At 65.6% G+C, this 57,240-nt stretch carries 55 protein-coding genes, 1 tRNA gene, 1 pseudogene and 1 other annotated feature (2 of these 58 running past the window's edge); of the genes and pseudogenes, 26 read left to right on the top strand and 31 right to left on the bottom strand.

All coding sequences use genetic code 11. The features are described 5' to 3' along the window. The 6 genes from K0O64_RS08065 to K0O64_RS08040 all read right to left on the bottom strand — a co-directional run. On the bottom strand, positions 1-733 hold the 5' portion of the coding sequence (locus tag K0O64_RS08065) for an LLM class flavin-dependent oxidoreductase (protein ID WP_096310679.1). 641 nt of this gene lie to the left of the window's left edge; only the first 733 of its 1,374 coding nucleotides appear in the window; it begins with the start codon at positions 731-733; the stop codon falls past the left edge of the window. Positions 734-754: 21 nt separating this feature from the next. Continuing rightward, positions 755-1,933, bottom strand: coding sequence for an acyl-CoA dehydrogenase family protein (locus K0O64_RS08060; protein ID WP_096310677.1), 1,179 nt, complete (start codon positions 1,931-1,933; stop codon positions 755-757). Between the two features lie 30 nt (positions 1,934-1,963). Next, positions 1,964-2,824: an SDR family NAD(P)-dependent oxidoreductase gene (locus tag K0O64_RS08055; RefSeq protein ID WP_096310676.1), complete on the bottom strand. Its 861-nt coding sequence runs from the start codon at positions 2,822-2,824 to the stop codon at positions 1,964-1,966. Next, positions 2,817-4,175 carry a cytochrome P450 gene (locus K0O64_RS08050; RefSeq protein WP_220046275.1) on the bottom strand — a complete coding sequence of 453 codons (1,359 nt, stop codon included), beginning with the start codon at positions 4,173-4,175 and terminating at the stop codon, positions 2,817-2,819. The genes K0O64_RS08055 and K0O64_RS08050 overlap by 8 nt, the downstream gene beginning before the upstream one ends. A gap of 164 nt (positions 4,176-4,339) precedes the next feature. Continuing rightward, a complete protein-coding gene (locus K0O64_RS08045; RefSeq protein ID WP_071946960.1) occupies positions 4,340-5,083 on the bottom strand; it encodes an SDR family NAD(P)-dependent oxidoreductase in 744 nt (247 codons plus the stop codon). Between the two features lie 72 nt (positions 5,084-5,155). Next, on the bottom strand, positions 5,156-5,926 hold the full coding sequence (locus tag K0O64_RS08040) for an SDR family NAD(P)-dependent oxidoreductase (protein WP_096310672.1): 771 nt from the start codon (positions 5,924-5,926) through the stop codon (positions 5,156-5,158). Between the two features lie 88 nt (positions 5,927-6,014). Here K0O64_RS08040 and K0O64_RS08035 point away from each other — a divergent pair, with 88 nt between their 5' ends. Next, entirely contained in the window at positions 6,015-7,202 is a 1,188-nt protein-coding gene (locus K0O64_RS08035; protein WP_096310670.1) for a cytochrome P450, read from the top strand. Between the two features lie 23 nt (positions 7,203-7,225). Here the strand turns inward: K0O64_RS08035 and K0O64_RS08030 are convergent, their stop codons facing one another. Continuing rightward, positions 7,226-8,827: a GMC family oxidoreductase gene (locus tag K0O64_RS08030; protein ID WP_096310668.1), complete on the bottom strand. Its 1,602-nt coding sequence runs from the start codon at positions 8,825-8,827 to the stop codon at positions 7,226-7,228. 13 nt (positions 8,828-8,840) lie between these two features. Continuing rightward, positions 8,841-9,653 carry an SDR family NAD(P)-dependent oxidoreductase gene (locus K0O64_RS08025; RefSeq protein ID WP_096312752.1) on the bottom strand — a complete coding sequence of 271 codons (813 nt, stop codon included), beginning with the start codon at positions 9,651-9,653 and terminating at the stop codon, positions 8,841-8,843. A gap of 66 nt (positions 9,654-9,719) precedes the next feature. Between K0O64_RS08025 and K0O64_RS08020 the strand changes: the two genes are divergently transcribed. Then, entirely contained in the window at positions 9,720-10,334 is a 615-nt protein-coding gene (locus K0O64_RS08020; RefSeq protein ID WP_096310666.1) for a carboxymuconolactone decarboxylase family protein, read from the top strand. Between the two features lie 279 nt (positions 10,335-10,613). Here K0O64_RS08020 and K0O64_RS08015 read toward each other — a convergent pair whose 3' ends face one another. The 3 genes from K0O64_RS08015 to K0O64_RS08005 form a co-directional block, all read right to left on the bottom strand. Beyond that, positions 10,614-11,837 (bottom strand): MFS transporter, encoded by a 1,224-nt coding sequence (locus K0O64_RS08015; RefSeq protein WP_096310664.1) that lies wholly within the window; start codon positions 11,835-11,837, stop codon positions 10,614-10,616. A 95-nt stretch (positions 11,838-11,932) separates the two neighbouring features. Continuing rightward, on the bottom strand, positions 11,933-12,802 hold the full coding sequence (locus tag K0O64_RS08010) for a LysR family transcriptional regulator (protein ID WP_096310662.1): 870 nt from the start codon (positions 12,800-12,802) through the stop codon (positions 11,933-11,935). 10 nt (positions 12,803-12,812) lie between these two features. Next, the gene (locus tag K0O64_RS08005) at positions 12,813-13,406 is read right to left on the bottom strand and encodes a TetR/AcrR family transcriptional regulator (RefSeq protein ID WP_096310661.1); all 594 of its coding nucleotides are present in this window, start codon (positions 13,404-13,406) and stop codon (positions 12,813-12,815) included. Positions 13,407-13,529: 123 nt separating this feature from the next. On the opposite strand from K0O64_RS08005, the gene K0O64_RS08000 reads away from it, so the two are divergent. Both K0O64_RS08000 and K0O64_RS07995 read left to right on the top strand, forming a co-directional pair. Continuing rightward, positions 13,530-14,606, top strand: coding sequence for a phosphotransferase (locus K0O64_RS08000; RefSeq protein WP_096310659.1), 1,077 nt, complete (start codon positions 13,530-13,532; stop codon positions 14,604-14,606). 60 nt (positions 14,607-14,666) lie between these two features. Further along, a complete protein-coding gene (locus tag K0O64_RS07995) occupies positions 14,667-16,079 on the top strand; it encodes a TIGR00366 family protein (protein WP_096312751.1) in 1,413 nt (470 codons plus the stop codon). A 6-nt stretch (positions 16,080-16,085) separates the two neighbouring features. Here K0O64_RS07995 and K0O64_RS07990 read toward each other — a convergent pair whose 3' ends face one another. The 3 genes from K0O64_RS07990 to K0O64_RS07980 are packed head-to-tail and all read right to left on the bottom strand — an operon-like array spanning position 16,086 to position 18,641. Then, the gene (locus K0O64_RS07990; RefSeq protein WP_225933655.1) at positions 16,086-16,595 is read right to left on the bottom strand and encodes a lipoprotein LppJ family protein; all 510 of its coding nucleotides are present in this window, start codon (positions 16,593-16,595) and stop codon (positions 16,086-16,088) included. A 17-nt stretch (positions 16,596-16,612) separates the two neighbouring features. Continuing rightward, positions 16,613-18,325: an alpha/beta hydrolase gene (locus K0O64_RS07985; protein ID WP_225933654.1), complete on the bottom strand. Its 1,713-nt coding sequence runs from the start codon at positions 18,323-18,325 to the stop codon at positions 16,613-16,615. Further along, positions 18,315-18,641: a WXG100 family type VII secretion target gene (locus tag K0O64_RS07980; RefSeq protein ID WP_220046273.1), complete on the bottom strand. Its 327-nt coding sequence runs from the start codon at positions 18,639-18,641 to the stop codon at positions 18,315-18,317. The genes K0O64_RS07985 and K0O64_RS07980 overlap by 11 nt, the downstream gene beginning before the upstream one ends. 180 nt (positions 18,642-18,821) lie before the next feature. Here K0O64_RS07980 and K0O64_RS07975 point away from each other — a divergent pair, with 180 nt between their 5' ends. The 5 genes from K0O64_RS07975 (at position 18,822) to K0O64_RS07955 (ending at position 21,988) form a co-directional block, all read left to right on the top strand. Then, positions 18,822-19,241: a hypothetical protein gene (locus K0O64_RS07975; protein ID WP_125477406.1), complete on the top strand. Its 420-nt coding sequence runs from the start codon at positions 18,822-18,824 to the stop codon at positions 19,239-19,241. Continuing rightward, positions 19,238-20,467: an NRAMP family divalent metal transporter gene (locus K0O64_RS07970; RefSeq protein WP_096310653.1), complete on the top strand. Its 1,230-nt coding sequence runs from the start codon at positions 19,238-19,240 to the stop codon at positions 20,465-20,467. Before K0O64_RS07975 ends, K0O64_RS07970 begins: the two co-directional genes overlap by 4 nt. Continuing rightward, the gene (locus tag K0O64_RS07965) at positions 20,464-20,850 is read left to right on the top strand and encodes a hypothetical protein (protein ID WP_096310651.1); all 387 of its coding nucleotides are present in this window, start codon (positions 20,464-20,466) and stop codon (positions 20,848-20,850) included. The genes K0O64_RS07970 and K0O64_RS07965 overlap by 4 nt, the downstream gene beginning before the upstream one ends. After that, positions 20,837-21,175 carry a PRC-barrel domain-containing protein gene (locus tag K0O64_RS07960; protein ID WP_096310649.1) on the top strand — a complete coding sequence of 113 codons (339 nt, stop codon included), beginning with the start codon at positions 20,837-20,839 and terminating at the stop codon, positions 21,173-21,175. Before K0O64_RS07965 ends, K0O64_RS07960 begins: the two co-directional genes overlap by 14 nt. Before the next feature lie 120 nt (positions 21,176-21,295). Beyond that, entirely contained in the window at positions 21,296-21,988 is a 693-nt protein-coding gene (locus K0O64_RS07955; protein WP_096310647.1) for a PAS and ANTAR domain-containing protein, read from the top strand. Here K0O64_RS07955 and K0O64_RS07950 read toward each other — a convergent pair. Continuing rightward, complete coding sequence (locus K0O64_RS07950) at positions 21,985-22,278, bottom strand: DUF4873 domain-containing protein (protein ID WP_096310645.1); 294 nt, start codon at positions 22,276-22,278, stop codon at positions 21,985-21,987. The genes K0O64_RS07955 and K0O64_RS07950 overlap by 4 nt on opposite strands. Next, positions 22,275-23,186, bottom strand: coding sequence for an AurF N-oxygenase family protein (locus K0O64_RS07945; RefSeq protein WP_096310643.1), 912 nt, complete (start codon positions 23,184-23,186; stop codon positions 22,275-22,277). The genes K0O64_RS07950 and K0O64_RS07945 overlap by 4 nt, the downstream gene beginning before the upstream one ends. Before the next feature lie 116 nt (positions 23,187-23,302). Here K0O64_RS07945 and K0O64_RS07940 point away from each other — a divergent pair, with 116 nt between their 5' ends. Together K0O64_RS07940 and htpG are read left to right on the top strand one after the other, a co-directional pair. Beyond that, a complete protein-coding gene (locus K0O64_RS07940; protein ID WP_071946983.1) occupies positions 23,303-23,935 on the top strand; it encodes a TetR/AcrR family transcriptional regulator in 633 nt (210 codons plus the stop codon). Between the two features lie 82 nt (positions 23,936-24,017). Further along, positions 24,018-25,949 carry a molecular chaperone HtpG gene (gene htpG / locus K0O64_RS07935; RefSeq protein ID WP_096310641.1) on the top strand — a complete coding sequence of 644 codons (1,932 nt, stop codon included), beginning with the start codon at positions 24,018-24,020 and terminating at the stop codon, positions 25,947-25,949. A gap of 76 nt (positions 25,950-26,025) precedes the next feature. Here htpG and K0O64_RS07930 read toward each other — a convergent pair whose 3' ends face one another. Beyond that, the gene (locus K0O64_RS07930) at positions 26,026-26,760 is read right to left on the bottom strand and encodes a DUF4189 domain-containing protein (RefSeq protein ID WP_096310639.1); all 735 of its coding nucleotides are present in this window, start codon (positions 26,758-26,760) and stop codon (positions 26,026-26,028) included. A gap of 429 nt (positions 26,761-27,189) precedes the next feature. Beyond that, positions 27,190-27,987 carry a hypothetical protein gene (locus K0O64_RS07925; protein ID WP_220046272.1) on the bottom strand — a complete coding sequence of 266 codons (798 nt, stop codon included), beginning with the start codon at positions 27,985-27,987 and terminating at the stop codon, positions 27,190-27,192. Between the two features lie 214 nt (positions 27,988-28,201). Between K0O64_RS07925 and K0O64_RS07920 the strand changes: the two genes are divergently transcribed. Beyond that, positions 28,202-29,083, top strand: a complete 882-nt coding sequence (locus K0O64_RS07920; RefSeq protein ID WP_096310635.1) for a hypothetical protein — start codon at positions 28,202-28,204, stop codon at positions 29,081-29,083. A gap of 588 nt (positions 29,084-29,671) precedes the next feature. Here the strand turns inward: K0O64_RS07920 and K0O64_RS07915 are convergent. Continuing rightward, positions 29,672-30,912, bottom strand: a protein-coding gene (locus tag K0O64_RS07915; RefSeq protein WP_434085467.1) for an IS3 family transposase whose coding sequence is annotated in 2 segments (ribosomal slippage) — positions 29,672-30,630 and positions 30,630-30,912 — 1,242 coding nt in all. Because the reading frame shifts where the segments join, the coding sequence is not laid out codon by codon here. Next, positions 30,521-30,637 (bottom strand) — a sequence feature (AL1L pseudoknot). Its footprint overlaps the gene before it by 117 nt. A gap of 82 nt (positions 30,913-30,994) precedes the next feature. On the opposite strand from K0O64_RS07915, the gene K0O64_RS30280 reads away from it, so the two are divergent. The 4 genes and pseudogenes from K0O64_RS30280 to K0O64_RS07895 all read left to right on the top strand — a co-directional run bounded on the left by K0O64_RS30280 (position 30,995) and on the right by K0O64_RS07895 (position 33,676). Beyond that, entirely contained in the window at positions 30,995-31,126 is a 132-nt protein-coding gene (locus tag K0O64_RS30280; RefSeq protein WP_350355562.1) for a sigma factor-like helix-turn-helix DNA-binding protein, read from the top strand. 27 nt (positions 31,127-31,153) lie between these two features. Further along, positions 31,154-32,509: an IS256-like element ISMgi5 family transposase gene (locus K0O64_RS07905; protein ID WP_220045588.1), complete on the top strand. Its 1,356-nt coding sequence runs from the start codon at positions 31,154-31,156 to the stop codon at positions 32,507-32,509. 77 nt (positions 32,510-32,586) lie between these two features. Further along, positions 32,587-33,054 (top strand): annotated as a pseudogene (locus tag K0O64_RS30275) (helix-turn-helix domain-containing protein); the annotation flags it as partial. Positions 33,055-33,067: 13 nt separating this feature from the next. After that, a complete protein-coding gene (locus K0O64_RS07895) occupies positions 33,068-33,676 on the top strand; it encodes an integrase core domain-containing protein (RefSeq protein WP_220046270.1) in 609 nt (202 codons plus the stop codon). A 49-nt stretch (positions 33,677-33,725) separates the two neighbouring features. Here the strand turns inward: K0O64_RS07895 and K0O64_RS07890 are convergent. Continuing rightward, a tRNA-Met gene (locus tag K0O64_RS07890) sits at positions 33,726-33,799 on the bottom strand. Between the two features lie 183 nt (positions 33,800-33,982). Here K0O64_RS07890 and K0O64_RS07885 point away from each other — a divergent pair. After that, positions 33,983-34,624 (top strand): hypothetical protein, encoded by a 642-nt coding sequence (locus tag K0O64_RS07885; protein WP_220046269.1) that lies wholly within the window; start codon positions 33,983-33,985, stop codon positions 34,622-34,624. Here the strand turns inward: K0O64_RS07885 and K0O64_RS07880 are convergent. The 3 genes from K0O64_RS07880 to K0O64_RS07870 form a co-directional block, all read right to left on the bottom strand. Further along, the gene (locus K0O64_RS07880) at positions 34,621-35,532 is read right to left on the bottom strand and encodes a ribonuclease Z (protein WP_220046268.1); all 912 of its coding nucleotides are present in this window, start codon (positions 35,530-35,532) and stop codon (positions 34,621-34,623) included. The genes K0O64_RS07885 and K0O64_RS07880 overlap by 4 nt on opposite strands. A 12-nt stretch (positions 35,533-35,544) precedes the next feature. After that, positions 35,545-38,550 (bottom strand): UPF0182 family protein, encoded by a 3,006-nt coding sequence (locus K0O64_RS07875; protein WP_220046267.1) that lies wholly within the window; start codon positions 38,548-38,550, stop codon positions 35,545-35,547. 103 nt (positions 38,551-38,653) lie between these two features. Further along, complete coding sequence (locus K0O64_RS07870; protein WP_220046266.1) at positions 38,654-39,676, bottom strand: YlbL family protein; 1,023 nt, start codon at positions 39,674-39,676, stop codon at positions 38,654-38,656. A 133-nt stretch (positions 39,677-39,809) separates the two neighbouring features. On the opposite strand from K0O64_RS07870, the gene K0O64_RS07865 reads away from it, so the two are divergent. Genes K0O64_RS07865 through K0O64_RS07855 form a run of 3 tightly spaced genes read left to right on the top strand, consistent with a single transcriptional unit; the run spans position 39,810 to position 43,406 of the window. After that, entirely contained in the window at positions 39,810-41,171 is a 1,362-nt protein-coding gene (locus tag K0O64_RS07865) for a zinc-dependent metalloprotease (protein ID WP_096310629.1), read from the top strand. A 59-nt stretch (positions 41,172-41,230) separates the two neighbouring features. Continuing rightward, complete coding sequence (locus K0O64_RS07860; protein ID WP_071950016.1) at positions 41,231-42,037, top strand: bacteriocin biosynthesis cyclodehydratase domain-containing protein; 807 nt, start codon at positions 41,231-41,233, stop codon at positions 42,035-42,037. 1 nt (position 42,038) lies between these two features. Next, the gene (locus tag K0O64_RS07855; protein ID WP_096310625.1) at positions 42,039-43,406 is read left to right on the top strand and encodes a macrolide-binding ATPase MABP-1; all 1,368 of its coding nucleotides are present in this window, start codon (positions 42,039-42,041) and stop codon (positions 43,404-43,406) included. Positions 43,407-43,426: 20 nt separating this feature from the next. On the opposite strand, the gene K0O64_RS07850 is transcribed toward K0O64_RS07855, so the two are convergent. Then, positions 43,427-43,696: a WhiB family transcriptional regulator gene (locus K0O64_RS07850; protein ID WP_071946995.1), complete on the bottom strand. Its 270-nt coding sequence runs from the start codon at positions 43,694-43,696 to the stop codon at positions 43,427-43,429. Between the two features lie 136 nt (positions 43,697-43,832). Next, a complete protein-coding gene (locus K0O64_RS30155; RefSeq protein ID WP_257786468.1) occupies positions 43,833-43,961 on the bottom strand; it encodes a hypothetical protein in 129 nt (42 codons plus the stop codon). A 286-nt stretch (positions 43,962-44,247) separates the two neighbouring features. Between K0O64_RS30155 and tpx the strand changes: the two genes are divergently transcribed. The 3 genes from tpx to K0O64_RS07835 all read left to right on the top strand — a co-directional run bounded on the left by tpx (position 44,248) and on the right by K0O64_RS07835 (position 45,929). Beyond that, complete coding sequence (gene tpx, locus K0O64_RS07845; protein WP_071946997.1) at positions 44,248-44,742, top strand: thiol peroxidase; 495 nt, start codon at positions 44,248-44,250, stop codon at positions 44,740-44,742. 215 nt (positions 44,743-44,957) lie between these two features. After that, positions 44,958-45,398: a hypothetical protein gene (locus K0O64_RS07840; RefSeq protein WP_071946998.1), complete on the top strand. Its 441-nt coding sequence runs from the start codon at positions 44,958-44,960 to the stop codon at positions 45,396-45,398. A gap of 90 nt (positions 45,399-45,488) precedes the next feature. Further along, on the top strand, positions 45,489-45,929 hold the full coding sequence (locus K0O64_RS07835) for a hypothetical protein (RefSeq protein ID WP_125477405.1): 441 nt from the start codon (positions 45,489-45,491) through the stop codon (positions 45,927-45,929). Between the two features lies 1 nt (position 45,930). On the opposite strand, the gene K0O64_RS07830 is transcribed toward K0O64_RS07835, so the two are convergent. Continuing rightward, a complete protein-coding gene (locus K0O64_RS07830; RefSeq protein WP_071947000.1) occupies positions 45,931-48,036 on the bottom strand; it encodes an ATP-dependent DNA helicase UvrD2 in 2,106 nt (701 codons plus the stop codon). Positions 48,037-48,088: 52 nt separating this feature from the next. Here K0O64_RS07830 and K0O64_RS07825 point away from each other — a divergent pair, with 52 nt between their 5' ends. Further along, a complete protein-coding gene (locus K0O64_RS07825; RefSeq protein WP_071947001.1) occupies positions 48,089-48,340 on the top strand; it encodes a mycoredoxin in 252 nt (83 codons plus the stop codon). Positions 48,341-48,409: 69 nt separating this feature from the next. Here K0O64_RS07825 and nudC read toward each other — a convergent pair whose 3' ends face one another. Next, on the bottom strand, positions 48,410-49,324 hold the full coding sequence (nudC, locus tag K0O64_RS07820; RefSeq protein WP_071947002.1) for an NAD(+) diphosphatase: 915 nt from the start codon (positions 49,322-49,324) through the stop codon (positions 48,410-48,412). A gap of 4 nt (positions 49,325-49,328) precedes the next feature. Then, complete coding sequence (locus K0O64_RS07815; RefSeq protein ID WP_071947003.1) at positions 49,329-50,405, bottom strand: potassium channel family protein; 1,077 nt, start codon at positions 50,403-50,405, stop codon at positions 49,329-49,331. A gap of 80 nt (positions 50,406-50,485) precedes the next feature. On the opposite strand from K0O64_RS07815, the gene K0O64_RS07810 reads away from it, so the two are divergent. Further along, positions 50,486-50,896, top strand: coding sequence for a DoxX family protein (locus tag K0O64_RS07810; protein ID WP_071947004.1), 411 nt, complete (start codon positions 50,486-50,488; stop codon positions 50,894-50,896). On the opposite strand, the gene K0O64_RS07805 is transcribed toward K0O64_RS07810, so the two are convergent. After that, a complete protein-coding gene (locus K0O64_RS07805; protein WP_071947005.1) occupies positions 50,893-52,122 on the bottom strand; it encodes an alpha/beta hydrolase family protein in 1,230 nt (409 codons plus the stop codon). The two genes, K0O64_RS07810 and K0O64_RS07805, sit on opposite strands and share 4 nt — an antisense overlap. 89 nt (positions 52,123-52,211) lie before the next feature. Here K0O64_RS07805 and K0O64_RS07800 point away from each other — a divergent pair, with 89 nt between their 5' ends. Then, on the top strand, positions 52,212-52,778 hold the full coding sequence (locus K0O64_RS07800) for a TetR/AcrR family transcriptional regulator (RefSeq protein WP_220046265.1): 567 nt from the start codon (positions 52,212-52,214) through the stop codon (positions 52,776-52,778). On the opposite strand, the gene K0O64_RS07795 is transcribed toward K0O64_RS07800, so the two are convergent. Both K0O64_RS07795 and K0O64_RS07790 read right to left on the bottom strand, forming a co-directional pair. Beyond that, on the bottom strand, positions 52,765-56,040 hold the full coding sequence (locus K0O64_RS07795; protein WP_425574761.1) for an ATP-dependent helicase: 3,276 nt from the start codon (positions 56,038-56,040) through the stop codon (positions 52,765-52,767). The two genes, K0O64_RS07800 and K0O64_RS07795, sit on opposite strands and share 14 nt — an antisense overlap. Continuing rightward, positions 55,974-57,240 carry the 3' end of an ATP-dependent helicase gene (locus K0O64_RS07790; RefSeq protein WP_220046263.1) on the bottom strand. It continues 1,856 nt past the right edge of the window, so 1,267 of the gene's 3,123 nt are visible here — the last part of the coding sequence; its start codon lies beyond the right edge, outside the window — the gene reads right to left on this strand; its stop codon occupies positions 55,974-55,976. The genes K0O64_RS07795 and K0O64_RS07790 overlap by 67 nt, the downstream gene beginning before the upstream one ends.

Here is a 57,240-nt window from a genome sequence, read left to right as displayed (position 1 = left end):
ACATGAGTTCTGCATGGCTGCTGGCGAATTCGAGACCAGCCGGAGAGCCACCGGCCTGTGCCAGCACGGGTGTGCGCTGTGGCGACGGCTCCATGAGATTGAATCCTTCGACGCTGTAGCGCTTGCCCTGATGGTTGATGTCATGCACCTTGGCGGGGTCGGCGTACCGGCCCGCTGCAACGTCGTTGACGACGGCATCGACGTCCCACGACCCCTCCCAGAGCTTGTAGACGACGTCGACGTACTCGTCGGCCCAGGCATAGCGCTCTTCATGGGAGAGGTTGCCGGGCAAGCCAAGGTTGCGAAAGGCCTGTTCGTTCGCCGACGTGACGATGTTCCATCCGATACGCCCGTTGCTGAGGTGATCGAGTGTCGCTGCGGCGCGCGCGAATACGAAGGGGTGGTGTTGGATGACCGAACTGGTGTACAGGAAACCGATGTCAGTCGTCTGGTGCGCCATGGCGGGGATGAGCATCGTGCAGTCCCCGATCGGCACGTTCATCGCCATCTCGAAGATCACATCACGAGATCCGTTGTATTCGCCCTGGACGCCGATCACGTCGGTGAAGAAGAACGCGTCGATCTTGGCTTGCTCTGCGCGCTTGGCGAGGTCCACCCACAGGTCGAAGTTCTTGAATTCGCGGTTGCGGGCCTGGGGATGGCGCCAGATGCCATGGAAGTTGTGCCCGATGGAATCCATCACCAGCAGGGTGAAGATCATGCGTTTCGACATCTCGACCTCGTCTGCAGTTGATCAGGCCCTCGGCAAGCCGAGGACGCGGTGGGCGATGACATTGCGTTGAATTTCCGAGGTGCCGCCGGCGATGGTGGCGCCGAAGCTCCGGAGGTAGCGGGTGAACCAACTGCTTGTGTAGGCCTCGAGGTGGTAGGGCGAGAACGCGCTTGTCTGAGCTGGGTCGCGCAAACCATCACCGCCTGCGGTTGCCAGGGCGGCGTGCGCTGCCGCTTGAATCGCTTCGGATCCCAGCAGTTTCAGCACCGACATCGACGATGGATCGGCTTCCCCGCGCGCAGCGCGGCCGAGTTCGGCCGATCCGAGCAGCCGAAGCGACCACAAGTCCATGACGAGCGTCGCGTACGAATCCCGGTCAACCGGCCCCCGAGGTTTCCAATCGTCGACGAACTCCTGTAATCGATCGGCATAACTGAGCCACAGCAGTGTCCGTTCGTGTCCCAACGAGGAATTGGCCACCATCCACCCCTCGTTCAGCCCGCCCACCAGATTGTCCGCAGGCACCCGCGCATCGGAGAAGAAGACCTCGTTGAAGTCGACGTCGTCGCGGCCGCACGCCGACGCGAACGGCCGTCGCGTGACACCCGGGGTATCGGTGGGGATCATCAGCACGCTGATGCCCTTGTGCTTGGGAACGGACGGATCGGTGCGCACCAGGGTGAACAAGACGTCAGCGTCGTGGGCTCCTGAGGTCCACACCTTCTGACCGTTGACGACGAAGTGAGCTCCGTCGCGGACCGCCCGGGTGCGCAGCGATGCGAGATCTGATCCGGCTTCGGGCTCACTCATGCCCAGTGCGGCAACGATTTCGGCGCGCAGAATGGGCACAGCCCAACGTTGGTGCTGTTCGGGGGTGCCGTATTCGATCAATGATGCGGCGACGATCCCCACACCCTGGGGATTGAAGGTCTGGTAGATGCGCCGGCGCGACAGCTCCTGGAAGTACACATACTGCTCCACGACCGTCGCGTTCCGACCACCGAACCCGGGAGGATAGCCGGGCTGCAGCCAGCCGTTGTCGAACAAGAGGCATTGCCACTGCCGCGCCCAGGGCGGAACGTCTGCGCTTGAGCGGGGGCGTTCGGCGGCGGCCACGGCTTCCTCCGGCAGATGTTCGTCCAGAAAAGCCACGAACTCGGCGCGGAAGGACTCGATGTCGGCGTCGAAGTCGAGTTGCACTGTCCCTCCTTATGTTTCGCCCGGCCTGCGCTACCGCATCACATGCGGGAACTGCTGATGCGGGTGCACGTCAAACATGTCCCGGTACGACGGCGGCTGACGGCCCTCGTCGTCAGTGATGCCGTACTTCACCGCGAGCTCGGCGCCGATGAGCGTCTGGCCGCTCACCGCCATCAGGTCGGGGTCGTTGTAGAGCGCCCAGATCACATGGCCGGTCAACTCCGGCGTTTCTGCGCTGTCGAGGATGTGTCCGAACTTCTCCGGGTTGCTGTCGACTATTTTCCGGACCCGATCGGTGAGCAGTGACCCCATCCAGATCGACACTGCCGCAACACCGAACTCACGAAAGTCGACCGCCATGTCGGCGGCCATCTTGTCGGTGCCGGCCTTCGGTACGCCATAAGCAGGGCCGAACGCATAGTGCACCGCACCCGAGGAGGACGAGAAGGCGACCAATCCCCTGCTCTGCGGGATCATCAGTGGTGCCGCGTACACCGTCGCGACGTAACTGCTCCGCAATCCCACGTCGAGGGTGTCGATTACGTTGATTGGCTCGTCCCAGAATTTGGTGCGTCCCATCATCTCGTCGCGAATGATCGCAGCGTTGTTGACCAGAATGTCGACTCGGCCGTGGTCGCGTCGGATTTGATCGAACAGCGCCTCAACCTGGGCGTCGTCACCATGGTCGACGGCGACGGCGATGCCGACGCCCCCTGCATCGGTCACCCTCGCGGCAGTCGCATCGATGGTGTCCCCGCGGGCCGGGGCCCCGGTCTCCCGCGTGCGGCCGGTGACGTAAACGGTGCAACCGTGGCTACCGAGCGCATGGGCGATCCCTGCCCCGGCCCCGCGGCTCGCTCCGGTGACCACCGCGATCGGTTTGTCAGACATCGATTTTCGCCGCTTCCTTCAGTTCGGTGATGGGACGGGCGAGCCCCTGTTCGTCGCAGATGACCTGGAGCCGCTCGACTGTCTCGGCGACACCGGCACCGACCCGCCTACCCGGCGTGAACGACGCGGGCAGATGGCGCATCCCCTGGATCACTCCGATGCTGTCGTAGTGCACAGTCCCCTCAGCTATGCGCCGGTAATCCGGCAGCCGGTCCAACACGGCGGTGAGCATTGCCTTGAACACCGTGCGGGCGACGTTCGATCCGATGCACCGGTGCACGCCGAGTCCGAAACTGAAGTGCCGATTGCCTTTCCGGTCGAGAATCACCTGGTCAGGGTCACCGAATACCGCGGGATCGCGGTTGGCCATCGCCCAGGACAGCCAGAGCCGCTGCCCCTCCCGCAGCGTCGTGCCGTCAAGGTCCATGTCTTCGGCCAGCGTGCGACCGTCACCGGGCGCCGGCGTGAAGTACCGCAGGAATTCCTCGGTCGCCGGATTCAGTAGTGCGGCGCGGTCCTTACTGAGCCGGTCACGCTCGTCGGGGTGGTCGGACAACCATTCCAACGCGTGCGCGGTCAGCGCGGTCGTCGTGTCGAATCCACCACCGATCAACAGGTTCAGCATGCCCAAGAGCTCGATGTCGGGCGGCGCTTGGCCGTCGATCCGTAGCTTCGCCAGGGCGTCGATGATGCCGGGCCGGGGGTGCTCACGAATCTCGGCGAGGTTGGTGAACAGGTCGACACCCATCGCCATGTACAACTCGCGCACCCGCGCGGCGTCCGGCGAATCGGGCGGGGTGTACACCGATGCGTGCGCAGGCTCGTTGTAGAGCGTCCACTTCTTTAGCCGGACACCGAGCATGGCCAGAGTCAGCACGGCCGGCACCACATTGGCGAGGTCGTCGACGAAGTCGATTGTCCCCGATTCGATGTAGTCGTCGAGGCACGCGCGCACGATCTCGTCGATGAATGGCTCCCACCGCTTGACCGCGGCCGGTGACAGGTAGGGGTTCAGCGCAGTGCGGTAGTAGCGGTGCTCGGGGTCGTCCATCTCCAGCATGCCGCCGCGGAAGCCTTCCGCCTCGAGCATCAGCGGGATGGAGATTCCCTTGTAGCCGCGGCGTTCGTTGTGGATATCGTGGTCATTGGATATGTGCGGACACCGGGCGAGTTCGAAGACTTCCCTGCTGCCGGCAGCCACCCAGTGGCCGTCATAGGTGTCAGTCCACGCAATTGGGCACCGCTGATGCATCTCGTGAGTGATGTCGAGGAAACGGTCGCGATAGTCGGCGGCGTGACGATCGAAGTGATATCGCTGGGCGGTCACGTCACCGCATCCGGGGGCGGCCATGGGCGGCACGGCCCGCCAACACCTGATCGACCATCACTGCTATGAGGCACGCGTGGTCCCTCACCTCTTTCGACTCCGGCGGGGCCGAGGGTGGATCACCGTCAACGCGCACCGTACCTCCTCAAAGTCATTGCGAAATAATGTGTTCTGTCGATCGCGCGAGATCAGAGCACCGCACCACCGTTGACACCGATCACTTGCCCGTTGACGTATCCCGCGCCCTCCGAACACAGGAAGGAGCACACCGCGGCCACTTCTTCGCCCACCCCGAGCCGGCCGGCCGGGATCGCGCGGGTGAGCAACTCAGTGGCGGGAAGTTTGCCTTCCTCCTGCTGCTGTCGAAGCATCGGGGAATCGATGACGAACGGCGGCACGGTGTTGGCGGTGATGCCTTTGCGGGCGTAGTCCAGGGCCACCGTCTTGGTCATGGCGATGACGCCACCCTTCGTCGCCGAATAATGCCCCTGCGCCGGCGCGCCCTGCTGTCCGGCGGCCGATGAAATGGTCACGATGCGACCCCACTTGCCGGCCACCATGTCCGACAACGCGGCTCGGATGCACAGGAACGTTCCGGTGAGGTTCACCGCGAGGTAGCGGTTCCACTCGTCGAGGGTGATTTTGTCGAATCGGGTGAAGCCCGCAATCGCCGCGCTCGTCACCAGGATCTCAATGGGGCCGTAGGCGTCTCGAACTGCGGCGAACGCGGCTTCCACCGCGTGCTCGTCTGAGACGTCGACCCCGACGGCGAGGGCGTCGCCGCCCGTCGCTGTGATCGCCGAGGCGACGATGTTGGCGGCGTCGGCGTTCACGTCCAGCACGGCCACCCGATGGCCATCGGCGGCGAGATGCGCACTGATCGCTTGGCCCAGACCGGATCCCCCACCGGTCACCACTGCAGTTCGACTCACTGCGACTACTCCCTCATCTTCTGCTGTACGAATGTATAGCGTAAGTCCTGGCGCTACACAAGGCGTGTGGGCTCATACACCCGCGGGCCCGGGCGCGCCATGCATGTACAACGTCTGACCCGAGCAGAAACTGGACGCGTCGGAGGCGAAAAAGAGCACGCCGTAACCGATCTCGTCAGGTTCGCCGAGGCGGCCGAGTCCATTGGTCATGGCGATGGCCTCCGGGTCAAGCCCGTATCGTGCAGCGTCATCGGTCAGGGTCGCCGCGCGCACGGCGCCCACCGCGATCGCGTTGACGCGGATTCCCTTCTTGGCCCACGCGGATGCCATCGATCCGGTCAAGTTGTTCACCGCCGCCTTGGCCGCGGCGTAGGGCGCCGCCTGCGGCATGGCGAGCAGGCTGGCACCCGAAGAGATGTTGACGATCGCGCCTTTGCCCTGGGCCATCATCGGTTTGGCCGCCGCTTTCGACAGGTGCCACACCGCTTTGAAGTTGAGCGCCAGCACGTTCTCGAAGTCGTCGTCCGGCCATTTGAGAATCGACTTGGTTTCCGCCCCGCCTGCACAGTTGACGAGGATGTCGAGCCGCCCGAACTCCGCCAGTGTCGTCTCGACCAAACCACGACAGGCCTCGGCCGTCGTCACATCGGTGGGCACTGGCAGGGCACGGCGACCCATCGCGATCACTTCCTTGGCGGTGGATTCCAACGGATCAGGCCGCCGGCCGGCCAGTACGACGTCAGCACCATGCTCGGCGAGAACCAGTGCGGCGCCGCGCCCGATCCCGGTCCCCCCTCCGGTGATGACGGCGACGCGGCCGTCCAGTGAGAACCGATTGTTCATTGCGCTCCCTCGGGTTGTGCAGGCGGATGTTGTACGAGCGTATACCGCTCCTATACAGTCGTACAGCATCGACCCGGAGGAGCTGACGTTGAGCGATTTGTTTTACGACCCGTGGGACTTCGACATCGACCTGGATCCCTACCCCACGTACCGGCGTCTGCGCGACGAGTGCCCGGTCTACTACAACGAGCGGCACGACTTCTGGGGTATCAGCCGCTACGCCGACGTGGATGCAGCACTGAAAGACACCACGAGGCTCAGCTCAGCCAAGGGCGACATCCTCGAGGTCGTCATGACCGATCCAGTGATGCCGCCCGGCATTTTCATCAACGAGGATCCGCCGCTCCACACGATCCACCGCGCGATCGTCTCCCGGGCTTTCACACCCAAAAAGATGCGAGCGATCGAGGACAAGATTCGCGCCTTCTGCGTGGCGTGCCTGGATCCACTGGTCGGCGGTACGCATTTCGACTTCGTGGAAGATCTGGGCGCCGAACTGCCCATGCGCACAATCGGCATGCTGGCCGGCATCCCCGACGCCGAACAGCCGGCCGTCCGGGAACATGCCAATCAGGTGTTGCGCAACGAGCCGGGCAAGCCGATGGCGATCAAGAAGGACCGCTACTTCACCGGTGAAATGTTCGGCGAGTACGTCGAATGGCGCGAGAAGAACCCGTCCGACGACCTGATCACCGAGCTGCTCAACGTCGAATTCGAGGACGAACACGCCGTCACGCGCAAGCTCACCAAGCAAGAGCTGATCGTGTTTCTCGCGGTGGTCGCCGGCGCGGGCGTCGAGACCACGGGCCGGTTGTTCGGCTGGATGGGCAAGGTGCTGGCCGAACATCCCGACCAGCGCAAAGAACTCGCGCAAGACCACACCCTGATCCCGACCGCGATCGAGGAACTGCTGCGTTACGAACCGCCCGGTCCGCACGTCGCCCGCTACGTCACCACCGATGATGTCACCTTCCAGGGACAGGTGATCCCCTCAGGCAAGCCGCTGCTGCTCATGCTGGCCTCCGCCAACCGCGACGAACGGCACTTCGACGACCCCGACACGTTCGATATTCACCGAAAGCCCGGTGGGCATTTGACGTTCGGGCGCGGTGCGCACTTCTGCGTCGGTTCTCCCCTGGCCCGGCTCGAGGGTCGTGTTGCGCTGGAGGAAGTCCTCAAGCGATGGCCCGAGTGGGAGATCGACATGACCGGTGCACGCCGATCACGAACCTCGACGGTGCGCGGCTGGGACAGCATGCCGGCGGTCGTCGGCTGACATGAGCTCTCCGCGCTTTGGCCTCAGCGGTCGTCGAGGATGAAATCGGCGGCGCGCCAGGCCATCGCCATGATCGGGCCGTTGAGGTTGCCGGCCACCATGGTCGGCAACACCGAACAGTCGACGATCCTCAGGCCGTCGATCCCACGCACCCGAAGCTGACCGTCGACGACGTCGTCGTCGCCGGGTCCCATCGCGCAGCTGCCCGCAGCGTGGTAGCCGCAATATCCGCCGTCGAAGGCGGCATCGATCAGTTCGTCATCAGAGCGCACGCGTGCTCCGGGATAGGTTTCGTGGCTGATGCGCTGTGCGATTGGCGCTTGCTCGAAGATCCTTCGCATCGTGCGCAACAGATTGGCTGCTGTCTCCCGGTCGTGATCGGTGTCCAGGTAATTCGGGTTGATCCGCAGCGCCGCATGAGGATCCGCGGAGGTGATCTCGAGCGAGCCCTCCGACGTCGGACGTAACACCATGCCAAGGCACGAAACACCAGCCTGCCGCTCGATCTCGACCGGCTCACCGGTGTTGTACGGCGGAATGGTCCAAGGGCCCATCATCAGCTGCCCGTCGGGGCGGTCGGCGCCCGGTTGCGACTTCACGAACGCGACGATGTCGAACGAGGGTGCGGCGAGTGGGCCCTTGCGCGTCGCCAGGTACCGGACCCCCGTCATCGCCTGCGCCACACTGCTCGACAGTTGCCGGTTGTAGCCGAGGTCATCGTTCAGCTGAAGCCGCAGGGTGGCGCACCGGTGTTCATGGAGCCTGCGACCGACATTGGTTCGTTCGAGATACACCTCGACGCCTGCCGTGCGCAAAATGTCCCGCGGTCCGATCCCGGACAGCTGCAGCACCTTTGGCGTATTCAAGCTGCCCATGCTGAGGATGACTTCCCGCGCGGCGTGCACCGCGACGGTGCGACCCCGGTGCGAAATCATCACGCCGACCGCCCTGCCTTTGTCCAGGATCAGCCGTTGCACTTCTGCGTGGGTACGGACCGTCAGGTTGGAGCGGTGCAGCACCGGCTTCAGAAAGGCGGTGGCGGCGCTCACCCGTCGGCCGTTCTTGATCGTCGACGTGGCGTATCCGATACGTTCACCATCTGATTCATTGATGTCCTGCACGCGGGACAAGCCTGCCGACACACCGGCTTCGATCATCTCGTCGCACACCGGGTCCGGATCGCGAGGCACCGAGACGTGGACCGGTCCACCGGTACCGCGGGTGGGTGACGCACCAAACTCGTTGTCCTCGAAACCCCGAAAGACCGGGAGCATGTCGTCCCAGCCCCAACCCTTGTTACCGAGCCGCTCCAGGCCGTCCCAGTCGGCCCGCCCGCCACGGTTGTAGATCATGCCGTTGATGGAACTGGATCCGCCGAGCACCTTGCCGCGCATCCACTGCTCGCTGTGCGGGTGAGGGCCGAAAGGCGTGGTCTGGTAGTGCCACATGTGCTTGTCGCTCTCGAAGAGCTTGCCCGACCCCTTGGGTACCGCGAACAGCGGATTGCGATCGCTACCACCGGCTTCCAGCAACAGGACTTTGACAGCAGGGTTCGCCGACAGCCGGTTCGCCAGGACACAGCCGGCGGAGCCGGCGCCGGCGATGATGTAGTCGTAGTTCGTCATGAGATCCCGCCGCTCAGCGAATCTGACCCAGTCCACCGGCCACCACCAGCGACTCGCCGGTGATGTAACTGGCTTCCCCGCTCAGCATGAACACGGTCGCATACGCGATATCCCACCCAGTTGCCTGCCGCCCCAGCGGAAACTGGATCTGCGAACGGGATTTCACGTGCGCGCTTCCATATCGGCCGAGCGGGGTGTCGACGGGCCCGGGGATCACCTGGTTGGCGCGGATTCCGCGCGGGGCGCCTTCCAGCGCGACGTGCCGGCAGACACCGAACAGCGCAGCTTTGGAGGCGTCGTAGGCCGGAAATCGGGTGCCGGCCCGCAAGCTTGCCGCCGACCCGATGAAGACCATCGAGCCGCCGTCGTCCAGAACAGGCATGGCCGCGCGAGCGACCAAGAAGTGAGACCGGACGTTCAACGCGAAGAGGTCATCCCACAGCTCGGGTGTCGTGCCCTCCAGCCCCTGCCCCGCACCGAACCCGACATTGGCGACCACGCCGTCAAGGCCGCCGAGCCCTGCGCGAGCCTCCGCGACGAGGCGTTCACAGTCATCGGCATCGCGGACGTCAGCGACGACGGACACCGCCGTCACTCCCTCGTGTTCGCACATGTCCGACGTGCGGTGCGCGGCCTCCGGGTCCACATCCACGCAGGCGACGTCCGCGCCTTCGCGTGCACACAGCACGGCGATGGCGCGACCGTTTCCGATCGGTGCATCGTCTTCATCGCAGGCGCGGGTGCCGGCCCCGACCACGACGACGCGACGGCCGGCCAACCGTCCGCGCCCAGGCGCGGTGCCCAATGTCTCGGGAGTGAGCGTCATGGTCAGCACCGTACTCTTATGCTGTACGACTGTACAACCATCATGCCAGGGACGTAGCTTCACAGGATGACACCCTCACCCCGGTTGAAACCGCTGAACGTTGACGAGTGGGATGACGATGCGCTGCAGGCACTCCGGCAAGCATTCCCTGCCGGAGTCATCGATCAAATGCGGGTATCAGGAAAACCGCCGAACGTGCTGGCGACCATGCTGCATCACCCGGCGCTGGCCGGGCCGTTCACGGCCTACGGTAATGTGTTGCTCAGGCGGCCGGCGATCGGACATCGCAATCGAGAGCTGATGCTGTTGCGGGTCGCCTGGCGCACCGGAGCCGTGTACGAGTGGGTGCACCATGTGCTGCTGGCGTCTCAGTACGGCATCACTCAGGACGACATCGACGCCTTCGTCGTCGGCACGATGTCACCAACCTGGACCGCGACCGAACGGGACCTCATCACCGCTACCGACGAAATGCTCAACTCCTACCGGATATCGGATGACACCTGGCGACGCCTGGCCAACCACTTCGACGCCCAGCAGATGGTGGAGATCCCATTCGTCGTCGGGACGTACACTTGCCTCGCGATGGCGTTCAACAGCTGGAATCTGGCCGTGGAGAGTCATGTTGACAGCCAAGGGATTCCGCTGCCGACACGGGTTGAGACCTCATCTCCGCGATGAGATCGAACATCTGCTCATGGTATTCATTGGAGTCCCGCGCTGACTGCACCACGTGCGTCATGTCTCGGATTTCGTCAGCCTCGGCCGTCGCGGCATCCGCCGGCGAGCCGGTGCCGTCGTCGGCTGCCGCGAGCGGCTGACCGACGAGCGTGGTCAATCCCAGAGCGATCGCCAGTCCGGCCACTCGCAGTACGTACCGCGCCGATGCCCCCATGAATCGCTCCCCTTCCGCGCTGCCTCAAAGTATCCAGTTCCGGCGGCGCGCCGCGGCACGTTTGGTCAATCAGCGTCTCGCAACACCACGGCCGCCAGTGACGCGGCAATGCCGGCCAGCACCAGGATGGTGACGGCGACGGCCGTCCAGCCGCGCTCATCGAACGCGACGCCGCCAAGCCAGCCGATGGCACTGGACCCGCCGTAGTAGAAGAGGTTGTACAGCGACGAGGCTTGGGCCTTGCCGACCGGTGCCGACTGCCCGGTCCAGCCGGCCGCGGTGGAGTGCGCACCGAAGAAGCCGGCCGTGGCGACCACCAGTCCGATCAGGATTGCAATCACATTGGCGCTCAGGGTGATTGCAATACCCATCATCATGATCACCACCGAGACGAGCAGGACCCGCTTACGGCCGAAGCGCGCAGCCTCAGCACCGGCCCGCGACGACGCCCACGTGCCGGCGAGGTATGCCAGGAACACCAGACTCACCACCGATGCGGGCAAATGGAATGGCGCGGCGGTCAATCGGTAGCCGAGGAAGTTGTAGAGGGCCACGAATCCGCCCATCAACAGGAAGGCCTGTGCGAACAGGACGAGCTGGCGCGGTGTGCGCAGGTTGGCGGCGAGCCGATGAGCGAGGCTGCCTTCGGGGTTAGCACCGCGGCGCGACGCGGGCGTGAAGCCTTGCGGTTCCGGCGCCAGTTTGACGAAGCCCATCGCGGCCATCCCGCAAATCACCGCGACGGTGAAAACCCCTATGCGCCAACCTGCGAACTCGGCCACCGGGCTGGACACCAGCCGCCCGAGCAGACCGCCGATCGTCGTGCCCGCCACGAACGTGCCTGCCGCCCGGGCGGCGTGCGCGCGGTCGACTTCTTCGGTCAGGTACGCGACCGCGATCGCCGGGACGCCGCCGACCAGGAGGCCCTCGACGAACCGGCCCACCATCAGCAGCCCGAACGTCGGCGCAAAGGGCACCAGCATCCCGACCAGCGTCGCGCCGGAGACGGAAAACGTGATCGCCTTGACCCGGCCGATGCGGTCGGCCAGCGCCGACCACGGGATCACACCGATCGCCAGACCCACCGTGGACGCCGAAATGATCAGTGCCGCATGGGCTGCTCCGACGCCGAGGTCCGAGGAGATCAGCGGGAGGACGGCCTGCGGGGAATACAGCTGCGCGAAGGTCGCCACGCCCGCGCAGAACAGCGCCGCCAGGAGTCGGGCGTAGGCGGATGAGCCGCGGGTGTGCCCGGTCCAGGCGCGTTCCAGCGATTGGTCAATGGTCACTGATTCCACGGTAGGAATGCACTAGTGATGTGTCCAATGCATGACTTGTCTCATGATCATTCGTGCAGCGCATGACGCCTGGTGAGCGGGCGAGCTCAACCCTCGATGAGGAAGTCCGCAAATCGCTGCGACGGTGGCGCCAGCGGACGATCCCGCCGCCACGCCAAACCGACCTCACGTTTGGCCTGACTGTTCGACAGCGGCACATGAACCACCCGCGCGTCTGTCCCGTCCCGCGGCACCGGCACCACGGCCACACCGAATCCCGCGGCGACCAGGCCCTCCATCGTGGGGATCTCGGAGGCCTCGAACACGATCTGCGGGTCGATGCCGGCGTCGGTCCACAACTCATCGGTCAACTGCCGCAACCCGAACGGCTTCTCCAACGCGACGAACGGCTCGTCGGCCGCCGCCGACAGGTTGACGCGGGTGCGCGCCGCCAATCGATGGCCCACCGGCACTGCCAGGCACAGCCGTTCGACGTAGAGGCGGTGCCAGGAGAAGTCCGCCGGGTCGGGCCGCGGTGAGGTGATCGCGATGTCAGACCCGCCGTCGACGATGCTGCGGGCGATCTCGTGTGCAGCGCCCTGGAACAGATCGAACTGGATTTTTGGTGCTGTTTCGCGGAACCGTCGAAGTTGTTCGGGCACATACCAGTTGGCCAATGAGTGTAGGAATGCGAGGCGAACCCGTCCGGTGTCGGGATCCCGCAGTGCGGCAATGCGATCCATAGCCGCCTGCACTTCGGAGATGCTGCGGCGGGCGTGCTCGAGCATGATGCGCCCGTACTCGTTGAGATGCAGTCGCCGACCGACACGGTCGAACAGCGCGACGCCGGCCTTCTGCTCGATCCGGGTCAAGGCGCGCGACAGCGTCGGTTGGCTGACCCCCAGCTCGGCGGCGGCTTCGGTGACGTGTTCGGTCTCAGCCAGCACCACGAACCATCGCAGTTCTTCGAGATGCACGCTATAGACCCTAGGCGGGGCTGACGCCGCTCAACAGGGCATCGACCAGAGCCGCGTAGCGGCCTGCGGTGTCGTCGCCCGGCACCGAACTGCTCATGACTTGCAACAACAGCGTGCCCATCAACGCGTTCGCGATGGCGTCGGCGTCGGTATCGGGGCGTACGGCTCCGCTCTCCGCGGCGCGCCGCACACGGTCGACCAGCCCGCTGCGCTGTGGGACGCTGAGTTGTTCGTAAAGTGCTTCGGTGTCACCGGAATTCGCTGCCGCAGCGGCGACGAGTGCGCGGATCAGTTTCGCGTTCGCAGGCTCGGTGATGAACTCGCCGTGCTCGATCAACCAGCCCAGAAGGTCCGCCCGCAGGTTGCCGGTGTCCGGCACCGGGAACGAACCGCCACGTCCATAGGCGTCCAGCACCGCCTCGGCGACCAGTGGCGCCTTCGACGCCCACCGCCGATAGAGCGTCTTCTTGCCGACCTGCGCACGCGCGGCGACGCCATCCATCGACAGCTCGGCGTAACTGGACTCCGTCAGCAACTCGCGCACGGCTTCGAGGATCACGGCGTGCAGTGCTGTGTCTCGGGGCCGGCCGGGCGGTTGCGACATGTCGCGAGCATAACTTCGCCGAATCGGCGCCGGTCGGCGGTGAGCGTGCGGTACGTTACCCGCTATTACGACCCATATCGTGTCGTAAATAGCGCACACCACCCCCCGAGGAGCGTCTGCCGAATGAGCACACCCGCACTGTCGGTGCCCACCGATTTCGCCGACGTCTCGCCGAACTGGATGACGCAGGCCCTGGCCGCCCACTACCCCGGCGCCACCGTCAGCGACGTCGCCATCGATCTGCGCGACGACGGCACCAATCGCCGTGCGCGGCTTCGGTTGTCGTACTCCGAGGGCACCGGACCGGAGACCGTGTTCGTCAAGGCCGCCGACCCGGACCACAAGGAACTGATCCGCATGACCAGCGGCATGTTCCACGAACCGCGACTGTTCAGCTCGGGCGTCGAGATCCCGCTGGAGCATCCCGTCGTCTACGCCGCGCTCATCGATGAGGATGCCTATGACTTCTGCCTCGTCATGGAGGACCTCACCGCCCGAGGTGCCGACCCGCGGGACTCCTTGCGGCCGCTGACGATCGACCAGGCGCGCTCCGGGATGCGTGGACTCGGGCGGATGCACGGCCGCTATTGGGGGGCGCGGGTGCTGCAGGAGCCGGCCCTGAGCTGGCTGGAACCGTTCGAGCCGTTCGACGGGCTGCAGTACGCGCCGCTGCCGAGCGCGCTGGAACAACTCGACGAGACCACTCCCCCCGAGGTGCTGGCGATGTCGATCGACCAGCTGGTCGAAGGGGTGTGGAAGCCGTACATCCGGACGTTGACCACGTCCCCGCAGACGCTGCTGCACGGCGATCCGCACATCGGCAACACCTACGTCACGCCCGACGGTCAGGTGGGTTTCCTGGACTGGCAGGTCGCCCGCCGCGGCAACTGGTCGCTGGATGTCGGGTACTTCCTGCAGGGTGCGCTGACCGTCGAGGACCGCCGCAGGCACGAGCGCGCGCTGTTGGAGGAGTATCGCGACGCGCTCGGATTGCCCAGCGACGAGCTTCCATCCACGGACGAGATCTGGCTGCGGTATCGGGCGTCGGTTGCGCACGGCCTGGCGCTGTGGCTGGCCACCGCGAGCAGCGGCGGCGGTCTGTGGCAGCGCGCCGAGGTTGCCGTCGCCCTGGCGCAGCGCTATACCAACGCCTACGGCGACCTCGACACCCCGTCCGCGATCGCGGAGATCGCGACGTAGTGGCCACTCGACACGGATACTAGGTGCGGTCGAGGGGGCCGACGGCGAAAGGGGCGGATGATGACGACGCAGGTAGAAGAGCGCAAGCCCGAACGTCGCGGCATCATGCAATCCCTCACCGGGTTGTCCGTCCGGTACGTCGAGCGGTTCATGCCCGACCCGTACCTGTTCGCGGTCATCCTCACGATCGTCGTCGCCGCACTGGTCGCATTCCTGGTCAAGGACGCCTCCGCCACCGGCATGCTCAAGGCCTGGTACGGCGGCGTGTGGGGATCGCAGAACATCTTCACGTTCGCGTTCCAGATGGTCCTCATTCTCGTGACGGGCTACACCCTCGCCGAGGCACCGATCCTCAAGCGCGGCATCGTCTATATCGCGAGCAAGCCGAACAATCAGGTTCAGGCCGCTCTGCTCTGCTTCGGTGTGAGCGCGGCACTGCACCTACTGAACTGGGGGCTCGGGCTGGTTGCCGGCGCACTGGTCGCCCGCCAGATCGCAAAACGCTTGCCCGACACTCACTTCGGTTACCTCATCGCCGCGTCATTCATGGGTTTCATCGTCTGGACACAGGGGCTTTCGTCGTCGATAGCCTTGGCCAACACCGACAGCAGCAGTCCCATCAACGTGATCCACAAGATCGCCGGCATCACGGTGCCGCTGAGCCAGACCATCTTCCAGCCCTACAGCTGGCTGTCGGTGATCGTCGTGCTGGCCGTGCTCGCCGTCGCCGTCTGGCGGATGGCGCCCGCGGAGACTCTCGCACCCGACCCGGCGATCTTCGAAGACGAAGACCAGCAGGAAACCGAGACCGAGGGCAAGAAGACCTTTGCCGAATGGCTCGAGAACCTGTGGATCCTCAACGTATTGGTGTTCGTTGCCGGCATCGCCTACTTCTGGATCAGCGGCTTCGCCCTCAACATCGCGTCGATGATCATGTTGCTGACGATCACCAGCGCGCTGCTGCACAAGACGCCGATCCGGTTCATCCGGGCGTTCACCGACGCCGCCAAAGTGTCGGGACCCCTGCTGCTGCAGTATCCGCTCTACGGCGGGCTGGTCGGCCTGCTGGGTTATCAAGCGGCCAAAGACATCAAGCCCTTGCAGACACTCCTGGCCGAGGGCCTCGTGCACGGCGCGACGGAATACACCCTGCCGTTTCTGACCTTCGTCGGCTCGTTGATCATCAGCCTGTTCGTGCCGTCCGGTGGCGGACACTGGGCGGTACAGGGCCCGATCGCCGTCGACTCGGCGCTGGCGGTAGGTCAGCACTCGCCGGGCTACCTCGGCCTGATGTCGATGGCGGTCGCGGTCGGCGAGGGTGTGGCAAACATGATCCAGCCGTTCTGGCTACTGCCCCTGCTGGCGATCGCGAAGCTCAATGTTCGTCAGGTGATGGGCTTTACGATCGTCGCGTTCCTGATCGGGTTCGTGGTGTTGGGCGCCACCATGCTGATCGCACCGCACGTGATCTGAGACCACTCAGGGCAGCGTGACGCGCTCCACCCGACCCTTGGTGTCCTTCGTGGTGGTGGTGTCCCGACACTCCCCGAACAACTCGATGTCGCGGTTCGGGTTGCTGACGTTCTGCGGCCCGAACACAGCCGTGACATTGCCCTTGGTCAAAGCGGTGCCATGAGTGTGGAATCCGGGATCGGCATTCCACCCTTTAGTGCGGAGTTGTTGGACCATCTGGGCGATCTCGGCATCGGATGCCGCAAACGACGCCGCGGGCGGGTAGGCGATGCGCATCTGCCCCCGAAAAGGCGGGTCGCCCTGGTCATTACAGGATGCGTGCCAGAACGCGGCTTCGACCACGTTGATGTTCAACGTCGTCACGATGTCGTGCGCGGCGTCCATGACCTGAGCCTTGGACTGCTCCGGGGTCAGCGGATTCGAGACTCGGTCAGCATCGGATTGCATGATTCCACATCCTGATAGTGCGGCGGCGACCATCGCGGTCACCGCGAGCGGGATTCTCTTGCGCGGCACGATCACTGGGCTCCGTCCTAGTGGTAGTGGCCTGAAGTTGGGGCGCGGTACAGTTCCGGATCCGACGGCAGCACCCCGATGTCGGTGAGGATGTTGTCAGCCCGGTGCGGCGCGGTCATACCGTCGACCTCAAGGGCGTCGCCGTGGCCGGAGACGATGTCGGCCATGCTGAACAACGACTCGGTGCCGCGCTCGAAGTAGTGGCTGTGGTCATTGATGGTCCAGCCCGGGACTTCGGCTTTGAAACGCGTCGAGCCGAACCCGTCCAGGGCCGGGTCGGTGCCCAGCGACGCAGTCACCCCGGTACCCGGGATATGCACCTGAGGAATAGCGCCCAGCTGGGTGACCGGGTCGGTCGAGGCCGCACCGACGAACACATGACCGCCCGGCGCGAGGTGAAAGTCGGCCGCACTCTTGGCCATATCGGTGCCCGGCGAGCCGATGAGGATGACATCGTTGGTGTGCATACCGTAGCCGGCCGCGGCATCGGCCACCGTCGTCGAGCCGTAGGAATGCCCCATCACCGTCATATGCGACGATACCGGACCATGAGTTGCGTTGAGGCCATTGACATCTGCGGCGAGCAGCGCCCCACCCTGGTGCGCCAGCGAGGTCTGCGCGACCTGCGGGTCCAGCAAGCTGTTCGGCGCGTCATAGCCCATCCAGGCGACGACTGATGCCGTTCGGCTCGGGTCGGCCTTCACGGCTTCGTTGTACAAGTTTGTGGCATCGCTGGCGCTGAGCCAGCCCTCGGTGACGCTGTGGCTGGTGCCCGGCACCACCACCGTTGTGTTGGCGGCCTTGTCGGGGTTACCGATGGCGATCGCGGCGCGACCCTGGCCATCGAACTTCGTGGGTTGATACACCTGCAGATAAGTCTGGGCCCCGGTCGCCAGATGATCGTCTTCGAGTGCCTGCTCAACTTTGACCGCGTTGGTGTAGCGCATCACGTCGTCCGGTGTGCAGCCGTAACGGAACGGATCGTTCAACACGTCCTGCGCCGAGACGCCGTGACGGCTAGCGGCCTCCTCGATGTTCTCGATGTCGGTGCGCATCGCCGTTTGGTTCGCCACATCGCGAGCCTCGACGGGAATCCCGTTGAGATTGCCCATATACGGCGGGTTGTCCCGCAACTCGGCCTGCTGCTGTTCGGGCGTCAGCGAATCCCACCACTTCTTGACGTCCTCAGGCCGGGTCGTTTCCGGCGGCGGTGGCGGGGTGGGCTGGGCATCCGGAATCGGCAGCTTGCCGTCGGCCATGTTGATCGCCGCGGCGAGCTCTGCGTCAACACCGTTGGCCTCAGCGATGATTGCGTTCAACCGCGATTGCAGGTCCGCGATCTTCGTCGCGAGCTCGGCGGCCGTCCCCTTGAACCCGGGGCCTTTCACCACCGTGCTCGTCGCCGGGTCGACGTCCAATCCCTCACTGATCGCGTCGTCTTTGAGCTCGCGCAGCTCGATCTTCACTTTCTCGATGTCCTGGGCGGCCTTCTGCGCGGCCTGGGCCACCGCGAGGGCTTCCCGGGCATGGGCGTCGAGGTCCACGCGGGTCTTGTGGATCGCGTCGCGGGCGGCGTCAGCGGCGACCCCACCCCAGGACTCGAACGCCGGTAGCTGTTCGGACGCCCGCGCCGCGTCGGTGGAAGCACCGCTGCGCGCAGATGCTGCGTGAAAGACTTCCCGGACGGCCTCGGGATCCCAGCGTTCGATATCTGCGACGCTAAGCGTCACGCGCCTGACCATTCGGCCGATAGACGTCGGCGAGCTCCTCGGCGTCGCGCTGATCCATCGCGGCGAAGGTCATCCCGCTCACCCGCATGCCCTCGGCGTGCTCGTAGAGACGGGTGGTCAAGGTCGTCGTCACCGTCGTCCAGGCGGCGGCCTTCGCCGCCAGCGCGGACTGGGACTGCCCCACCCAGCTGAACAGCGACGAGTCGATGGTCTGGTCGGCCTGAGTATGGGTGGCGAACACGTTCTGCGAGTGCTGATCGAGCACCCCACCGGAGGTGACCAGCGACTCCGGATCCACCTTCAGCGGCTCGGCCATGGCCCGCCTCCTCGCCCCGCACAGCAAACTGACTCAAACGCCAACTTACCACTAACGAGGCCGCGGCGTTTACACCTGGCAATATCGGGAACGCCTCAGGGGGACGACACGATCCGACAGGATGGAATGGTGGCTCGCGCTGGCAATCGGGTCTCGAGGTCAGCGCACGCAATCATCGTCGTGGCTTTGCTCGGCGGGTTGCTCGCGCTGATTCTGACAAGCTGTCCGGCCAACCGGGACGGGATGCCGGGTCAGCTGGCGACCGCCAAACAGGAGACCCAGTCGGCGGTGCGCTCGGCGGCGCTGGCCTTGCAGCTGTCGGCCGATCGCCGCTCCACCTCCGCCCTGGCGTCGGTCCAGCTCGTCGACATGCGCGACCAGATCGTCAAGGCATACAAGAAGATTGCGAGCCTGCGAGCGGACAACGACACCGATCTCAAACACCAGCGGGTACTGACCACCGCCATGACCGCGTTCATCGACGACCTCAACGCGGCGTCCGCCGCGGTGCGCGGTGCGTCCCGTCCGGTCGATCTGCAGCCCCTACGCCAGCGTCTCCTCGACGGCGCCGACGCACTCGACCGGGACTACGACCGATGAAGAGAATCTTCGCGGTCGCGCTCGGAATCCTCACCGCCATCGGCGGCTTCCTCGACATCGGCGATTTGGTGACCAACGCCGTCGTCGGATCACGCTTCGGCATGGGGCTGGCCTGGGTGGTCCCGGTCGGCGTCGTGGGCATCTGCCTCTACGCCCAGATGGCCGGACGAGTGGCGGCGGTCAGCGGCCGCGCCACCTTCGAGATCATCCGCGAACGGTTGGGTCCCCGAGTGGGTGCCGCCAACCTGAGTGCGTCGTTCTTCATCAACCTGATGACCGTGACCGCAGAGATCGGTGGCGTGGCACTGGCGCTGCAACTGGCCACCGACGTCGGGCCCCTGCTCTGGGTGCCGGTCGCGGCTTTCGCTGTGTGGGTGGTGATTTGGCGGGTCAAGTTCTCGATCATGGAGAACGTCACCGGACTGCTCGGACTCTGCCTGATCGTCTTCGCCGTCGCGGTCTTCGCTCTGCAGCCACACTGGTCCACCCTTGCCCATCAGGCGCTGGCACCCGTCATACCGCAGAGCGAATCGGCGGCCACCTACTGGTATTTCGCGATCGCGCTCTTCGGCGCGGCGATGACGCCCTACGAGGTGTTCTTCTTCTCCTCCGGCGCACGCGAAGAACACTGGACCACCAAGGATCTGAGCACCTCGCGGCTCAATGTGCTGATCGGATTTCCGCTCGGCGGCATCCTCTCCCTGGCGATCGCGGCGTGCGCGACGCTGGTACTGCTGCCCGCGCAGATCGAGGTCACCTCACTGTCGGAGATCACGATGCCGGTGGTGATGGCCGGCGGCAAGCTCGCGCTGGCCTTCGTCATCATCGGCGTCGTGGCCGCCACATTCGGTGCCGCGCTGGAGACCACGCTGTCGTCGGGTTACACCCTGGCCCAGTTCTTCGGTTGGGCGTGGGGCAAATTCCGTCGCCCCGCCGAGGCGGCCCGCTTCCACACCGTGATGCTGGTGACCGTATTGGCCTGCGCCGCAGTGCTATTCACCGGCATCGATCCGATCCTTGTCACCGAGTACTCGGTGGTGTTCTCGGCGATCGCGCTACCGCTGACGTATCTGCCGATCCTCATCGTGGCCAACGATCCCGAGTACATGGGCCGCCATGTCAACGGCCGCGCAGTGAACGTCGCCGGCTCGATCTATCTGGTGATCATTCTGGTCGCCTCGCTGGCCGCCATACCGCTGATGATCGTGACAGGGGCCGGCCAATGAACCGTCGAACGAACGAGCTGCCGGAGGCACCCCGCGCGCCGGGCACGCTCATCGATGCCCGCCTGCACCTGCTGGACCGGCAGATGCTCGACGCCGACGGCGCGCCGGTGGGCATCGTCGATGACCTCGAACTGTCGGACACGTCCGACGGCGTTCCGCACGTCACCGCCATCCTGACTGGGCAGGTGCTCTTCACCCGGGTCTTCGGCGGACGCCAGCCCGCGTCACGGCTGCAGGCGCTGCCCTGGCGGCTCATCACGAAGGTTGACGCTGCGCTGCACGTGAGCCGGGAGGCGGACCACTTCGACGGCCTTTGGATCGAGCACTGGCTACGGGACCGCTTCATCGCCCGCATACCCGGAGGCCGGCATGCAGCTGAGTGATCTTCTCGGACTGCCCGTGTACGACAGCGACGGCACGTCGTTAGGCACGTTGATCGACGTGCGGTTGAGCGTCACCGGCGATCTGCACCACCGGCCCGACGCACCAAAAGTGTTCGGCGTCATCGTGAGTCCGCGCTCCAAGTCCTCATATCTGGGATACGAACGCCGCCGCGTCGATCAGCCCTGGGTACTCGCCAGTCTGCTGCGGTGGCGTCACCGCGGCACATTCCTGACGCTGTGGCGCGACGTCGACGATGTCACCCACGAGCGGCTGACGCTGCGGCGAGGCGCCACCAGGTACTCGCCGGTGCTGAACGAACAATGACCAGTTGCCAGTCTTGCGCAATACAGGCGACTTTGCTGGTCAGCGGCGATTAATATGGATCTTGTCAATTACAACTTCACGTCAGGTTTGACGGATATTCCACACCGAGGGGTATCTCAGATGTCGGGGCGGGCAGACGAGCGGCAGGGTGAGACCAAAGGCGACGGCCGAGCGCGGTCACTGGGTGACGGCCAGTTATCCCGGGTCGGCTGGGTGCGGTACTTCTTCGACGACGACCGCTGGGAGTGGTCGGACGAAGTGGCGCGCATGCACGGCTACGAGCCGGGGACCGTCACTCCGACAACCGAACTGGTGTTCTCACACAAGCATCCCGAGGACCGCCAGGAGCTGATCGATTTGCTGCAGCGGATACGTCGCACCCGTGAACCGTTCAGCAGTCGACACCGCATGCGGGACACGCACGGACGCGTCCACCACGTCGTCGTGGTCGGCAATCAATTGCGCAACGATGCCGGCGAGATCATCGGCAGCGACGGCTTCTACGTCGACCTGACCGGTGACCTGCGCAGCGCTCAGGAGCAGGTGAGCAACGAGGTCGAGGACATCGCCGCCCGCCGGTCCCCCATCGATCAGGCCAAAGGGATGCTGATGATGATCTACAGCATCGACGCCGATGCGGCGTTTGACCTGTTGCGCTGGCGCTCGCAGGAAAGCAACGTCAAACTGCGCGACCTCGCGCAGCAGATCACCGCCGACTTCCAAGCCGTACGCCACAACGGCGAGATGCCGGCGCGATCGGTGTACGACGGACTACTGATGACCGCACATCTGCGAGTCGGCCGCGGTTCCTAGACTGGCGAGAGGCCGTACGGCGGCGCGCCCACACCGCTGACCATGAGTTGGCCCGACGGCACCCTCTCCACGAGTCTGATTGCGACGCTGCGGCTTCCGATGGTCAGCTGGGCAGGTTTTCCGGCGGTGATGTCGTCGGGCGCCCCATAGGCGAGGCCTTGCCAATGGAACTGGCCGTCGATCGGGTTGAGGTGACCGGCGAGGCGGACGCGGACCGGGCAGCGGACGCCTGCGACGTCGAGTTCGGCATCGCCGTCGAAGACGCCGCTCTCGTCGGCGGTGGCGGTCACAGGAAGTTGCTCCGCTTCCACATCCGCCGGCTGATCCGGTTCATCAGCCCGATCTCCTCCAAGAACGCGGCCAGCGGCGCGAACCCGATTCGCGTCGTCTCGTGGAAGTACGGGTTGGCACGGGCCTGCCGGCGGCCCTCGTGACCGTCGAGACCGGCCCGGCGGTACACGGCGCGGTTGGTGAACAGGTAGCGGTAGAACGGGCCACCGGCACCGTGAATGGTGGCGAGCAGGAAGCGATTTCGCCGTCGCATGGCGGGGACGTCCCGGCGGGCGCCGTCACGCGCGAACTGGATGTGCCGCGCCTCCTCGGTGACGTGAATTCGCATGACGCGACGCACGATTGGCTGGATGTCCGGGTCATCGAGGATCTCGCGCTGCAGCGCGTCGAAGATCTCCTCCCCCACCAGCGCGGCTATCCACAGCACCGTCTTCTGGAAGACGAGCGGCAGCAGGTTGATGGTCATCCGCTGAAGGCGGTTGGGCTGGAACGCTTTTCCGTCCACAGCCTGGATGGCGCGGCCGAACATCACCATGTGACGGGTCTCGTCACCGAGCTCTGTAAGCGAGTAGTGGCTGGACGCCGCGGTGACGTCGGCGTGCATGAGGCCGCGCAACAGTGCTTGATTGAGGATGTTCTCGAACCAGACGCCGGCCGAGAGCAGGTTGATGAACTCCTGGCGCGACAGCTCGATCTGCTGCTCGCGGCTCATCTCCTCCCACATCTGCGTGCCGTAGAGCGAGACGACGCGAGGCGGCAGGAAGAACTTGTCTTCGACGACGGGGGTGTCCCAGTCGATGTCGACGACGGGCGCGTAGGACTTGCGGGCTGACCCTTTGAGCAGCCGGTCGGAGAACTCCTCTCGACTCGGTGGCGTCGCCGTCCTGGTCGAAGGAGCCGTGGCCATGTCAAGCCTCCTGCTAGTCGTCGAGCGTTGGATGAGCGCGATGCGCCGGTGAAACCGAAGATACATTCTTGGTTCGTTTGTATCAATAGCGTCCGAGCAGGCCTTACACTGCAGCAATGAAGTACAGCGGCCTGCTCGCCAAAGCGGTGCAGCGTTTCGGGTCGCCGTCCGTGGAAGGCAACGCCGAGCGGATCCTTGATGCGGCTCTGCGGCAGTTCGAACTGTTCGGAATCCGGCGGTCCACGGTGGAGGACATCACCCGCAGGTCCGGCCTGGCGCGGGTGACGTTGTACCGCAACTTCGCGAACAAGGACGCGATCGTCGAGGCGGTCCTGCTGCGGGAGCTCGAGCGGTTCCTCTCCGACCTGGCCGCCGAGGCTGGCGGTTACGACGAGGCCGAGGACAAGCTGGTCGAGGGGTTCGTGTTCACGCTGAACACCCTGCGGGGGCATGCGCTGCTGCAGCGGTTGCTGGCGACCGAGGCCGAAACCGTGCTGCCGTTCCTGACGGTAGAGGGCGACGGCGTGGTGCGGACGGCGTCATCGTTCCTGGCCCACCAGCTGGCGGTCGCGTTGCCGGACGACCATCGCACACAGCTGGAGCTACTCGAGGTGGCCGAGGTGACCGTCCGGGTCATCGTGTCGTTCGTGCTCACCCCGTCGCAGAACGTCGCGCTGGGCGACGACGACGCCTTGCGGTCGTTCGCGCGGCGGTATCTGGTGCCGCCGCTGTTGGGGTTGGCGGGTTAGGGCTCAGGGAGCCCTTCGCGGCCTGTGACGGCTCGCTAATATCTCGGCTGCACCAATTGTCGTCATCTCGAACGGATTCACCATGACTGAACAGGTAGAGCAGCTGGAGTTCCAGGCCGAGGCCCGCCAGTTGCTGGATCTGATGATCCACTCCGTGTACTCCAACAAGGACTCATTCCTGCGGGAGTTGATCTCGAACGCCTCCGACGCCCTGGACAAGCTTCGCCTCGAAGCCTTCCGGAACAAGGACCTCGACGTCGACACCTCCGATCTGCACATCGAGATCGACATCGATAAGGCCGCGCGGACGCTGACGATCCGCGACAACGGGATCGGGATGACCCGCGACGAGGTCGTGGGCCTGATCGGCACGCTGGCCAAATCCGGCACGGCCGAACTGCGCCAGCAACTGCGTGAGGCCCAGAATGCCGCCGCGTCCGAGGAATTGATCGGCCAGTTCGGGATCGGCTTCTACTCGTCCTTCATGGTGGCCGACAAGGTCACGCTGCTGACCCGCAAGGCGGGCGAAAGCTCCGCGACCCGTTGGGAATCCAGCGGCGAGGGCACCTACACGGTGGCCGCCGTCGACGACGCACCGCAGGGCACCTCGGTCACCCTGCACCTCAAGCCCGAGGACGCCGAGGACGAGCTGCACGACTACACCGCGGAATGGAAGATCCGGGCGCTGGTCAAGCAGTACTCGGACTTCATCGGCTGGCCGATCCGGATGCAAGTCGAGCGACGCAGCCCCGCCACCGAGGACGGCGGCGATGAGGTGGTCACCGTCGAGACCGAGACCGTCAACTCGATGAAAGCGCTGTGGGCGCGACCCAAAGACGAAGTGTCCGAAGAGGAGTACACGGAGTTCTACAAGCACATCGCGCACGCCTGGGATGACCCGCTGGAGGTCATCCCGATGAAGGCCGAGGGCACCTTCGAGTACCAGGCGCTGCTGTTCATCCCGTCGCACGCGCCGTTCGATCTGTTCAACCAGGACGCCCGCATTGGTGTGCAGCTCTATGTCCGGCGGGTGTTCATCATGGCCGACTGCGAGGAGCTGCTGCCGCCGTATCTGCGCTTCGTCAAGGGTGTCGTCGACGCGGCGGACATGTCGCTCAACGTTTCTCGCGAGATCCTGCAGCAGGACCGTCAGATCAAAGCGATCCGCCGACGGCTCACCAAAAGGGTGCTCTCGACGATCAAGGAGATGCAGACCGAGCGGCCGGCGGACTACGGCACGTTCTGGGGGCAGTTCGGCCGGGTTCTCAAGGAAGGCCTGCTGTCCGACGCCGACAACAAGGACACGATTCTGGCCGTGTCGTCGTTCGCTTCGACGCACAGCGACGAGGAAACCACCACGCTGGCCGAGTATGTCGAGCGCATGAAAGAGGGTCAGGAGCAGATCTTCTACGCCACCGGCGAATCGCGTCAGCAGCTGCTGAGTTCACCGCACCTCGAGGCGTTCAAAGCCAAAGGCTATGAGGTGCTGCTGCTTACCGACCCGGTCGACGAGGTCTGGGTGGACATGGTGCCCGAATTCGACGGCAAACGGTTGCAATCGGTCGCCAAGGGTGAGGTAGACCTGGACACCGAGGAGGACAAGAGCGCACGGGAGGCCGAACGTTCGCAGTTGGAGCAGGAGTTCGCCGGCCTGCTCGAGTGGCTTGCCGAGACCCTTTCTGACCACGTGAAAGAGGTGCGCTTGTCGACGCGGCTGACCGAGTCGCCGGCGTGTTTGATCACCGACAGCTTCGGCATCACGCCCGCACTCGCCCGCATGTTGCAGGCCTCCGGGCAGACGGTCCCGGCCGAGAAACGCATCCTCGAACTCAACCCGGACCATCCGTTGATCACCGGGTTGCGGGATGGGTTCGCGTCTCGCGGGGGTGACGCCGCGCTGACCGAGACAGCGGAATTGCTGTACGGCACAGCGCTTCTGGCCGAGGGCGGCACGCTGGATGATCCGGCGAAGTTCGCGGGGCTGTTGGCGGAGCGGTTGGCGCGGACGCTGTAGGTATTCGCTGTAAAACCCTAAAACCGCCCGGGCCGTGTGCATCACGGCCCGGGCGGTTCGGGTTAACGGCGTGAACTCAGAAGAACGTCGTCGCCGTCGTGCTTGTGCCGTTGTCACAGGTGATCGTGACGGTCCAGTTCCGGAATCGCGGAACCGCGGGGACAATCCGCAGGTCATACTTGGCGTTGGCCGGCAGGGCGAAGCTGCGGTTGTAGTTGTCGGTCGCATACGTGCACTGCGACGACACTCCACTGCGGTCGGTGATGTGAGCTACGAGGCCACCCACGACGTTGTCGAACGAGACCGTCGGCCCCTGCTTCGGCGCGGGCGGCGGTGGCGGCGGATCGTTCGGCGGCGGCGGGGTGGATCCGTTCGCGCAGCCCGACACGATGACCTTCGCGCCCGTCTGGTTCTGCAGTAGGGCTTTGGCGTTGCTCGAGGCGGCGGCAATCGACGCGCCCTTCGCACCGACCTCTTCGCCGTAGTTGTTCGACGCGGCCGCCGCGCACTCGTTCGTGCCGATGACCACGGTCACGCAGTGGCCGCCGCCGTTGTTGGCACAGTTCGTCAGCGCGCCCTGCGCGGCCTGATCCTGGTTGCCGCTGATCGCCGAGCCACCGGCCATCGTGACGGGCGGGTTCTCATTGACGTACCCGAGAGCCAGGGCGATGTATTGGTTGGCTGCGTGCGCCGGTGGAGCTGCGCTGACCGCTCCGACGACGGTCGCGGTGGCGGTCGCGGTCGCGGTCAGCAGGATCGCGGCGATGGTGTGGCCGCGCCAACAGGAGCGGCTCAGGTGGGTGGTGGTCATGTTCTTGTCCTTGCGGTAGTTGGATTCTTTTGCTCGTGCTGCAATAGTTCCGCTGAGCAACGCGTTGAGTAATCGCGCCGAAGCCAGAATCCGCAGGCTCGAAGACAGGGTTTCCTGTCCGCCAGGCCAGGGGCGTGGCGCGGGTGGGACGAACGGCGGCGACGCCGGACTCCCGCGTTCTAGTGCGTCACGGCGCACTGCTGTTGACCATGAACGGCGACGAGGGCGAGACCGCGGACAAGAGACCTAGTCATTTCTATGGCGATATGACCGCTCGAGCGGACACTGTCGCTATATCCCGCGAATAACCGACATCGTCTCGCGCGAAGCTGGTCTCAAGAAGTTGAAGCTGTTCGCTGCCAGTCTGTTTGACTCACGCATTTCATGCTTTGATAGTCAACCACAGAATCGTTTTGACTAGCCGGTTATTCACGAGCGCCACGCACGGCGCCTCCTATACAGATTCCAGCTATTCCGTGTATCCCTATATGCGTTCACCGGTATCCGTCGCCACCAAGGCATAAACATCGTGCCATTTCGAAAATTGCGACCTGAATTGTACTGGGTGTGGAGCCTGCGGATGTCGCCCGCAGAAGCGTCGTCGCTTTTCGCCGTGAGCGAAGAGACCATCCATGCGCGGGCATGAGCATCCCGAAAGATGATGCGATATGAGACATCTGTGTACACAGGCTGATCCGCCACTAGCTTGACCTCGGAGTTGCCAGACACGCGCGAGGCACCTTGCAGGGACCGCATTAGGTATGAAACCGGCGATCTCAGGCCCATTGCGAATTGCGGAAGCACTGTTACGTAATTCTCCTCCGCTTTCCAATCTGCGCGAAGGATGAACGACCCTTTGCCTCCCCATATCGGAAAATGCTTCTTCACTTGGTCTCTGACACCAGCGTCAATGTAATCGTCTTCAATCGCCCGCAGGGCCTTTCGGTCGTGTTTCATCACCAACGTGAAGCCGGTGGTGAAACGGTCCGAGTCGTTGTGAACGGTAAAGGTCGTCTGGGGTTCATTTTTTTCCTGGTCTGACGTGTCCTCGTGCACCACCCTAACGAGTAGCGCCTGGGCTTTGCGCTCCCGCTTACGGTCCGAAATGTAGAACACTGCCGCCGCACCCGCTGCAAGTGTTGTACCTACAGCCCCTACCCACTCAGCTACGGTGCCCCATACGTCCACGAACATCGGAAAATGATCGAGGTCTCCCCACCAGTCCACCGGCTGATGATCGCACGGCCAGGCAAAGCGAACGCGGAAGCCGCAACCTGCCCTGAGATGCCGGTCGACATCACCTCGACCTTGGTGCCATTGCCGAGAGCCCTTCCCCACGTCCTGAAGGACTTACCGCGCAGCACCGTTTGCTTACGCACCGAGTTTTGTGAAGGCCGTTACGCCTGAATGTGCTGTCGATCCTCACTCCTACACTCACTCTGTGCCTAAAGATGAGCGACTTGAGTCCTTCGCCGAGTACCTGCGCAACAATCCAACGCAAGCCGAGGGTATTGCTGCCTCGATGCGAGAAATGTACGACCAGGTGTCACTCGCCAACGAATACGCAACCTCTGTCGCTAAGCAGTGGGAAGAGACCCGCGAGCGGATCACAAAAGCGTTAAAGCGCCCCGTAATCTCGCTCGACTTCTTGCCAGATTTCGCGAAGGCGTTAGACGGGCTCTACCCGGCCAACTGGCCGCGACCCATCCCCGACGTAGACAAGATGGAGGAGGTCTTATCAGCTGATGGCATCCCGATCACTCACGTTCCCCGAGCCGAGATCGTCCGCGCCATCGTTGATGCTGCTGATTACGACGCCCGAATCAATATAATCGAAGACAGAGCCAACGACATCGCTGAGGATTGTAAAGCGGCTCTCGCCAAAGACTTCCATAAAGAACTCTGTAAGCAGATTCCCCTCGCTCAGCGAGCCATTGAAGCGTTTCAGGCTGGGTTTTTCGAGGCAGCTCAGACCCTTGCGGTGAGCATCTGTGATACATACCTGAAGAAGCTCTACTCAGGGACTAGCTATACCGATATGGCAAAGAAGCTGGCTATTGAGAACACCGATGCTCAGGGAGTCGCCTGGGCGTTCAACGTCGGTTATGCGTTCGCGCCGGGAGCATCTTTCCTCACACCTTGGCGGCCCGGAAAGGGTGAGGAGCCGCCTACGCGGCTGTCAAGGCACGTAACGATCCACTTCGCAAGCACAGATCACGTGAACAAGCTCAATTCCACCATCTCAATTATGTTCCTAACATCCATGACCATAGCGATCAACTACGCGTTCCAGGGTGTCAGATTGGATAAAGAATCAACATGAACATGCTTACTCTTGCACCTCGGCCTGGATGTAGGTGAAAGAGGACTCAGACGACATCACCTGATCGAAATCTTCGCGCACGAGTGCCGAAACGGCGGCGAGCATCCGGGCAATTCTGCAGAATTTCGTCAGACACTGCGAAATTCCTTGCGCAGGTCACTCCTTGGCGCCACCGGCGATGTCATTGCCGACCTCACCCAGGCGTATTACAACCTCGCCTAAGCGTGTAGTACCCGCCGGCCCCATGCTTCAGCTCAGCCGTCGCGGGTACACGTGCACCTGCACCGAATTCCGGTCGCCGTCAGAATCCCTGACTCACTTACCGGCCAATGATGAGACTGAGCTTCTCATCAGAACGGCGGTTCAGTTGGCACCAGGTGGACGGCGCGATGCCCGAGGCGGCGAGGGCGATCACCGACTGTCCGACTGCTCTTAATAGACCTCGCAGGGTCGTTAGCTTCGCGAATGTTCCCAAAAGTGTTCCCAACTCGATGAAAACGGCCCCCGGAAAAATCTCCGAGGGCCGTTCCATTTAGTAGCGGGGACAGTGTGGTGTTTCAGGACATTGAACCACTCCAGGTTTTGTTCCTACTCGGTTGCGAGGGCCGGGGTTGGCTGGCTCGCGGGGTGTGAGGTGCCGGTGAGGGCGGCCTCGTACTCGGCCGGGGTTCTGTAGCCGAGGGCTTCGTGCAGGCGTTCCTGGTTGTACCAGGCCACCCATTGAGCGGTCGAGAGTTCAACATCATCGACGCGTCGCCAAGGCCTGCCGCGGTTGATCAACTCGGTCTTGTAGGCGGCATTGAGCGCTTCGGCGAGGGCGTTGTCATAACTATCGCCACGCGATCCCACCGATGGGGCGATCCCAAGTTCGGCCAGGCGGTCGGTATAGGTCAGCGATAGGTACTGCGATCCGCGGTCGGAATGATGAATCAACTCGGATAGATCGGTATTCGACTGCCAGACAGCATGATTGAATGCTTGAAGCGGCAGATCCTCAGTGCGCATGGTGGCCGAGACGGCCCAGCCGGCGATCTTCTTGGTGCAGGCGTCGGTGACGAACGCGGTGTAGCAGAATCCCTGCCAGGTCCGCACGAAGGTGATGTCGGCGACCCATAGTCGGTTGGGTTGTGCGGCCTTGAACTGCCGGTTGACTAGATCGGCGGGCCTCGCGTCGGCCGGGTCGGTGACGGTGGTGAACACTGGCTTACCGCGTTGGGCCCCCCGCAGGCCGGCTTTGCGCATCAATCGTCGCGTCTGTTCTCGGCCCAGGGTCCAGCCCCGCCTGATCATCGCTGCGTGCATCTTCTCGACCCCGTAGACCGAGTAATTCTCGCGGTGCACGGCGCGCAGGTCGGCGATCACCTGCTCATCACGGATCTCGCGATCCGAGGGCGGCCGGGTCAGCGCGGCCCGATACCCCCGGGAGGTGAGGAACCCCGGGATAGCTGCCCGCAGAACGCGGCAGATGAGCTCGACCCCGAACTGATCGCGATGCGCATCGATGTAGGCGATCATTTCGTCGCGGGGCGGTCGAGCTCCGCTGCGAAAAACGCAGAGGCAGACTTCAACACTTCATTGGCCCTGCGCAACTCGGCGTTCTCGCGTCTGAGCTTGCGGATCTCGGCGTGCTCCAGACTTGTCGTGCCGGGCCGTTCGCCGGCATCGACCTGAGCCTTGCGCCGCCACCGGCGCACCGATTCCTCCGAGATTCCGAGTTTGCTGGCCACAGACTTGATGGCCTCGAACTCAGATGTTTCCGAGGCTTCCATCATGGTGTCCAACAACCGCAACGCACGCTGCCGAAACTCCGGCGAATACTGACGGGGCATAGCTTCCAATCCTCCTATGAAGATCGGAACAAAACCCAGGGCGGTTCACATCGGAATGGGGTGTCTCAAGACATCGGAATAGGTGGTGGGCCAGTTTCGGCTGGTGTCGAAGGCTCGGTTGGTCATCACCGCGGTGCTTGTTGAGGGCCGCTCACAGTCGCAGGTCGCCCGGGATTACGGGGTATCGCAGGGGCGTGTCAAATGGTCTGTGTAAGTCCTGTTAACGGAAGGATCGCAGGACGTGACGACAGGCAAGGACGTGAATTCATCGCTGGTCGAGGCGGGGTCCACAGTGGAGATGGCCGAGGCGCTTCGGGCCTCGGGTGCCGTCGATGAGCTGCTGGCTCAGGTCGACTCCGGCGAGGTTGCCCTGACCGGTGAGGGCGGGCTGCTACCTGGGTTGATCAAGCTGGCTCTGGAGCGCGGGTTGGCCGCTGAGCTCACCGAGCATCTGGGCTATGAGAAGGGCGATCCCATCGGGCGGGCGATGCCCAACGCCCGTAACGGCCACTCACCCAAAACGGTGCAGTCTGAGGCCGGGCCGGTGGCCCTGGAGGTTCCACGAGACCGCGACGGCTCGTTCACCCCGACGCTGGTCCCTAAGGGCGCCCGCCGGATCGGTGGGCTCGATGACATGATCATCTCCCTGTACGCCGGTGGAATGACATTGCGCGACATCCAATTTCACCTGGCTTCTACGATTGGCACCGAGGTGTCGCATGAGACGATCTCTAAGATCGTCGACGAGATCTCCGATGAGGTACTCAGCTGGCAGCGCCGGCCGCTGGAACCGCTGTACCCGGTGATCTACCTCGACGCGATGATCGTGAAGGTCAAAGACGGCGGCCACACCCGCAACAAGGCCGCCCACATCGCCGTGGGCGTGGATATGGACGGCGTCAAGCATGTCCTGGGCATCTGGGTTCAGCCCACCGAGGGAGCGTCGTTCTGGGCGTCGGTGTGCTCGGATCTGGCCAATCGCGGCATCAAGGACGTGCTCATCGTGTGCTGCGACGGACTGACCGGGTTCCCGGAGGCGATCGCGGCGACCTGGTCACAAGCGGCCGTTCAGACGTGCGTGGTGCACCTGATCCGCAACGCCTTGCGGTTTGTGTCCTACGGTGACCGCAAGGCCGTAGCCGCAGCACTGAAGCCGATCTACACCGCGCCCAGTGCTGATGCCGCCCACGCCGAATTGCAGGCGTTCACGACCTCGGAGTTGGGCAAGAAGAACCCCACGGTGACAAAGGCTTTCGAACGGGCCTGGGAGCAGTTCATCCCGTTCCTGGCGTTTCCGCCGGAGTTGCGTCGGGTGATCTACACGACGAACTCGATCGAATCGCTGAACTACCAGATGCGCAAGGTCATCAAGAACCGCGGCCAGTTCCCCAACGACGCCTCGGTCGTGAAACTGCTGTGGCTGGCGATCTGCAACATCGAGGACAAACGCGCCGCCGAGCGGGCCAAAGAACGCGGCAAGAAGCTCTGCCGAACAGCCCCTGGGCGCCTCGTGGAAGGACAGGTAGTCACCAACTGGAAGAAAGCACTCGAACAACTCAGCCTGGTCTACCCAGACCGCATCGAACGCTATCTCTAAACACAGCAACACACATTCAGGACGAATCGGATAGGCGACTTACACAGATAACTTGACAGGCTCTATCGCAGGGCTGGATCTCCCGGCTCATCGCCCGCTACACCGAAGAAGGCGAGGCAGCGTTCAAACCTCGCTCACGCCGGCCCCACAGCAGCCCCACCCGACTACCGCAGGCCACCATCGATCTGATCATCGAATTGCGCGCCACCCTGGCCGGCAAAGGCCTCGACAACGGTCCGCACACCATCGCCTGGCACCTACAACACCACCACCAACTGATCGTGTCGGCAGCCTCGATCAGCCGACACCTCCACGCCGCCGGCCTGGTCGAACCCAACCCGCGTAAACGACCCAAGACTTCCTACATCCGCTTCGCCGCCGAACAACCCAACGAACGCTGGCAAGCCGACTTCACCCACTGGTGGCTCACCGATGGCACCCACACCGAGATCCTGTGCTGGATCGACGACCACTCCCGCTACGCCCTATCCGTGACCGCCCACCGCCGCGTCACCGGGCCCATCGTCCTCGACGAATTCCGCAAAGCCGTTGCCCGCCATGGCATCATACTCAACACTGACCGACAACGGCATGGTGTTCACCACCCGCCTCGCCGGCGGCAAAGGCGGACGCAACCACTTCGAAGCCGAGCTGCGCCACCTGCAAGTCCGCCAAATCAACTCCACCCCCAACCACCCCACCACCTGCGGGAAAGTCGAGCGCTTCCACCAAACCCTCAAAAAAGCACTCACCAAGCAACCACCCGCGGCCAGCATCACCGAGCTGCAAACCCAGATCGACGCCTTCGTCGACGAGTACAACCACCGCCGCCCACACCGATCACTACCCCACCGGGCCACCCCCGCCACCATCTACACCAGCCGACCCAAAGCCAACCCAGCAAGCCGCATCGACACCCACAACCGCGTGCGCACCGACCGCGTCGACCAAGCCGGGTCAGTCACCCTGCGCGTCAACGGCCGCCTGCACCACATCGGCATCGGACGCCACCACTACCGAACCCGCGTCCTGATCCTGGCCCAAGACCACCACATCACCGTCATCAACGCCGCCACCGGAGAAGTACTGCGCGACCTCACCCTCGACCCCACCAGGGACTACCAACCCACCGGAGCCCCCAAAGGCCCCAAACGGAAAAAGCCCTGAACCCAAAGCAGGCTCAGAGCTATTCCGATGTCTCGAGACATCACAATAGTAGCGGGGACAGGATTCGAACCTGCGACCTCTGGGTTATGAGCCCAGCGAGCTACCGAGCTGCTCCACCCCGCGTCGGTGAACGCAACGTTACCCAACGGCGAGCAGAGCTTCCAAATCGAGTGCTCAGAGGCACAATCGTTGCCCGCGCAACTTGGTAAACGCCGCGAGATAGCCGTGAGAAAGCCGTCACGAGTTCGTCACACGACCCCGGTATTCACTTGCGTCTCAGAGCAGAAGTCGACAGGCTCGAAGGAGATGAAACGACAACACGCCACCCGCTTCGCCGCGATCGCGATGGTTGCCGCCGTTTCCCTCGGGGTCACCAGCTGCGACAACCAATCTGGGCTCAACACAAGCAAACCCGCGGCATCGATCCCCGCCCTACCCGGCGTCAGCGCGACCACAACGACCACAAGCGCCAAGCCCGTCGCTGCGCCGATCAACTACACGCGACTGCTACTTCAGGCCCGCGACATCTCCGGCGCCGGCGACATCTACGTCGACCAGCCGCCCACCCCGAACCCCGACAGCCGGCCCGGCGCCGAGGTGCTCCTCGTCAACCAAGACCAGACCAAGGCCGTCAGCATCCTGCTCGTCGCCCTCGACAACCCCGCCGCCGGCCCCTCAGCCCTCGCCGAGGCCCAAGCCAGCCTCGAGAAGGCCGTCACCCCCGGCCCCCCGCAGCCCTCGTTCGTCGGCACCGGCGGAACCGTCGTCTCCGGCAACTCCCCCGACGGCAAGAAGTCCGTCAGCGTCCTGCTGTTCACCGAAGGCTCCACCCTGGCCCGCGTCGAGTTCGACGGCCTGCCCGGCCAGCCCGCCTCGGCCGACTTCATCACCAACGTCGGCCAGAAGCAGGACATCGCCCTGCGCGTCGGACTGCCCACCGCTCCCTAACGACGCGCAGGCACCGGAACCCGCATCAGATCCTCGGCCACCACGATGTCGCCGGAGAACACCGCGGCCGCCTCATCCGCATACCGCGCTGAAGCGTCGGGATAGCGCTGTGAGAAGTGCGTCAGCACCAGCGTGCCCACTCCACAGTCGGCGGCCACCGAGGCCGCCTGCCGAGCCGTCAGGTGCCCGTACCGGTGCGCCAGATCCTCGTCCTCGGTCAGGAACGTCGCCTCGATCACCAACATGTCGGCACCGTCGGCGAGCGCATACACGCCGTCGCAGAGCCGGGTGTCCATCACGAACGCGAACCGCTGCCCCCGCCGCGGCTCACTGACCTCCGCCACGTCGACCACCCGGTCCCCCACCCGTAACGACCCAGCCCGTCCGAGCTCACTGACCGACGGCCCGTTGATCCCGAAGCGGGACAACAACTCCGGTACGAATCGCCGACCATCCGGTTCCACCAGCCGGTAGCCGAACACGTCCGTCGAGTGCTCCAAAGCCGCAGCTTCCAATACCCCGAACGCCCCGACCGCAACGGTCCCGGGAGACGTCACCGGTTCTTCCCGCACATCGACGCGGTCATAGAACACCGAGGCATGCCGCAGCCGGTCGAAATACTCCTGACCTGACGCCGGAAAGTGCGCGACGAGCGGATGCGCTACGCCGTCCAGCGATGCCCGTTGAATCACACCGGGCATCCCGAGGCAGTGATCGCCGTGAAAGTGCGTGAGGCACAACCGGTTCACCGCACTGACCGACACACCGGCCAGCATCATCTGCCGCTGGGTACCCTCGCCGGGATCGAAGAGGAAACCCCCGTCGTCCCAGCGCAGCAGGTAGCCGTTGTGGTTGCGGTAGCGGGTCGGCACCTGACTGGCAGTGCCGAGCACAACCAACTCACGCATACCGCGCCTTTGCTACTTGGCGGCCTCGTACTTCTTCATCGCGTCGTCGAGGCGCTGCAGCGCATCGCCATAGTCGGCGAAGTTGCCGTTCTTCTGGGCCTCCTGCACCGCACCCAACGCCGTCTCGACGTCTTGCAGCGCAGCGGATTTCGCCGGTGACAACGTCGTCGGCACACCCGGCGTCGCAGGCGTCACCGCGACTGGCGGCGTGGGTACCTCCGGCGCGCTGCCCGGTACCGGTGCCGGCGCGGCCGCCGGCGGACGAGAGCCCGGCGGCTGGCTACCCGGCCCGGTGGCCGGCGCCGGACCGGTGGCCGTCGCGCCCGCGCCGGCACCGAAGATGCCGTCGAGTGCGGTGCTGACCGTTGGGCCGTAGCCGACCTTGTCGTTGTACATCATCGCGACACGGATCAACCGTGGATACGACGACGCCGCGTCACTGGTTCCGGGTGAGGCGTACACCGGCGACACGTAGATCAGGCCGCCCTGCCCCACCGGCAGGGTGAGCAGATTGCCCCAGCGTATTCGGTTCTGGTTGTCGCGACCGATCACACCGAGGTCTTGGCTGACCGCGGTGTCGGTACTGATCGCGTTGAACGCCAACTTCGGGCCGTTGACCTGACCCGGGATCGTCAACACCGTGATCCGCCCGTAGGTCTCCGGGTCGGAACTGGCGCTGATGTAGGCCGCCAGGAAGTCGCGCCGGAACCGGTTCATCGCACTGGTCAGCTGGAATGACGACGAATTGGTGTTCCGGGCAAGGTCTTTGGCGACGATGTAGTACGGCGGCTGATAGCTGCTGGCCGTCGGGTTCGGATCCAGCGGCACGTCCCAGAAGTCCGAGGTGGAGAAGAACGTCACCGGGTCGTCGACGTGATACTTGGCCAGCAGCATGCGCTGCACCTTGAACAGATCCTCCGGATAGCGAAGGTGCGCAGCCAGATCCGGAGTGATCTCACTCTTCGGCTTGACCGTGCCCGGGAACACCGCCATCCACGCCTTGAGCACCGGGTCGCTCTCGTCTTGCGCGTACAGCGTGACGGAGCCGTCGTAGGCGTCGACGGTGGCCTTCACCGAGTTACGGATGTAGGACACCTGCTTGTCCGGAGCCAACCGGTTGACCGCCACCTCGGTCGAGTCCGCGGTGGCCGACGACAACGACGTCAACTCCGAGTACGGATAGTTGTCCAGCGTGGTGTAGCCATCGATGACCCACACCATCCTCTTGTTGACGATGGCCGGATACACACTGCTGTCGGTGGTCAGCCACGGCGCCACCGCCTCTACCCGCTGCGCGGGATCGCGGTTGAACAGGATCTTGCTGTTGTTGCCGATCACGTTGGAGAACAAGAAGTTCCGCTCGGCGAACTTGGCGGCGAACACGGTGCGGGCCAGCCAGTTGCCGATCGGGACGCCACCGGTGCCGGTGTAGGTGTAGTTCTTGGCCTCGGTGTTGGTCTCGTAGTCGTATTCGCGGTCGGCGCCGTTCTTGCCGACGATCGCGTAGTCGGCAGCGGTGTTGGAGATGACCGGGCCGAAGTAGACCCGCGGCTGATCCAACGGGGCCGGACCCGGCGAGACGACGTTGCCGTTGGCGCCGACGACGCTGGCCAGGAACTCCGGATAGCCGCCATTCTGGTTGGGATCGTTGGCAATTCCGCGAACCGTGTTGGCGGGCGAGGCGATGAATCCATTGCCGTGCGTGTAGACGGTGTGCCGGTTGATCCAATCCCGCTGGTTGTCCTGCAGCCGGTCCGGGTTGAGTTCACGCGCGGCGACGACATAGTCGCGCAGATCGCCGTCGGGACCCTGGTAGCGGTCGATCGACAGCTGGTCGGGGAAGTAGTAGAAGTTCTTGCCCTGCTGGAACTGGGTGAACGCCGGGCTGATGATCGTCGGATCCAGCACCCGGATATTCGACGTCGTCGCCCGGTCGGCGGCGACCTGCTGGGCGGTGGTCGGCGCGGTGCCGCTGTAATCGCGGTACGTCACGTGGTCGGTCGTCAGCCCGTAGGCCTGCCTGGTCGCGGCGATACTGCGACTGATGTATTCGCTTTCCTTCTGCGCCGCATTCGGTTTGACGCTGATCTGCTCGACCACCAGCGGCCAGCCGGCGCCGACGATCAGCGAGCTCAGCAGCAACAGCACCAAGCCGATCGCCGGAATTCGCAAGTCGCGCAGCACGAGTGCGGAGAACACCGCCGCCGCGCAGATCAGCGCGATGGCCATCAGGATCAGCTTGGCAGGCAGCACGGCGTTGATATCGGTGTAGCCGGCGCCGGTGAACGGCTTTCCGCCGCGGGTGTGGCTGAGGAGCTCGTAGCGGTCGAACCAGTAGGCAACGGCCTTGAGCAGCACCAGCGTTCCGATCAGCGCGACCAGCTGGATGCGCGCCGGACGGCTCAGTGCGCCGCTGCGACCAGCCAGCCGGATGCCACCGAAGATGTAGTGGCTGACCAGGTTCGCCAGGAACGCCAGGAACACCGCGATGAACAGATAGGTCAGCACCAACCGGTAGAACGGCAGATCGAAGGCGTAGAAGCCGAGGTCCTTGCCGAACTGCGGATCGGTGACCCCGAAATCGCCGCCGTGCAGGAACAGCTGCACCCGCGCCCAGTAGCTCTGCGCGATCGCGCCGGAGAACAACCCGATCACCGCGGGCACCCCGATGCCGAACAGCTTGAGCCGGGCCATCACCGCCGTGCGATAGCGGGCCACCGGATCGTTGGGTCCGGCGGTCGGCACGAACACGGGCCGGGTGCGGTAGGCCAGGGCCAGGCCGGCGAAGACGATCGCCCCCACCACCAACGTGGCCACCAAGAAGACGACGATGCGGGTGACCAGCACGGTGGAGAACACCGAGCGGTAACCCAGCTCGCCGAACCACAGCCAGTCCACGTAGGCGTCGACCAGTCGTGGCCCCACCAACAACAGCACGACAACCGTGAGCGCAATACCGATCAGAATCCGGCTGCGCCGAGTCAGCTTCGGCATCCGGGCGCCGGGCCGCATACTCACCTGTCAGGCTCCTGAGTCTTGTCGGGCGGCCACGCCGCGCCGAGGCAGCAGTACGGCCACAACTCTACGCATTGCAACAACAGTGCTGTCCTGCAGCAATGCGCTAGCAGCTGGGCGGACGGCCGCCGGAGGTCAGCGTGTGCAGGGAATCGACTGCGCTGGTCAGCGTGTCGACCTTCACCAATTCCATGCTGTCGTCACGCATGGACCTGGCTTCGTCGCAGTTGTCGGCGGGCACCAGGAAGACGGTGGCACCGGCCTCCTGAGCGGCCAGCATCTTGTGAGTGATGCCCCCGATCGGGCCCACCTTGCCGTCCGCACTGATCGTTCCGGTGCCGGCGATGAACTTCGATCCGTTGAGGTCACCGGTGGTCAGCTTGTCGATGACGGCCAGGCTGAACATCAATCCCGCCGACGGTCCGCCGATGTTGGCGAGGTTGAAGTCGATCTTGAACGGCGCCCACGGCGCGTCGAGCACCGCCACCCCGAGATAGCCGTAATCACGGTCTTGGTTGTTGCCCAACGTGATTCGCGCGACGCCCGGCGGGGCGTTCTTGCGGCGGTAGTCGATGACGATCTCCTGGCCCGGCTTGGTGGCCTTCAGTAGCGCCGTGAACTCGGCGATGTTCGCTACCGGCTTACCGTCGACGGCGTCGATCGCGTCGCCGTCCTGCAACTTGCCTGCCGACGGTCCCGGATCGTTGACCTTCTCCACCCGCACCGCCGACGGGTACTTCAGAAACCCCAGTGCCGCGTACTCAGCGCTGTCCTCGGACCGCTTGAAGTCGGCGTCCTGATCCTTCTCGACGTCCTCGCGCGACTTGTCCGGCGGGAACACCAGATCTCGCGGCACCAGCTGCTCGCGGCCGGACACCCACAGCGTCAACGCCTGCCCGAGGGTCAGCCCGTCGCGCTGGGCGACGGTGGTCATGTTGAGGTGCCCCGAGGTCGGATGGGTGTCGGTGCCGTCGATAGCCACCACCTGCTTGCCGTCGACCTCGCCGAGCGTGTCGAACGTCGGTCCGGGACCCAGCGACACATAGGGCACCGTCACGACAGCCAGCAGCACGCCGAAGACGACGATCGGCACGAGCGCCGTCAGCAGCGTCAGAATCCGCCTGTTCACGCCGCCAACATTAGATGCGGCGGGCAGGAGCGCAGCGACCCGGGGAAATAGCCGGAGCCGCCGGCGGCCCCGGTTCACTGAGAGCGTGATCGCCAGTTACCCGCCCGCGACATGGGATGAGTACGGTTGAGACATGCCTGACCTGCCCTTCGGCTTCTCCGCGGGAGACGACCCCGACCGCGACAAGCCGAAAAAGGATCCGAACCCCGGCTCCGGCGACCCGTTCGGTTTCGCCGGCGGCGACTTCAACATGGCCGACCTCGGACAGATCTTCACCAAACTCGGCCAGATGTTCAGTGGCGCCGGCAACCCGATGGCCGGCGGCTCCGGACCGGTCAACTACGACGTGGCCCGCCAGTTGGCGTCGAGCTCGATCGGTTTCGTCGCGCCCATCCCGTCGGCCACCAGCACCGCCATCGCCGACGCCGTGCACCTGGCCGACACCTGGCTCGACGGTGCGACCGCGCTGCCCGCCGGGGCGACCAAGGCTGTCGCCTGGACCCCCAACGACTGGGTCGACGGCACCCTGGACCGCTGGAAGCGGCTGTGCGACCCGATGGCCGAGCAAATTTCGTCGGTGTGGGCGCAGTCGCTGCCCGAAGAAGCCAAGGCGATGGCCGGTCCGCTGCTGGCGATGATGACCCAGATGGGCGGCATGGCGTTCGGCTCGCAACTCGGCCAGGCCCTGGGCAAGCTGTCCCGCGAGGTGCTGACGTCGACCGACATCGGTCTGCCGCTGGGCCCGACGGGCGTGGCGGCCCTGATGCCCGAAGCCATCGAAACGCTGTCCGAAGGCCTCGAGCAGCCGCGCAGCGAGATCCTGACGTTCCTGGCCGCCCGCGAGGCGGCCCATCACCGGCTGTTCAGCCACGTGCCGTGGCTCTCGAGCCAGCTGCTCAACGCCGTCGAGGCCTACGCCAAGGGCATGAAGATCGACATGAGTGGCCTCGAGGAGTTGGCGCAGGGCATCAACCCGGCCGCGCTGACCGACCCGGCCGCGATGGAGCAGCTGCTGAGCCAAGGCATGTTCGAGCCGAAGGCCACCCCGGAGCAGACGGCCGCCCTCGAACGTCTGGAAACTCTGCTGGCCCTGATCGAGGGCTGGGTGCAGACCGTCGTCACCGCCGCGCTCGGCGACCGCATTCCCGGTACCGCCGCGCTGTCGGAGATGCTGCGGCGCCGGCGGGCCACCGCCGGACCGGCCGAACAGACGTTCGCGACACTGGTCGGCCTGGAACTGCGGCCCCGCAAGATGCGCGAAGCCGCCGTGCTGTGGGAGCGCCTAACCGACGCCGTCGGCATCGACGCCCGCGACGGCGTCTGGCAGCACCCCGACCTGCTGCCCAGCTCGAACGACCTCGATGAGCCGGCCGGCTTCATCGACCGGATCATCGGCGGCGACACCAGCGGCCTGGACATCGATTCGGCGATCGCGGAATTCCAGAAGGAAGCCGAGTCCGACAAGAAGGACGACGACGGACCTGTGGATAGCTGATTCGCGCGGCACTCTCGTGGTGCCACAGTCGGCAGGTGTTGTATGCGCTCGACCCGGCGATGCCGGTGCTGTTGCGACCCGACGACGCGGTGCAGGTCGGCTGGGATCCACGCCGCGCCGTGCTGGTCCGGCCGCCCGACGGCGTGACGCCCACGGCGTTGGCGTCGCTGCTACGTGGCATGCAGGTTCCCCTCGGCAAGGCTGAGCTGCAGCAGCTGGCCGTCACCCACGGGATGGCTGACACCCTCGATCAGCTGTTGGAAGCGCTGGAGAACAGCGGCGTTGTCCGCGGCCGCTCCTGCCAGAGCACCCCGCGCGCGCTGTCGATCCGCGTGCACGGCACCGGCCCGCTCTCCGATCTGCTGGTCGAGACGCTGCGCTGTTCGGGGGCGCGGATCGCCCACACCAGCCACACCGGTGCATCGGTGTCCGCGGCCAGCGCCGACATGGTCGTGCTGACCGATTATCTGGTGGCCGATCCTCGGCTGGTGCGAGACCTGCACAGCGTCGGAGTCCCGCACCTGCCGGTCCGCGTGCGGGACGGCGCCGGTCTGGTCGGCCCGCTGGTGATCCCCGGCGTCACGAGCTGTCTGGCATGTGCCGACCTCCACCGGACCGACCGCGACGGGGCCTGGCCGGCGGTGGCTGCTCAGCTACGAGACGTGATCGGCTGCGCCGACCGTCCGACCGTGCTGGCAACTGCCGCCGTAGCCCTCGGTCAGCTGCAGCGCATCATCACCGCGGTGCGCGGGCAAGAGGCCGCGGGCGCTCCCCCGGCGACGCTGAACACCACCCTGCAGGTCGATGTGAGTAACAACACGATCACGGCTCGCCGCTGGTCACGGCATCCGCGCTGCGAATGCTGACATCGGTGGTTGCCAGAAGGACGCCGTCAGGGATGATGGTCTGGTGGCAGACATCAAGCGCGGCCGCGCGGCCCGCAACGTCAAGCTGGCGACCATCCCGGTCGGCTTCGCCGGCAGGGCGGCGCTGGGCTTGGGCAAACGGCTGACTGGCAAGTCGAAAGACGAGGTCCAGGCCGAGATGCTGGAGAAGGCCGCCAACCAGCTGTTCACCGTGCTCGGTGAGCTCAAGGGCGGGGCCATGAAGGTCGGCCAGGCGCTGTCGGTGATGGAAGCCGCCATCCCCCCGGAGTTCGGCGAGCCCTACCGCGAGGCCCTGACCAAGCTGCAGAAAGACGCCCCGCCGCTGCCCGCGGCCAAGGTGCACCGAGTGCTCGACGGCCAGCTCGGCACCAAGTGGCGTGAGCGCTTCCAGTCGTTCGACGACAAGCCCGTTGCGTCGGCCAGCATCGGCCAGGTGCACAAGGGGGTGTGGTCGGACGGCCGCGAGGTCGCGGTCAAGATCCAGTACCCCGGCGCCGACGAAGCGCTGCGCGCAGACCTGAAGACCATGCAACGACTGGTCAGCGTCTTCAAGCAGCTCGCGCCGGGCGCCGACGTGCAGGGTGTGGTCGATGAACTCATCGAGCGCACCGAGATGGAGCTGGACTACCGGCTGGAGTCAGACAACCAGCGTGCGTTCGCCAAGGCCTACGACGGTCATCCGCATTTCCTTGTGCCGCACGTGATTGCCAGCTCGCCGAAGGTGATGATCACCGAGTGGATCGAGGGTGTGCCGATGTCGCACATCATCCGTGAGGGCACTCCTGAAGAGCGAGACCTTTGTGGCACAAGGCTTATCGAGCTCACTTTCGATGCCCCGGGCCGGCTCGGCATGATGCACGGCGACGCGCATCCCGGAAACTTCATGATGATGCCCGACGGCCGGATGGGTGTCATCGACTTCGGTGCGGTGGGCCCGCTGCCGAACGGCTTGCCGATCGAGATCGGCCAGATCATCTCGCTGGCTCGCGACAAGAAGTACGACGAGCTGCTGCCGACGATGGAACGGGTCGGCTTCATCCAGAAGGGCGAGCAGGTCTCGGTGCGCGAAATCGACGACATGCTGCGCCAATACGTGGAACCGATCGAGGTCGAGGTGTTCCACTACACCCGCCGCTGGCTGCAGAAGATGGCCGCGGCGAATATGAACGTCTCGGCCGAGCAGATCAAGACCGCCCGGTCGATGGACCTGCCCGCCAAGCTGGCGATCCCGCTGCGCGTGATCGCGTCGACCGTGGCGATCTCCTGCCAGCTCGACGCCCACGTGCCGACGCGGGAACTGGCCGCGAAATTCGTTCCGGGATTTGTCGAACCCGAGCCGGCGCACTAACCGACTCGGGCCCGACACCGCTAGGCCGCGATCACATCCTTGCGCGGACGCCCGCGTGGCCGCTTACGCGCCACGACGCTGCCGCGCTCGATGATCTCGCCGCCCCAAACTCCCCACGGCTCACCGCGGTCCAGTGCGGCGGCAAGGCATTGCCGCCGGATCGGGCATTCCCCGCATAGCACCTTGGCGCGCTCCAGATCCATGGGACTCTCGGCGAACCACAAGTCGGGATTCCCGACGTGGCACGGCAACACCGGCAGCTTCTCCTGGCGGACTGTCGATGTCGACATGTCTCGCTCACCTGCTTCCTGGTCGAATAGCTGTATCTCTTCGGGGGATCCGGGCCAGGAATCGGGTGGAAACGAGAAAGGCCACGGATCCTTTGACTTCGGGTCCGTGGCCAGTTGGCTGTGTCTGGGAGCTTTCCTAGATGAAGCTCCTGTCCACGGACGCGATGGTCGGGGCGGCGTTGGCGCGACGCTTACGCTGCGCCGAAATAGCGGCGGCGGCGCCGGCGCCCGAGGCGCCAATAGCGTGATGCGCGGGGGTTGCCATGACGGCACGGAAGGACCACGCACGACGCGGCATGCCAGCTACGCCAAAGTCCGTAGTGCTGCTGATCATCGTCGGCCCCTCCTTTCGTCATGCCGCCCTGTAGCCATCGATCGGCACAGGATTTCGGTTTCGAGGCTAAACCCTAACACGATTTCGCCACAAGCGATTTTCTGACCTGCGGTTTTAGCTTTCGGACGGCCTGGGCCGACCATCGGGGCAACCCCATATGCCATCGGAACTGACCCGGCCAAGAGCGGCAACGGCGGTCGGTGAGAAACTTATTCCCATGGCACAGATAACCCTGCGTGGAAACCCGATCAACACCGTTGGAGACCTGCCCGCCGTCGGCGCCCAGGCCCCCGACTTCACTTTGACCGGCACCGACCTCGGCGACGTGGATAGCGGCCAGTTCGGCGGAAAAGCCGTGGTGCTCAACATCTTTCCGTCGGTAGACACCCCGGTCTGCGCCACCAGTGTGCGGACCTTCAATGAGCGCGCGGCAGGCACCGGCACCTCGGTGGTCAACGTGTCCAAGGATCTGCCGTTCGCGCTGAAGCGGTTCTGCGGTGCCGAGGGCATCGAGACCGCCGTGGCGGCGTCGGCCTTCCGCAGCAGCTTCGGTGAGGACTTCGGGATCACGATCACCGACGGACCGATGGCCGGACTGCTCGGCCGCGCGGTCGTCGTCGTCGGCGCCGACGGCAAGGTGGCCTACACCGAGCTCGTCCCCGAGATCGGCCAAGAACCCGACTACGACGCAGCCCTCTCCGCCCTGGGCTGATCTGGTGCGGCACGGCGGCCCGCCGCCGTGCTCTGAGCACCCTCTGCTCTCTCACGTTCTCCGCGGTACCGCCGCTTTCGAGCCGCGGTACCGCGGAGTTTTACGTTCAACCCACAGCTGAAGCTGCAAACCCCACGAACAGGGTGGACACCGGCGTAACCTCAGGCCCTTAGCACATTAAGACGGCTAAAAGCCGAACAGATCGGGGCCTGAAGATGAACAACAAGCAAATCATTCTCGCGATGCAGGCGGCCGTCAGCGCCGCAGTGATTCTCTTGACCGGTCCTCCTGTCGCCTCGGCCGTCCCTGACCTGATGCCGGCGGACGGCGAATCGGGGGCAGTGACCGGCGCCGGCGCCGGACCGACGCTCGGCGTCGGGGGGACGTCCAGCTACACGGGCGGATCGACGTCCAACGGCTTCTGCGGTGACCCGTCGACGTATACGGGTACCTCCACCGCCGCCATCTGTTCGGGCGCCTCCGTGGGCGTCGGAGGACCGTCCAGCTACACCGGCGGCGCCACGGCGAACAACCCACACAATACGGCCAGTCTGGGCGTCGGCGGGGTCGACAGCTACACCGGTCAAGGCACGGCCGGTGCCACCCTCAACGGCACCAACACGACCACACGGACTGTCAATTACGGTCCGGGATAACGCAACACGCTCGACGGCGCGCGGCGGGCATACATTTGTTTTCAGTATGAGTCCCGTGACCTGGCGAGTCTCTGCAGCCATCATTGAGGCATGGATCAGATACGGCGAAAAGCCCTCAAGCACAGTCCGATTCGGCGTCACCGAAGAATTCTGACGGTTGGCTCTCTCGGGTTGTTCGCGGCGATCGCGTTGAACGGCACGCCCGTCGCCGCGGCGTCGGAGCACAGCGGCGGCGAATCAGGCGCTGTTACCGGAGCCGGCTTCGGGCCCACTCTCGGCGTCGGCGGGCCGTCAAGCTATACCGGCGGTTCGACGTCCAACAACCTGTGTCACCTGCACTGCACAGGCGCCACCCTCGGCGTCGGCGGGCCGTCGAGCTATACCGGTGGCGCCACCGCCAACCATCCGGGCGGTACGGCCACCCAGGGCGTCGGCGACGTGAACAGCTATACCGGCCAGGGCACCTCGGGGATCGCCGACAACGGCACGAACGCGACCACCAGGACCGGCAACTACGGCCCCGGCCGCTGACCTACTGCCGTGCCCGCACCAACTCGAGCACGTCAGGACCAAACTGCTCGAGCTTGCGGGCACCGATGCCAGGGATTGCCACCAGCGCCGCATCATCGGCCGGCAGCGACTCGGCGATCGCGATCAGCGTGTTGTCCGTAAAGACAACGTAGGCAGGCACTTTCAGCTCCTTGGCGGTGCGCAGCCGCCAGTCCTTGAGCTGAGCCAGCAGCTCGTCGTCGACGTCGACCGAGCAGGTTTCGCAGCGGCGCAACATGATTGACGGCGGAGTGCTGAGCACCGCGTTGCACACCCGGCAGCGCGGGGTGGCGCCCTTCTGCCTGCGTGGCCGGTTCGGCGTCGGCTCGGCCTGCGTCTGTGGCGCAATGCCGTTGAGGAAGCGTGACGGACGCCGGCCCTGCCGACCGCCCGGGGTGCGGGCCAATGCCCAGCTGAGCTCCAAATGCATTCGCGCACGGGTGATTCCGACGTACAGCAGGCGACGCTCCTCCTCCACTGCCTCACTGTCGGGGCCGTGGGCCAGTGCGTGCGAGATCGGCAGCGTGCCGTCCGCCAGGCCCACCAGGAACACCGCGTCCCACTCCAGGCCCTTGGCGGCATGCAGCGACGCCAGCGTCACACCCTGCACCACCGGTGGGTGCCGGGCATCGGCGCGCACCCGCAATTCGGCGACCAGTGCGGGCAGGTCGAGCTGCGGTCGGGCGGCGACTTCCTCGTCGACCAGTTCGGCCAACGCGGTCAACGCCTCCCAGCGCTCCCTGGCCTTGGTGCCGGCCGGCGGTTCGTCGGTCAGCCCGAGCGGTTCGAGGATCTGGCGCACCATTTCGGATAGCGGCCCTTCGGCACCGCGTTCGGCCGCCCGCTGCAACGCCAGCAGCGACTGGCGGATCTCCTGGCGGCTGAAGAAGCCCTCGCCGCCGCGCACCTGGAACGGGATACCAGCCTCGGTGAGCGCCTCTTCGTAGGCTTCAGATTGCGCGTTGATGCGGTACAGCACCGCGATTTCGGCTGGCGGCGTTCCGGATTCGACGAGCCGCTTGATCGACCGCGCGACCGACGCCGCTTCGGCGACCTCGTCGGGGTGCTCATGGAAAGTCGGCGACGGGCCCGGATCGCGCTGACCGATCAGATGCAGCTTGCTACCGGCCACCCGGCCGCGCGCGGCCGCGATCACCCGGTTGGCCAGCGACACCACCTGCGGAGTGGAGCGGTAGTCGCGCTCGAGGCGGACAACCGTCGCGTCCGGGAACTGGCGGGAGAAGTCGAGCAGATAGCGCGGCGAGGCGCCGGTGAACGAATAGATGGTCTGGTTCGCATCGCCGACGACGGTGAGGTCGTCGCGGTTGCCCAGCCACGCATCGAGCACCCGCTGCTGCAGCGGGGTGACGTCCTGATACTCGTCGACGACGAAACAGCGGTAGCGGTCGCGGAACTCGGCGGCCACCGCCGCGTCGTTTTCGATCGCCCCGGCGGTGTGCAGCAGCAGGTCGTCGAAGTCCAGCAGCGCGATCCCGTCGCGGTTGGCTTTCAGCTTCTCGTAACCGGCGTAGACCGTGGCGACCTTCTCGGCGTCGAGCGGGATGTCACGCTGCACTTTGGCCACCGCCGCCGCATACGCCTCGGGGCTGATCAAAGAGGCCTTGGCCCACTCGATTTCACCGGCGAGGTCGCGGACGTCGTCAGTGCTGACCTGCAGCCGGGCCCGGCTCGCGGCCTGCGCGACAACAGAGAACTTGCTGTCCAGCAGTTCCCAGCCGGTATCGCCGACGACCCGCGGCCAGAAGTAGCGCAGCTGACGGCGTGCCGCGGCGTGGAACGTCAGCGCCTGCACCGACCCGACCGAAGCGCCCATGTTCTGCGCGTCCATCGCCCGCAGCCGGGAACGCATCTCCCCCGCGGCCCGCGAGGTGAACGTCACCGCCAGCACCTGCCCCGCGGCGACGTGACCGTTGGCCACCAGGTGCGCGATGCGGTGGGTGATGGTGCGGGTCTTACCGGTGCCGGCGCCGGCGAGCACACACAACGGCCCCCTGGCGGCCAGCACGGCCTCGCGCTGTTCGTCGTCGAGGCCGGTCAGATGGTCGACGGTCACCGGCATGCGCTCCATCTTGGCAGGGGGTGGGGACATTGCACGGTGACGCTCCGCTAGGTTCGAGCTCATGAGTGGCAACGATCCCCAGCTCACCATGTACTCCACCGTGTGGTGCGGCTACTGCAAGCGCCTGAAGACCGCGCTGAAATCGGCGGGGATCTCCTTCGCCGAGGTCGACATCGAGCACGACCCGGAAGCCGCGAAGTTCGTGATGTCGGTCAACAACGGCAACCAGACCGTCCCGACCGTGAAGTTCGCCGACGGTTCAGCGCTGACCAACCCCAGCCTCAAAGAGGTTCAGGCCAAGCTGGCGTCGTAAAGCCCGCGCCGAGATCGACGTTTTGCAGCGTTCGTCTCGCACTTTCGCTGTCGATCGTCGGTTTGGGCGTTACCCGGCCGCCCAGGATTCGATGATCTCGCGGGCGATCGAGATCGAGCCCGGCAGCAGAAGTTTCGACGGCGAGTCACTGCTCCAGTCGCCGTGCTCGAGCGCCTCGCGGACTTCGGCCCGGGTGAACCACGCCGCCTCGGCGATCTCGCCGTCGCGAAACACGAACTCCTGCTCGGGATCGCCGATCGCGTGAAAGCCGACCATCAAGGACCGCGGGAACGGCCACGGCTGGCTGCCCAGGTACTCGACATCGCTTACCGACAGGCCAATCTCCTCGTTGACCTCGCGCACCACGCAGCTCTCGAACGACTCCCCCGCCTCGACGAACCCGGCGAGCAAGGAGAACAGTCGCTGCGGCCACACCGTCTGGCGGGCCAGCACCGCGCGGTCGTGGCCGTCGTGCACCAGCACGATGATCGCCGGGTCGATGCGCGGAAACTCTTCGTGGCCGGTGAGCGGATTGAGCCGCGACCACCCGGCCTTGACCGCCTTGGTCGGCGAGCCGTCCACCGCGCTGTACCGCGCATTCTCATGCCAGTTCAGCAAGGCGAGGGCTGACGCGAGCAGCTGGGCGCTGACATCGTCGATCTGCTGACCGCCACGGCGAAGGTCGGACACCTCGCCGTCGCCGTCCTCGGGCGCCTCCAGCGCCGCGCGCACCGCCCACACGTGGCGGTCGTCCTCCAGGCGACCGAGGAACACTGCATCGGCCGGCGGCTTGTCGGCGTGCTTGGCCGCCGACGTCAGCGACACGCGGCCGCCGGCGACCATCACCTGGTTGCGGTGGTCGACGCGCAGCAGCGCGGCATCAGCCCAGCCGGCGATGGCCGCGTCGACGTCGGTGCGCAGGTGGTCGGCACGGTCGGCACCCACGCGCGAGAGCAGCGGAATGTTCCGCAGTCGGAAAGCCACGTCGTCAGTCTTCTCCGGTAGCGCGGACGTAGAGCAGCCGGTCGGTGGCTTCGAGGGCGTCTACTTGCGCGTCGTCGACGCGCAGCAGCTTCCCCTCCCGGACCACTCCGAGAACGATGTCGGGCAGGTGCCGCGGCGACCCGCCCACCTCCTTGTGCTCGACCTCGCGCTCGGCGATGGCGAACCCGGCGTCCGGGGTCAGCAGGTCTTCGATCATCTCGACGACGCTGGGCGTCGTGGTGGCGATACCGAGCAGGCGCCCTGCGGTCTCTGAGGACACGACCACCGAGTCGGCGCCGGACTGGCGCAGCAGGTGCTGATTCTCGGCTTCCCGCACCGAGGCGATGATCTTCGCTTTCGGGGCCAGCTCCCTGGCGGTCAACGTGACCAGCACCGCGGTCGGATCGCTGTTGGTGGCGACGATGATCGAGTTCGCGTGCTGTGCGCCGGCCAGGCGCAGCACGTCGGACTTGTTGGCGTCACCGCGCACGGTGACCAGTCCGGCCGCGTTGGCCCGGTCCAGCGAGGTTTGGTCGGTGTCGACGACGACGATGTCGGCCGGTGCCACCCCGTCGCCGATCATCGCGGCGACAGCCGTCCTGCCCTTCGTCCCGTACCCGATGACGACGGTGTGGTTGCGCACGCTGTTCCTCCAACGCTGGATCTTGAGAGCCTGCCGCGACGCCGTGGTCAGGGTTTCGACGGTGGTACCGACCAACACGATCAGGAACGCCACCCGAAGCGGGGTGATGACCAGGACGTTGACCAGGCGCGCGGTCTCGGTGAACGGTGTGATGTCGCCGTAGCCCGTGGTCGACAGCGACACCGTTGCGTAGTACAGGCAGTCCAGGAAGGTCAGCGGTCCCTCGCGGACGTCGCGGTAGCCGTCGCGGTCGAGGTAGACGATGAAGACGGCGAGGAACAACGCCGTCATGGCATAGAGCAGCCTGCGGGCGATGCGGCGGCCCGGACTGACGAACTTCTCCGGGATGTGCAGATAGTCGACGAGTGCGCTGTCGGGCTTGGCTGCCAGGTTCTCGTCGATCGCCTCGAGCCTGCGCCGCAACCTACCCTTGGCCACGCGACTCCGTCATCGTGTCCGACACACTCTCGCCTCCACGTTTTTCGGCCTGCGCGTCACCACTCCAGCATTATGTACCCATGCCGACGACGACTACCGAACTCGAACCGACACGCAGCGCCAGCCAGCTGCCTGCCTACCGGACCGCGCTGATGCTCATCGGCATCGGTGTCGGGCACTTCCTGGCCCCCAAGCCATTCGACGAGATCGTGCCCGCCGAACTCCCGGGTGACGCTCGGTTCTACACCTACGCCTCGGGCGTGGCCGAGGTCGGTATCGGCACCATGCTGCTGGTGCCGCGCACCCGGCGTGCCGGTGCGGCGTTCGCGATCGCGTTGTTCCTCGCGGTGTTCCCGGCCAACGTCAACATGGTTCGGCTGTGGAAGGACAAGCCGCTGCCGATGAAGCTGGTGGCACTGGCACGCCTGCCGCTGCAGGTCCCGATGATCACTCAGGCGCTGGCCATCCGGCGCAACGCGCCGCGCTACTAGCGGGCAGACACCGCCAGCGTCTCGTCGAGCCAATCGAAGATGCGGGCGAAGGCCAGGCGTCCCGCACCGACCTGGCAGTGCGCGCCGGCGCCCTCGGCGTCGGTGAACTTCAGCAGCGTTTTCGGGCAGCTGAGGTGATCGAACAGCAGCTGGGGCTGCCCCTCGAAGAAGATGTCGCTGGCTGCTTCGCACACCAGTGTCGGGCAGGTGATCTGCTCGGCCACCCCGCCCGCGAGCGTGTAGTCGAGGAACGCCCCGAAGAGCGCACGAGGACTGTCCACCCCTAGGGCGTACTGGCCATGCGTTGCGGCCCAACGGATATTCGGGTTGGTCGCCATCAGCTGTTCGATCGCGGCGTCGGCCTCCGGCGCTGACTCCGCGCGCAACATGGTTTCGATCTCGGCCCGGTCACCGGGAACCCAGGCGGCAGCCGTCAAGCCCATGTCGTAGACACCGTCGAACGCGATGCACGCGGCGAGGCGGTGTTCGTACGCGGCAGCCCGCGGCGCCAGCAGTCCACCCATGGAGGCGCCGTACAGGGCGACCTTGTTCGGGTCGACGTCGGGACGTAGCAGCGTCCAATCCAGCACCGGTGTGACGACGTGTTCCCAATCGGGCCGGAACACCAGGCCGTCGAAGTGCAGTGCGGCCGGCTGGCCGGGTCCGTCGAAGGTGACGACGTTGTAGCCGCGTTCTTGGGCGGCCGCCGCACCCAGCCACTGCATTTCTTCGCAGGTGCCGTCGAAGCCACTGTGCATGATGATCGTCGGGATCTGCCCTCCGCTGGTACGGCGCATCGCGGGATAGAAGTAACCGTGCAGCACGGTGTTCTCATACGGGATCTCAATCGGTTCAACGGGCGGATCCAGCAGAGCCGCTGCGGCAACGAATGTTTCGCGGGCCCGGGTGTACGCGTGGCTGATGCGCGGATCGCGCGGGTTGCCGTGCAGGTAGAAGTCAGCCGAGCGGTAGTAGTTGCTCGCGCGCATCAGGCCGTCTCGTGCACTCACGAAATGCCCTGCGGCTAAGGCCTTCTCAGCCTCGCCGGCGACCCAGTCGGCGGTGGCCAGCCACTGGTCGTACCAGCTGTCGTAGTCACCGGCGGTGATGGCCTGCGCCGTGGTCAGCACCTCCCCGATATCGGCTCCGCCGTAGGCGGTGGCGCCAAGCACCCGCAGGGTCTCGAACCAGAACGAGGTGTCGTCGGGGAACAGAACGGGTTCCATGGCGTCTCCTTAAGTCATTTTCATTTGCTTTAAGCGACCGTACGACGGTTGTGGTCTAAAAGCAAGAGCTGGTGCTTTAAGCTGTCGGGGTGGCGGAGAACGTGGAGGTGCGCCGGCGGCCCGGTGGGCGAAGCGCCCGAGTGGTGGCAGCAGTGCACGAGGCGGTGGATGCACTGCTGGCCGAGGCCGGACCGGGCGGCTTCACGGTGGCCGACGTGGCCCGGCGTGCCGGCGTCAATCCGACCAGCGTCTACCGGCGCTGGGGCAGCCTGGAGGCAGTCATCCTGGACGTCGAAGCGGCCAGGCTTGCTGAAACCGCACCCATGCCCGACACCGGATCGTTGCGCGGTGATCTGCTGGCCTACGCCCGACAGGCGGCCGCGGAGATCGCTCGGCCCGGTCGGTTGGCGTTCCTCCAAGCACTGATCGGCGCTGCCGATATGACGGCCGAGCAACGCCAGTCGTTTCTGGTCCAACGGGCGATGCAATTTCAGGGGATGCTCGATCGCAGCCGCGAGCGTGGTGAGCCCCTGATGGATTTCACGGTCATCGTCGACTGCATCCTCGCGCCGATCTACCTGCGACACCTGCTGGGTCTCGGCGTCAGCGACGCCGATCTGGAATTGTTCGTCGAGCGGGCGTTCACCGCGAAATAAGTCCGCGGTCCAGCAGCGCCACCAATTCCTCTGGGCCGGCGAGGTTTTCCGGCATGACGGTGACGCCCGCGCGCACATAGTGGAACGCCGCGCGAACCTGCGACTCCGGGCAGTTCTTGATCGCCGCCCACGCTAGGCGGTAGACGGCGAGCTGCACGGCGGCGTGGCGCTTGGCGTCGTCATCGGCGGGCGGCTCGCCGGTCTTCCAGTCGACGACGGTCATACCGCCGTCCGCATCGGCGAACACCGCGTCGATCCGCCCGCGCACCACTGTGTCGCCGATCGCCATCTCGAAGGGCACTTCGACGTCCACCGGTGTGCGTGCCGCCCACGGCGATCCGTTGAAGGCTTTCTGCAGTTTCGCGAGCTCCTCGGTCTCGGTGGCCGCACCGTCGACGGCGCCGGGCAGATCGTCGAGGTCGAACAGCCGCTCGGCGCCGTAGAAGCGCTGCACCCATTCATGGAACGCGGTGCCCAGGATCGCGTGTGGATCCGGACGCGACGGCAGCCTGCGCGCCAACCGGCTTAATGCCGACGGGTCGCGGTCGAGTTCGACCAGCGCGCTGACCGACAGCTGCCCCGGGAGTTCGACCGGCGGCGGCGCGGCGACCCGCGACCGTTCGGCCAGCAGGGCGTCGACGTCGGCCGTCCAGCCCTCCGGATCTTCGCCGGTGTCCTGGATGGCGCCCGTCGCGGCGGCGCGGACCAGCGCCGCGCCGTTCTCGATGTCGGCGCGAGCCCGCCCGAGTGGATCCGCGGGCCAGATCGCTTCACGAACGCTGTCGCGCAACGGGGTTGGCTCCCCGTCGGCGGGCGGCGGTGCCCACTGCTCCACCTCGCCGCAGGGCTGCCCCGCCGCGTCGGCGTCGTCGATGATGTCCTTGATTTCGCACAGGAAGTCCGATGGCCCACGCGGCTTGCTCTCGGTCGGGCCCCAGTGGTGGCCGGAGAGCAGCAGGGTGTCTTCGGCGCGGGTGATCGCGACGTACAGCAGTCGGCGTTCCTCGTCGAGGCGACGCTGCTCGAGTTGTTTCTTGTGCGCCATAATGCTGTCGGACAACGCTTTTCGATCGGTGACGTGCTGAGTGTCGAGCACCGGGACCCCGTGCAGACCCTCCGCTGCCCGGTCACCGCGCAGCAGCGGCGGCAGGTCGGCGGCATCGGAGAGCCAGGTGCGCTTGGACGCAGTGGACGGAAACACCCGGGCCGACAGGTGCGGGACGGCAACGATCTGCCACTCCAGCCCTTTGGCGGCGTGCACCGTCAGCACCTGCACGCGTCCGGTGGCCACGCTGACTTCCGCGGGCGCCAAGCCGTTCTCGACGAGCTCCGCGGCGTCGAGGTAGGCCAGCAGCCCGTTGACGCATGACCCTGGCCGGGCGGCGTACTCGGCGACGACATCGGCGAACCGGTCGAGGTGCTCGGCTCCGGACCATCCCGCCGCGACCGGTCGGGCGGCCCGCACCTCCACGTCCACGCCTAGCACTCGACGCACCTCGCCGACGAGCTCGGTGGCCGGATGGCTCAATAGTGTTCGCAGTCGTGCCAATTCGTTCGCGAGCTGGGTGATGCGGCGGTGTCCCTCTGCGGAGTACGCCTCGGCCGGACCCGGGTCAGCCAGGGCGTCGGCCAGGCTTGCGGTGTCGGCATCGGGTGCTGCCAGGGCGATGATCTGCTCGGCGGACGCGACCGCCGGCCGCGCGCCGTCGAGCGCGACGGCCCGCCGCCACAGCGCGGCCAGGTCGGCTGCGCCGAGTTGCCAGCGCGGACCCGTCAACACCCGCACTGCCGCCGCCCCGGCCGCCGGATCGGCGACCAGGCGCACCATCGCCACCACGTCGGCGACCTCCGGGATCGACAGCAGCCCGGCCAGGCCGACGACCTCGACGGGCACACCACGGGCGCTCAATGCCTCGGCGATCGGACCGGCGTCGGCGTTGCGGCGCACCAACACTGCGGCGGTCGGTGGCTCGTCGCCAGCGGAGTATCGCGCGGCGATGTGGTCGGCCACCCACTCCCGCTCGGCGGCCACATCGTTGAGCAGTGCACAGCGCACCGTGCCCGCTTGGGCGCCCGGACGTGCCCGCAGCGCCCGCACCGCGACCGAGCGGCGGCGGGCTTCGGCCGAGATCTCGTTGGCGATGTGCAGCGTCGTCGGCGGATTGCGCCAGCTGGTTCGCAGCTCCAGGGTGGGCGCCGGGGAGCCGTCGGCTTGCGGGAAGTCGGTGGTGAACCGCGGCAGGTTGGTCGCCGACGCCCCACGCCAGCCGTAGATGGACTGGATCGGGTCGCCGACCGCGGTGAGCGCCAGACCTTTATCGGCACCGGCGCCGAACAACGACGACAGGGCGATCCGCTGAGCATGGCCGGTGTCCTGATACTCGTCGAGCAGCACCACCCGATACCGGTCGCGCAGCTGCTCCCCCACCTGCGGGCACGTCGAGGCGAGCCGCGCGGCCGCCGACATCTGCGACCCGAAGTCCATCACCTTGTCGGCCCGCATCCGCGCGTGCAGGGCATCGATCAACGGCACCAACGCCGTCCGTTCGGTCTGAGTGGCCAGCATGCTCAGCAGGAATTGGCTGGGGCCGCGGTCACGCTGGTACCGCCCGGCCGGCAGATGATGCACCAGGCGGTCGAGTTCGAGGTGGGTGTCGAGTAACTGATCGGTGTCGACCAGGTGCTCAGCGAGCTCGCCGGACAGTTTAAGCACCATCCGGGTGACACCCGCCGGGTCCTTCTCGGTGTCCAACGGTCCGGGGTAACTGCTGACCACCTCGAAAGCCAGTTGCCACAACTCGGTTTCGCTGAGCAGCCGGGCGTCGGGTTCCACGGGGAGCAGCGGGCCGTACTCGCGCAGCAGCGCGCCGGCGAACGCGTGATAGGTGCTCACCGTCGGCGCACCCTGCGGCGCGGCACCGCCGAGGTGACCGGCCAGGCGGGCCAGCCGGGAGCGCACGCGGCGCAGCAGTTGCCCGGCTGCCTTGCGGGTGAAGGTCAACCCGAGCACCTGTCCCGGATCGGCGAATCCGTTGGCCACCAACCACACCACGCGCGCGGCCATGGTCTCGGTCTTGCCGGCGCCGGCGCCGGCGATGACGACCAGCGGCCCGGGCGGGGCGGCGATCACCGCGGCCTGCTCGTCGGTGGGAGTCGGAAGACCAAGTGCGTCAGCAAGTTCGGTGGGGCTGTAGGTCATGACGGCTCCGTTCGCGGCGCGGTGTGCGCGGGGCAGGCCGCGCGCATCGGGCAATGCGTGCAGCCGTCGTTGACCCGGGCGACGAACTGGGGCCCAGCGGTCGCGGCCGCGGCCTGCTGCACGGTCTGGCGCCACTCGTCGGTGGTTTCCGGGGTCAGCGGGGACTGTTCGCGTTCGGTGGCGCCCGACGCGTTCGGTTTGGCGACGTACACCAGTCGCCCGCCGCCGGGACGATCACCGTCGGCGATCGCACCCTCGGAGATGGCCAGCTGGTAGAGCCCGAGTTGGGCGTGGCGGGCAGCCTCGTCTTTGGTGACCGGGCTCTTGCCGGTCTTGACGTCGACGATCACCAGCCGGCCTTCCGCGTCACGCTCGAGCCGGTCGACCCGCCCGCGCACCCGCACCCCGGGCTGACCGTCCTCGGGTTCGGCGATCACCCCGTCGATGTCGACTTCGGTGCCGATCTCGGTCAGCTCGTGGCGGGTCGCCGAACGCCATGCCACGAACGCCTCGAGCATGGCGCGATGCCGGTCGAGTTCGTTGTCGCTGTACCACGGCGAATCGAACGGGATTGTGCTCCACAGCTTTTCCAGATCCGCGGCCAACTGCTCGGCGCTGCCGGAGTCGGCGATCAGCGCGTGCACCACCGACCCGAGCGTGGAACGCAGATCCCGACGGTCGCTGCCGCCGTGCCGTTCGGCCAGCCAGCGCAGCGGGCAGTCGGCGAGCGTCTGCAGGGTCGACGGGCTGAGTGTGACGGTGTGCTGCTCACCGCTCCACAGCGGGTCCAGCGAGCTCACGGCCGTCATGCCGTACCACTGGGCGGGGTCGGCGCCGGTGACACCATCGGCCGCCAACCGCGCCAATTGCTGTGCGGCCGTGGCACGTTCACCCTCGCTCACCGACCCCGACGGGGCGCACACCACGGACCGCAGCCGGCCGACGACCGCCGCCGGCGCCAGCACCGGCGGCGCGACGGCCGGCTGGGTGGGCCGGTCGGAGTCTCCGGATGCGTAGTTCTCCAGCTCGGCGACGAACGGCGACGGCAACGCGGCGTCATCGCCGGCGTCGCTGTCGACGGCGGTGATCAACAGCTTGTGCCGGGCCCGACCCATCGCCGCGATGAGCAGCCTGCGTTCCTCGGCCAGCAGCGGAGCCCGCGCCGACACGTCATCGCCCAGGCCGTCGAGCACGTCGAGCAGCCGTTGGGTGCCCAGCACCCCACCGCGCGGTGTGGTGTTGGGCCACAGGCCGTCCTGCACA

Source organism: Mycolicibacterium pallens, assembly GCF_019456675.1.
Lineage (GTDB): Bacteria > Actinomycetota > Actinomycetes > Mycobacteriales > Mycobacteriaceae > Mycobacterium > Mycobacterium crocinum.
Note: the sequence above shows the minus strand (reverse complement) of the source record. Positions and strands in the feature narration are given on the sequence as shown.

Coding starts and splice junctions, on each gene's coding strand:
- K0O64_RS08040 (WP_096310672.1), bottom strand. CDS start 5,926: ATGAACAATCGGTTCTCACTGGACGGCCGCGTCGCCGTCATCACCGGA.
- K0O64_RS07840 (WP_071946998.1), top strand. CDS start 44,958: ATGAACAACAAGCAAATCATTCTCGCGATGCAGGCGGCCGTCAGCGCC.
- K0O64_RS07895 (WP_220046270.1), top strand. CDS start 33,068: ATGGCATCATACTCAACACTGACCGACAACGGCATGGTGTTCACCACC.
- K0O64_RS07880 (WP_220046268.1), bottom strand. CDS start 35,532: ATGCGTGAGTTGGTTGTGCTCGGCACTGCCAGTCAGGTGCCGACCCGC.
- K0O64_RS08055 (WP_096310676.1), bottom strand. CDS start 2,824: ATGTCTGACAAACCGATCGCGGTGGTCACCGGAGCGAGCCGCGGGGCC.
- K0O64_RS07960 (WP_096310649.1), top strand. CDS start 20,837: ATGCAGCTGAGTGATCTTCTCGGACTGCCCGTGTACGACAGCGACGGC.
- K0O64_RS07965 (WP_096310651.1), top strand. CDS start 20,464: ATGAACCGTCGAACGAACGAGCTGCCGGAGGCACCCCGCGCGCCGGGC.
- tpx (WP_071946997.1), top strand. CDS start 44,248: ATGGCACAGATAACCCTGCGTGGAAACCCGATCAACACCGTTGGAGAC.
- K0O64_RS30155 (WP_257786468.1), bottom strand. CDS start 43,961: ATGGCAACCCCCGCGCATCACGCTATTGGCGCCTCGGGCGCCGGCGCC.
- K0O64_RS07930 (WP_096310639.1), bottom strand. CDS start 26,760: ATGACCACCACCCACCTGAGCCGCTCCTGTTGGCGCGGCCACACCATC.
- K0O64_RS07850 (WP_071946995.1), bottom strand. CDS start 43,696: ATGTCGACATCGACAGTCCGCCAGGAGAAGCTGCCGGTGTTGCCGTGC.
- K0O64_RS07805 (WP_071947005.1), bottom strand. CDS start 52,122: ATGGAACCCGTTCTGTTCCCCGACGACACCTCGTTCTGGTTCGAGACC.
- K0O64_RS07810 (WP_071947004.1), top strand. CDS start 50,486: ATGCCGACGACGACTACCGAACTCGAACCGACACGCAGCGCCAGCCAG.
- K0O64_RS07835 (WP_125477405.1), top strand. CDS start 45,489: ATGGATCAGATACGGCGAAAAGCCCTCAAGCACAGTCCGATTCGGCGT.
- K0O64_RS07940 (WP_071946983.1), top strand. CDS start 23,303: ATGAAGTACAGCGGCCTGCTCGCCAAAGCGGTGCAGCGTTTCGGGTCG.
- K0O64_RS07970 (WP_096310653.1), top strand. CDS start 19,238: ATGAAGAGAATCTTCGCGGTCGCGCTCGGAATCCTCACCGCCATCGGC.
- K0O64_RS08000 (WP_096310659.1), top strand. CDS start 13,530: ATGAGCACACCCGCACTGTCGGTGCCCACCGATTTCGCCGACGTCTCG.
- K0O64_RS07955 (WP_096310647.1), top strand. CDS start 21,296: ATGTCGGGGCGGGCAGACGAGCGGCAGGGTGAGACCAAAGGCGACGGC.
- K0O64_RS08050 (WP_220046275.1), bottom strand. CDS start 4,175: ATGGCCGCCCCCGGATGCGGTGACGTGACCGCCCAGCGATATCACTTC.
- K0O64_RS07860 (WP_071950016.1), top strand. CDS start 41,231: ATGCCGGTGCTGTTGCGACCCGACGACGCGGTGCAGGTCGGCTGGGAT.
- K0O64_RS08030 (WP_096310668.1), bottom strand. CDS start 8,827: ATGACGAACTACGACTACATCATCGCCGGCGCCGGCTCCGCCGGCTGT.
- K0O64_RS08020 (WP_096310666.1), top strand. CDS start 9,720: ATGACACCCTCACCCCGGTTGAAACCGCTGAACGTTGACGAGTGGGAT.
- K0O64_RS07825 (WP_071947001.1), top strand. CDS start 48,089: ATGAGTGGCAACGATCCCCAGCTCACCATGTACTCCACCGTGTGGTGC.
- K0O64_RS07995 (WP_096312751.1), top strand. CDS start 14,667: ATGACGACGCAGGTAGAAGAGCGCAAGCCCGAACGTCGCGGCATCATG.
- K0O64_RS07945 (WP_096310643.1), bottom strand. CDS start 23,186: ATGGCCACGGCTCCTTCGACCAGGACGGCGACGCCACCGAGTCGAGAG.
- htpG (WP_096310641.1), top strand. CDS start 24,018: ATGACTGAACAGGTAGAGCAGCTGGAGTTCCAGGCCGAGGCCCGCCAG.
- K0O64_RS07980 (WP_220046273.1), bottom strand. CDS start 18,641: ATGGCCGAGCCGCTGAAGGTGGATCCGGAGTCGCTGGTCACCTCCGGT.
- K0O64_RS08025 (WP_096312752.1), bottom strand. CDS start 9,653: ATGACGCTCACTCCCGAGACATTGGGCACCGCGCCTGGGCGCGGACGG.
- K0O64_RS07885 (WP_220046269.1), top strand. CDS start 33,983: ATGAAACGACAACACGCCACCCGCTTCGCCGCGATCGCGATGGTTGCC.
- K0O64_RS08005 (WP_096310661.1), bottom strand. CDS start 13,406: ATGTCGCAACCGCCCGGCCGGCCCCGAGACACAGCACTGCACGCCGTG.
- K0O64_RS07865 (WP_096310629.1), top strand. CDS start 39,810: ATGCCTGACCTGCCCTTCGGCTTCTCCGCGGGAGACGACCCCGACCGC.
- K0O64_RS07830 (WP_071947000.1), bottom strand. CDS start 48,036: ATGGAGCGCATGCCGGTGACCGTCGACCATCTGACCGGCCTCGACGAC.